This window comes from Ensifer sp. LC11 (assembly GCF_001695835.1).
Classification (GTDB): domain Bacteria; phylum Pseudomonadota; class Alphaproteobacteria; order Rhizobiales; family Rhizobiaceae; genus Ensifer.
In genome coordinates, this window is sequence record NZ_MBSO01000031.1 from 1 (window position 1) to 55638 (window position 55638).

The following is a 55638-nucleotide window of genomic DNA, read 5'->3' on the forward strand; positions in this document are numbered from 1 at the left end:
CCAGGCTGTCGAGCGTCACCATCTCGAGTGCGGTCTGTTCGGGAGCGGGTTTCTTCAACATAACCCAGTGAATCAAAAACCCCCGGCAAACGCCAGAGGTTTGTCAGCAGTCTGAAGGCGCGCCACCGGCGCGCCTTTTTTAATTGTATCAGCAGCGGCCTTATTCGGCCGGGCTCGCCTGCAAGGCACGGCGGGCGCGACTTTCGGCCAGCATGGCGCCGGAATAGATCACCAGCGCCGCCCAGATCAGCCCGAAGGCAATGAGCTTCGCTGTGCCGAAGGGCTCGTGGAAGACGAAGACCGCGATCAGGAAGATCATCGTCGGGGCGATGTACTGCATGATGCCGATGGTCGACAGGCGCAGGAGCTTGGCGCCGTTGGCATAGATCATCAGCGGCACGGCGGTGACGATGCCGCACGACATCAGCCAGAGGACGTCAGTCATGCCGGTGTCGCCGAAGTGCCCCTGCCCCGTTGCTTCCAGCCAGATAATGTAGCCGATCGCCGGAATGCTCAGCAGCAGAACCTCCAGGAAGAAACCCTGGTTCGGACCGACCGGCAGGGTCTTGCGGAAGAAGGCGTAGAAACCCCAGGACAGGCAGAGCCCAATCGACACCCACGGCAGGCCACCGGCGTCGAAGGCGAGCACGGCGACGGCGCTTGCAGCAAGAGCGATCGCAACCATCTGCGCCGGGTTCGGCTTTTCCTTCAGAAGCACCGCGCCGAGGAAGATCGAGAAAAGCGGGTTGATATAGTAGCCGAGCGCGGTCTCGATCGCCCGACCGGCCCCGATCGCCCAGACATAGATGCCCCAGTTGATCGTGATCAGCACCGCCGTCAGCGCCGCCATGCGCAGCATGCGCGGCGAGCGCAGCGCTACTTTGATATCGTCCGTGCGCCCGAGCCAGAGCAGAACCAGGCCGGCGAGCGGCACCGACCACACGATCCGATGCGCCACCACTTCCGGCGCCGGAATATGGGCGATCGCCTTCATGAAAAAGGGCAGGAAGCCCCAGAGCAGATAGGCGGTCAGCGCGAAGGCGAAGCCCCTCGCGGAATCGGTATTTTCGGCGGGTGCTTTTGGCTCAGCCATAACATCTTTTCCTGGTGTGTTTACCGGAGCCCTGGCGGCAACGAGCCGCTCTCCGGTCGCAACGGAAGGCGCGGCTTACCAGCCAGCGAAGCTTCCATAGAGGCGTCCTACTCCAACACCAGGTGATGCACCAATTCATTTCCGTGAAGGGACGGTAAGTTTTACTCATCAACTCTGGTGGTCGATCTCCCGGTCACCGTGCCGCCGAATGTCATTCGGCGGCAATCAGCCCGACATGGTCGCGGTTCTTGAGCAGCTTGAAGACGATGCTGTCCATCAGCGCCTGGAACGAGGCATCGATGATGTTGTCCGAAACACCGACGGTCCACCAGCGCGCGCCCGTGCCATCGGTCGATTCGATCAAGACGCGTGTAATCGCCTCGGTGCCGCCATTGAGGATACGGACCTTGTAGTCGGCCAGCTCAAGATCTTCGATTTCCGACTGATACTTGCCAAGATCCTTGCGTAGCGCCAGGTCGAGCGCGTTGACCGGCCCGTGCCCTTCGGCGACCGACATCATCGTCTCACCATCAACGACCACCTTCACTACCGCTTCCGACACCGTCTTCAGATTGCCGTTGGCATCGAAGCGGCGTTCGACCATGACCCGGAAGCTGTCGACGTGAAAGAAATCCGGCACCGTGCCGAGGATGCGACTTGCAAGCAGAGCGAAGCTCGCATCCGCCCCTTCATAGGCGTAGCCGGTCGCCTCCCGTTCCTTGACGATGGCGATCAGCTTGTCGAGCTTCGGATCGTCCTTGCTAACGATGATGCCGCGGCGTTTCAGAGCGTTGATGAAATTAGCCTTGCCGCCCTGGTCGGACACCATGACCTTGCGCAGGTTGCCGATGCTTTCGGGCGCGACGTGTTCGTAGGTGCGCGGGTCCTTCAGCAATGCGGAGGCGTGGATGCCGGCCTTGGTGGCGAAGGCAGACGCGCCGACATAAGGGGCCTGCTGGTCCGGCGAGCGATTGAGGAGCTCGTCGAAGGAATGGGCAAGCTTCGTCAGTTCCTGAAGCCGGTCGGCATCGATCGCCGTTTCGAAGCGGCTCGAATAGGTCTCTTTCAGCGCAAGCGTCGGGATCAGCGTGACGAGATTGGCATTGCCGCAGCGCTCGCCAATGCCGTTCAACGTTCCCTGGATCTGGCGTACGCCGGCCTCCACCGCGGCCAGCGAATTGGCGACCGCCTGGCCGGTATCGTTGTGGGCATGGATGCCAAGGTTGGCGCCGGGCACGCCTGCGGCGATGACAGCAGTGACGATCTCGCGCACCTCCGGCGGCTGCGTGCCGCCATTGGTATCGCAGAGCACTACCCAGCGCGCGCCGGCTTCGAACGCCGTTTTCGCGCAGGCGAGCGCATAGGCGGGATTGGCCTTGTAGCCATCAAAGAAATGCTCGCAGTCGACCATCGCCTCGCGGCCCGAGGCGACCACGGCCTCGACCGATGCACGGATGTTGTCGATATTTTCCTCGTTGGTACAGCCGAGCGCAACCGCGACATGGTAGTCCCAGCTCTTGGCGACAAGACAGATGGCGTCGCCTTTGGCGGCCAGCAGTGCTGCTAGCCCCGGATCGTTGGAGGCCGAAACGCCGGCGCGCTTGGTCATGCCGAAGGCGACGAAGGATGCCTTTCGCGTGCGCTTGCGTGCAAAGAACTCCGTATCCGTGGGATTTGCACCGGGATAGCCGCCCTCGACATAGTCCATGCCGAAGTCATCAAGCAGGCCCGCAATCGCAATCTTGTCCTCGACGGAAAAGTCGATGCCGGGCGTCTGCTGCCCGTCCCTTAGCGTCGTATCGAAGAGGTAGATGCGTTCCCTGGTCATGGCTCTCGTCCAAATGCTCGTGTTCTTACTCGGTCTTGCCGGCGTACTTGTCCGTGGCGCGGATCAGCCGGTCGAGGATCCCCGGCTCGGAATAGGCGTGCCCCGCTCCCTCGATCAGGTGGAGCTCTGATTCCGGCCAGGCTTTGTGCAGTTGCCAGGCGTATTTCGCCGGGCACGGCATGTCGTAGCGTCCGTGAATGATAACACCTGGGATGCCGTGAAGCCGATGAGCGTCCCTCAGCAATTGCCCCTCGTCCATCCAGCCGGCATTGACGAAGAAGTGGTTCTCGATCCGTGCAAAAGCGTCGGCATAATCGTCGTCGGCGAAGGGCGTGCTGGTCGACAGCTCCGGCAGCAGCGTGATTGTCTCGCCTTCCCAGATGCTCCAGGCTTTTGCGGCTGCAACGCGCGTCGCCTTTTCGTCGCTCATCAGGCGGCGATGGTAGGCGAGCATCATCTCGTGGCGCTCGTCTTCCGGGATGGGCGCAATGAAGCGCTCCCACTTGTCCGGGAACATTTCCGAGACGCCGAACTGATAATACCAGTCGAGTTCGGCCTTCGTCAGCGTGTAGATGCCGCGCAACACGAGTTCCGAAACTTGGCTGGGGTACTTCTGCGCATAGGCGAGCGCCAATGTCGATCCCCAGGAGCCGCCGAAGACCAGCCACTTCTCCACCCCAGCAACCTCACGCAGCCGCTCGATATCGGCGACGAGGTGCCAGGTGGTGTTGGCTTCGATCTCGGCATGCGGCAGAGACTTGCCGCAGCCGCGCTGGTCGAACAACGTCACGTCATAGAGGGCCGGATCGAACAGGCGGCGGTGGTTTGGCGAAATCGTGCCGCCGGGGCCGCCATGCAGGAAGACGGCCGCCTTGGCACCTGGTGTACCGACCTTTTCCCAATAGACCGTGTGACCGTCGCCGACATCGAGATGGCCCGATGCATAGGGTTCGATTTCCGGATAGAGCGTACGCAGAACAGTCGTCATTTTCAGTCTTTCGTGAGCGGCCAGTGCACGGTGTCGTAGTCCGGATGCTGGCGGTTCGATTCAAGCACGATCAGATGGCGGGTCGCCGACATTTCGGTGCCGTCATCGGTTTCCTTTTCCGGCAACCTGGCAAGTCGAGAAAACCAGATGACGCGGGACTCTACTCCGGACTGATAGACCGGCAGCACGTCGTCCGGATCATCAAGCGATCCGAGCGCAATGTTGACGAAGTCCTCGCCCGGCATGTCGTAGAACAACGGCGTGCCGCAGTCGCTGCAGAAGCCGCGACGCACCAGGTGTGACGAGCGAAACCAGGACGGCTGGCCCCGCGTGATATCGAAACTGTCGCGCGCGACATTGGCCAGCGGCATGAAATAGTTCCCAGTCGCCTTCTGGCACATGCGGCAGTGGCAGATATGCGGATCGGCAAGCGCGCCCTCGGCGCGATAGCGGACCGCGCCACACTGGCAGCCTCCGGTATAGATGCGCGCAATCGTCACCGGAATGCTCCCGAAGGGTGCCATTGCTCGGTCTCGTGGTCCGGATGCTGGAACGAGATGATGCTCTCCTGCCGGGCGTAGAAGTCCTGGTCTTCAAGCACCGGTTGCTCGAAGATGGTTTCGACCCAGGGCAACCGCGAGGCGTGGTTGACCTGGATTTTCGGCGCGAGATCGGAACGGTCGTCAAAGGTCCCGATCGCGATCTCCAGGCCTCCCGGATGCCTGTAGGTCATCGGCGTTCCGCATTTCGCGCAGAAGCCGCGGTCGATGTTGACCGAGGACTGGAAGTAACTCGGCTCGTCACGCACCCATTCGACACCAACCTTCGGCGCCGTCACCAACGCGGAGAAGAATGAGCCGAACTGTTTCTGACACATGCGGCAATGGCAGATCGACGCCCGCCCGAGTTCTCCTCGGATACGGAAGCGGACCGCGCCGCACTGACATCCACCTGTTCGAACGTTCTCGGTCATCGTCTCTCCTCCGGGGGCCAGCTTTCGGTGTCGTGGTCAGGATGCTGATAGGAAACGAGTTTTTCCAGGAATTCCAGAGCGTCCGGATCTTCCATCGTATCGACCCCGGGCAATGCCGGAATATGGTCGGCATAGGGCAGCTTGCTCTCGATGCCCCATTGAACCGTCGGCGTGATGCCTTGCGGCTCGTCGAAAGCAGCAATCGCCAGCGCCATGCCATCAGGCGCCTCATAGGTCAAAGGCGTCCCGCAGTCGCCGCAAAAGCCGCGCCATCCGAAATTGGAGGACTGGAAGCGCCTGCGCTCCCCGCGCGTCCAGGTGACATTCGCGCCACGCACCGAAACCAGCGGCAGGTAGAAATTGCCACTCGCCTTCTGGCACATGCGGCAATGGCAGACGGATGCGTCGCCGAGTTTACCCTCGACGCGGAAACGCACCGCACCGCACTGACAGCCGCCGGTGTAGTAAGGCTTGTTGTCGAGACTCATCGCAATCCCTCCTCAGCCCGGCGCATGGCAGACGGCTTCGACATTGTTGCCGTCGGGATCGAGCACGAAGGCGCCGTAGTAGTCGGGGTGATAGTGCGGACGCAGTCCCGGCTTGCCGTTGTCGCGCCCGCCAGCCGCGATCGCCGCCTCATAGAAGGCATCGACCTCGGCACGACTGCGCGCCGCAAAGGCATAGTGACGTCCCGGACCGACCGCAGCCACCTCATGCAACCAGTAGACCGGCCGCTCGCGGCCATAACCGCCGACCTTGGCGCCGCCGGTATGTTCTGCCGGCACCATCATCAAAAGCGAGGCGCCGAGCGGCGCAAAGGCCTTGTCGTAGAACGCCCGCGCCCGGTCGAAATCCGCGACGGGAATGCCTGTATGGTCGATCATCGCACCGTCTCCTCTTTCACGCCCTGACCTGCGCTGCGCCGACCAGTCGGTTACCTTTTGACGTCCCAGGTCGTGACACGCTCGCCGGTCGCCGGATCCTTGCCGTCCTTGAGCTGAACACCCCGTGCCAGGAGGTCGTCGCGGATCTTGTCGGCTTCTGCGAAGTTCTTCGCTTTCAGCAGTTCCAGACGGGTCCGCACGCGGCTGTCGATGTCGCGCACCAGCCCCTCGTCGAGTTCGACGGCCTGAGGCACCACGCCAACCAGCGTAGCGCTTGCCGCAAAGGTCCCGAGCAATTTCGGATCGGCCGAAGCCTTCTGAGCAAGCGCATGCAGCGCCTGAACCGCAGCGACGGTATTCAGGTCGTCGGCGAGCGCGGCGACGACAGCCGGATCGGCCTCGCCCATTGCGTCACCCGGCACCGGCCACTTGGAAAGCAAGTGCTCCGCTTCCTCCAGCCGCTTCACCGAGAAATCGATCGGCTCGCGGTAATGCGTCATCAGCATCGCGAGCCTCAGCACGTCGCCCGGCCACTGGCGGCCGGCGAATTTCTCCGTGTGCAGCAATTCGTAGATGGTGACGAAATTGCCTTCGGACTTCGACATCTTGCGGCCTTCGACCTGCAGGAAGCCGTTGTGCATCCAGACATTCGCCATGACCTCGGTGCCGTGGGCGCAACGGGACTGGGCGATCTCGTTTTCATGGTGCGGGAAGATGAGATCGAGCCCGCCGCCATGGATGTCGAAGACTTCGCCGAGATAGCGGCTGCTCATCGCCGAGCACTCGATGTGCCAGCCGGGGCGTCCCCTGCCCCATGGGCTATCCCAACCCGGCTCGCTGTCGGCCGAGAGCTTCCACAGCACGAAGTCGCCGGGGTTCTTCTTATGCGCCTCGACGGCGATGCGGGCGCCGGCCTGCTGTTCGTCGAGATTGCGCTTCGAAAGCTGCCCGTAGTCGGCCATTGACTTGGTGTCGAACAGCACCTCGCCGCCTGCCTGATAGGCGTGTGCCTTGGCAATGAGCTTTTCGATGATCTCAATCATCTGCGTGATGTTGTCGGTCGCCCGAGGCTGCACGTCCGGATCGAGGCAGCCGAGCGACTTGGCGTCCGCAAGAAACTGCGTTTCGGTCTTCTCCGTCACCCGCCGGATCGCTTCATTGAGCGGCAGGGTCGGATAGTCACGCAGGGCGCGCGCATTGATCTTGTCGTCGACGTCGGTGATGTTGCGCGCATAGGTCACGTGCTCAGCGCCATAGACGTGGCGCAGCAACCGAAAAAGCACGTCGAAGACGATCACTGGCCGGGCGTTGCCGATATGGGCATAGTCATAGACCGTCGGACCGCAGACATACATGCGGACGTTGTCGGGATCGATCGGCCGAAACTCGACCTTCTCCCGCGTCAGCGTGTTGTACAGCTTCAATGTCGGCGTTCCGCCCATTGCCAATCTCCAAAATGCATACGACCGTCGAATACGGCGCCCGGGGTGGCCCGCGCGTTTGTCATCTTGGATTTTAGGAGACGAAAACGGCCAGGCCAGCGGGACGCTAGCGAATAATCTTCCGGCAGATAATGCAGATAACCGTTTTCATGGGCCCACTTATCGCGCGTCGCCTGTGCTCGGTCAAGAGGTCAGCCGCATGCAAGCACAGTCAGCTATCGAAAGGGAATCGGCGGCCATGGATTTGTCATGATTAGGCTTATCTGAGAGCGCCACGCGGAGAACAGATTCGCGGTGTAGTTGGTTCTGCACCACGGGTTCCTGTTTCCGGAGAACAGGGAGGAGCGCCGTTTTCGTGTCGAAAGGCGAGAACGGCATGTATCCGGATCAGGCAAGCATCAAGGAGTGAGTGCAAGTGAAAGCCGCAAAGACCAAAGACGTCGCCAAATCCGCCAATCTCGTCGAACAGTACCGCCCGCTCGGCCTGAAGGCCGTACTCGCCGCTGCGCTGCAGGCCAAGGTGAAGCCTGCGACCAAGCTGACCAAGCGGCCCGCCTGATCCTCAGAACAGGGACATCTGTGCGTTATCGGGTTCGGCCGGCCTGCTCTTGGGTTGGGCCTCCGGCGCGACCTTGGGCGTCACCGCCTCCTGAATGTCAGGGCCGGCATTGGCAACCTTGTTGACTTTGTCGGAAACGGGGATCGCCTCGAAGTAGTCCTCCGCCGCCGGACCGAAGAGATCGACAACCTCGCGCGGCTCCTGCGTCTTGCAGTCCAGCCAGCGGGCGAAATCCTCGGGCTTGATGACCACGGGCATACGGTCATGGATCTGCCGGATCGAGGCATTGGCCGCCGTCGTCAGGATGGCGGCGGTGTCGACTTCCGAGCCATCGGCCGACGACCAGGTCTCCATCAGGCCGGCGAAAGCAACGATCCCGCCCTTGCGCGGGCGCACCCAATAGGCTTGAGACGGCTCACGGCTGCCTTTCGGTGGCCGGCGCCATTCATAAAAGCCGGAGGCCGGCACAAGCACACGCCGGTGTCGCATGGCCGTCCGGAACGAGGCCTTTTCGATGGCCGATTCGGCGCGGGCATTGATCAGCAGCGGAAAATCACGCGGGTCCTTGACCCAGCCCGGCATGAACCCCCAGCGCACGAGGACCGCCTTGCGCTCGGGCAGATTGCTGCCGGGCTGAGCGCGTTCGCCGGCAACGACGACCATGATCGGCTGGGTCGGCGCTATGTTGAAGCGCGCCGGAAAGTCGTCGCTTTCCAGCAGCGCAAACAACTCCATCAATTCTTCCGGCGTTGCCGTAAGCGCAAAACGTCCGCACATGACATCGATGTGGCACTTCACGTAGGATGGGTCAACGCTACAGAGACGATTTGATTCCCAGATGCCGACCAAACCCGAACTCGCCTCCTCCGTCATTCTCGAACGTGAGGGCCGCTACTTGCTCGTCCGACGGGCCAACCCGCCTTCGGCAGACATGTACGCCTTTCCAGGCGGGCGGGCGGAGCCCGGCGAGACGCCAGCGGAAACGGCGCTGCGTGAGCTTTTCGAAGAGACTGGCCTCAAGGCCCGCAATCCCACGCTGTTTGAAACCTACGACCTGCCCGGCAAGGAATCGGAGGGGCGGCATTTCCTGCTTTCGGTGTTCAAGGCGGAAGCCGATGCCGAAGCGGTTGCCGTCGCCAGCGACGACGCCGCCGGGCTCGGCTGGTTCACGCCCGCCGAAATCTTCGCCCTGCCGATCCCCGACAGCGTGCGCGAATGCGTGGAAAGGCTCTCGGAGATCGATATGGAATCGGCGAAAGCCGGCGGTGGTCTTGAAATCGCCGCCAATTCGGGCTTGGTGAAACCATGATCGCCGCCCCGCTCCTTGCAAGGCTCGCTCTGGCAGGTTTCGTCGTGGCAGCGGCGACCAGCGCCGCCGCGCAGAAAACGCCCGCGAAAGAACCGGCAAAGACCGAGACTGCGACCCCCGCCCCTGTTGCCGTCGAGGAAAAACCGACCCCTTACGACCAGCGGCTGATTCGGCTGTCGGAGATTCTGGGCTCCGTTCATTACCTGCGAAACCTCTGCATCAAGGAACCGGAGGATGTCTGGCGGCGTTCCATGCAGGAATTGATCGACAAAGAGACCGCCAGCGAGATCAAACGACGCGAGAGAATGACGGCTGCCTTCAACCGTGGATACCGCACTTTTGCGTCCGTTTATACGGCCTGTACAGGGCCGGCGATTGTCGCCGAGCAGCGATATCGTGCCGAAGGCGCAACACTTGCGTCAGAAATCGTCGCCCGCTTTGGAAATTAGCAATAAATTAACCTCTTTTCTCACGACCCCGTGTCGTTTCGGGAAAAGGCTGCTAAGTTCGTTAAGAGAGTGGTAAGAAGTGGCGAGTCCGTTACGGCCGTTCAGTTGGAGTTCAGCCGGACGGCCATAGAATGAACCGCTTGCACAATGGAAGTCGCATGGAACGAATGATGGAACCAAGCCTGACCGACATCGATGACATGATCGTCCACGAGAAAATGCAGGCTGCGCTCGAACATCAGAGCGAGGCCTGGGCGGACGGCATGGCCGACGGTATCGAGCCGGAAATCATCGCCGATGCGGCCATCGCACTGGCCATGCGGGAAACCGTTCGGCTTCACGGCGAAGACGGCGCCGAAGCGATGCTCAATTCGCTTCGCGAGCGCGTGCTCGCCGGCGAGTTCTCGCCCCAGCGCTCGCTTCAGTAATATCAGGACTGCCCGATGAATCGGAACCTTGCAAACCGGACCATTCCGGTTCGCCTTGCTACGCTGCTCTTGGCCGGTGTCGTCTTGACAACTCCGGTAGCGTTCTCCCCCGCCCTTGCCCTCAGTGAACTTCAGGGCGCGCCGCAACCGGTTCCCGGGGAACAGCCCGCCACCGGCGATCAGAAGGCGACGCCGCCCGTGGCTGAGCCGGTTGCAGAAGAGCCGGACGAAGAAGAGAAGCTGCCGCTCGAAATCCCGAGGCCCGATCCGCTGATCAACAAATCGGCGACGACCACCAAGGACGAAGCGCCCGCTGCGGAGGAGCCGGAGACCGTCGGGCCTGTCGAGGTTCTCACCGACGTATCCAAGATACCGGCGCCCGTCGCCCGGATGCGCGAGCTGATCGTCGAGGCGGCGGCCTCCGGCGACATCGAGCGCCTGCGCCCGCTGCTCGGCAAGGGGCCGACTCAAACGCAGGTCACCGGCGTCACCGGCGACGAAGACCCGGTGGCGATCCTGAAGGGACTCTCGGGCGACCAGGAGGGCGTCGAGATCCTGGCAATCCTGCTCGACGTGCTGTCGACCGGCTTCGTTCTGGTCGACAAGGGTACGCCTCAGGAGGCCTATGTCTGGCCCTATTTCGCGGAAAAGAAGCTGTCCACGCTGACAGCACCGGAAAAGGTCGACCTGTTCCGGCTGGTTACCGCCGGCGACTTTGCCGACATGGAAGAATTCGGCAGCTACAACTTCTACCGCGTCGGCATCATGCCTGATGGAAAGTGGAAATTCTTCATCGCCGGCGACTGATCGCCGGCGACATGCTTGCCGTTGACAGCTGAACATCCTACCTCTTCGCCAAGAGATCACGCTGACGCCAGGTCAAGTCGACCTGGATCGCGGATGCGTGATCAGTTTCTAGGTTAGAGCGGGCTCTCCCGCCGAGCAGGATTCGAACAATGCCCAGAGTTCGCCTCGACGACCGCGCGCTTGTCGCCGTCTCCGGCAAGGACGCGGAAGACCTCCTTCAAGGGTTGATTACCACCGATCTCGACCTGCTTTCGCCCGACGAGGCGCGGCCCGGTGCGCTTTTGACGCCGCAGGGCAAGATCCTGTTCGACTTCCTGATTTCCCGCAACGGCGATGGATTCTGGCTCGAGACGGCGCGCGATCAGGCAGAAGCGCTCTTGAAGAGACTGACGATGTACAAGCTGCGCTCGGCCGTCGAACTGTCGCTCGACGGGCCCGCCGTTTCTGTCATATTCGATGAAGCGGCACCGGATGGTGCCTTTCGGGATCACCGTTTCGAGAAGGCCGGGATTTCACTTTTCCGGGCCTATGGCGATGCAGCCGGCGATACGGCCGGTGTCGAAGCACTCGAGCAGCTTCGCATCGCAGCGGGCATCGCGGCTGCCGGCGCCGATTATGCGGCACAAGATGCCTTTCCGCATGACGTTCTCTTGGACAAGAACGGCGGCCTGTCCTTCAAGAAGGGCTGCTATGTCGGCCAGGAAGTGGTGTCACGCATGCAGCACCGCAGCGCGCCGCGCCGCCGGGTGGTGATCGTCACGGCTCAAACCGTTCTGCCCCCGACAGGCACGGTGATCACCGCGAATGACAAGGCGATCGGCACGCTCGGGACGGTTCAGGGCAGGTCGGCGCTGGCGATCGTGCGCATCGACAAGGCCGGCGAAGCCATGGCAAACGGAACCCCGCTCCTTGCCGGCGACGTGGCTGTAACCATGGTTCTGCCTGAATGGACCGGGCTTACCTTTCCGACGAGTGCGGACGAGGCAAGCGCGTGACGACGACCCGTGCCTGGCAGCGCATGCTTTCCGGCCGAAGGCTGGACCTGCTCGACCCCTCACCGCTCGATGTCGAAATCAGCGACATTGCCCACGGCCTGGCCCGCGTCGCGCGCTGGAACGGGCAAACCGCCGGCGACCACGCCTTCTCGGTCGCCCAGCACAGCCTGATGGTCGAAGACATTTTTCGCCGCAGCAACAAATGCAGCACCGACGACTGCCTGCTGGCCCTTCTGCATGACGCGCCGGAATATGTGATTGGCGACATGATCTCTCCGTTCAAGGCGGTGGTCGGCGGCGGCTACAAGTCGGTGGAGAAGCGGCTGGAGAGCGCCATCCACCTGCGCTTCGGTCTGCCGGCGCATTGCTCCAAGGAGCTGAAGGACCGCATCAAGAAGGCCGATCATGTCGCCGCCTACTTCGAGGCGACGGTTCTGGCCGGCTTCTCCGTCGAAGAGGCGCGCAAGTTCTTCGGCCAGCCACGCGGCATCACGCGCGAGGGCCTGCTGATCGACCCCTTGCCGGCGGTGGAAGCACAGCGGCTGTTCACCGAGCGCTTTCTCGCGCTGGAAGCGCAGCGCCTGCCGGTGAGCGCGGACATCTGACATGCCCGACATCATCGTTTCTCCGCTTGCCCGCATGGCCGAAATGGCCGTCCGACACGGCTGCACGGAGATGATCAGCCTCGTTGCCAAGGGCCAGGATTTTCATCGGCCCGGCGTGATCGCCAAGGCACGGCATCTGACGCTTGGCATGAACGACATCACCTTCGCCGGCACCGGTGATCTGGTGGCGCCGCAGGAAGACCACGTCCGGCAAATCATTGCCTTTGCCCGCGAATGGGACCGCGCGCGGCCGCTGCTTGTTCATTGCTGGATGGGCGTTTCCCGTTCGCCCGCCGCAGCGCTCATCGCGGCGCTGGCGACGGAGCCAGACCAGGATGACACCGCGCTGGTGCAGCGTTTGCGGCACGCCTCGCCCTTTGCGACGCCGAACTCCCGGCTCGTGGAGATCGGCGATGCCGTGCTTGAGCGCAACGGGCGGCTGATCGCCGCTGTCCGCGCGATCGGTCGAGGCGCGGACACCGACGGCAATGCGCCCTTCGTCCTGCCGCTTCTCGCCGAAGGAGCAGCTGTTGCCAATTGAGACACAGCCGACGACCGTCGAAATCGGCCTTAATGCCGCGATCGTTGCGGTCGTTCACCGCAGCCCACGCATTCTCGCCGTCAGCGAAACGGACGGAGACGCGCGCGACAGTTTGCCCTTCGGCCCCTTTGACCCGGCCCGGCACCGCACATTCGAAACGAGCCTGCGCGACCGCGTCGAAAAGCGCACTGCGCTCAAGCTCGGCTATATCGAGCAGCTCTACACTTTCGGCGATCGCGGCCGCCAGCGGCTCCCGGGCGAGGAAGGCAAGCACATGGTCTCGGTCGGTTATCTGGCGCTGACAAGAACCGATGCCGAGAACACGGAACGGCTTGCGGAGGCCGGCGCGCATTGGCGCGACTGGTACGGTTATCTGCCTTGGGAAGATTGGCGGCAGGGCCGCCCGGCCGTGCTCGACCAGACAATCCTGCCAGCGCTTGCGCGCTGGGAATCCGGCGACGAAAGGGTCGCCCCCGTCGCGCCGCGCCGGGCACGTATCCGCCTCGCTTTCGGCCTTGATGATTTTCCCTGGGACGAGGAGCGCGTGCTGGAACGGTACGAGTTGCTCTATGAGGCGGGCCTTGTGCCCGAAGCCGCAATCGACGGCCATGGCAACGGCCAGCAGGTCTTAAGCGCCGGACAGGCGATGCGTCACGACCACCGGCGCATCGTCGCAACCGCGATCGCCAGGCTGCGGGGCAAGATCAAATATCGGCCTGTTGTCTTCGAACTGATGCCGCCGGAGTTCACGTTGACGGACCTGCAGGCAACGGTGGAAGCGATCTCGGGGCGCCACCTGCACAAGCAGAATTTCCGCCGCCTCGTCGAAGGCGCAGAACTGGTGGAGCCGACAGGCATGACGCTTTCGTCGACCGGCGGGCGCCCCGCCGCGCTCTTTCGTTTTCGCCGTCAGATCCTGGACGAACGTCCTGCCCCGGGGCTCAAGGTCGGCGGGCGATAATTGCGGATCACCGCTGCTGAAAATCGGCGCTGCGTCTAACAGATCGCAAAATTTGCACTACATTCTCTAGGCTATGGCGCGGACGCGCCCACCGCGACGCAAACGTTCCCTGCTTCCGCACCGCTTATGACCGAGGTGACAACCATGCTGCTCGCATTGACCCTGCTTACGTCGCTGCTCGGCACCTCGCCCCAATCGGGTATCGATGAGAAGCCGAAGATGCCGGACTATTTCAAGAACTCGCAGCCCGGCGGCTCGCAGCCGCAGACCACCATCTGCAATCTCAACAGCCAGGATTCGAACGGACAGTTCAAGACCTGCCGCTACGACTGCGGCACGCAGATCACTGTCGGCGATCGTTTCTCTTGCCCGTTCATCATGCAGCGTTGAGTGTCGGGCTTGAGCAGTTCCGGACGGAAAACCGCTTCGCACTTTTCCTGGAACTGCTTCCCTTGAAGCACGCAGTTCCGGACGGAAAACCGCTTCGCACTTTTCCTGGAACTGCTTCGGCTTGCTAGCGCCCGATCACCACGTCAAGGCCGATATCGAGCGTCGGGGCAGCCATGGTGATCTTCGAGGTCGAGATGTAGTCGACGCCGCTCTCGGCGATCGCCCGCACCGTGTCGATCTTGACGTTGCCGGAGGCTTCGAGGCGGGTGCGACGGGGATCGTGGGCATAGGCGTCGGCGGAAAGCCGCCAGTGCGCCCGGTTGACCTCAACGGCCTCGCGAAGCGGATCCGGGCCCATATTGTCGAGCAGGATCACGTCGGGTGCAGCGGTTAGTGCCTCGCGCATCTGGTCGAGGCCATCGACCTCGATCTCGATCTTGACCAAATGACCGCAATAGGCGCGCGCTGCGTGGATTGCGCTGGCAACGCCGCCGGTAACGGCGATGTGGTTGTCCTTGATCAGCACCGCGTCATCGAGCCCGTAGCGATGGTTGGAGCCACCGCCGAGGCGCACGGCATATTTCTCAAGCGCACGCAGCCCCGGGATCGTCTTGCGGGTACAGCAAACCTTCGCACGCGTATGGGCGATCTCGTCGGCGAATGTCGCCGTATAGGTGGCAATGCCCGAGAGATGCATGAGGAAGTTCAGCCCGACACGCTCGGCCGAAAGCAGGCCGCGGGCACGACCCGATATACGGGCAATCGCCGTTCCCGGTGCCACCCGGTCGCCGTCAGCGACGAGCGCCTCGAAGCGGATCGACGGGTCGACCAGCCGGAAGGCTGCACGGGCGAGATCAAGCCCGGCGACAATGCCCGCATCGCGGACATTCATGCCGGCCGTCGCCGTCAATTCCGGTCCGATCGTCGACAACGTGGTGATGTCGCCGGCACGGCCGAGGTCCTCGATCAGCGCCGCGCGTACCTGGTCTTCGATCATCAGCGCGGGCAGTTCGGGGCGGAGGGCTGCGGTCATCTGCTATTCGTCCTTGTACTTCGGTCGCTTGCGAGCGGCAGATGCCGGATCAAGCCGGTTCCGTTTCCGCCAGTTCCTTTGCCAGCCGGTTGGCATCGGCGAGCGTCAGGTAGGTGCGGCGGCGCCATTCCGGCCGTTCCGCCGGGCAGTCGGCGCGGAAGTGACCACCCCGGCTCTCGGTGCGGCGAAGCGCGCCAACCGTGATCAGCTTGGCCGTCGTGATGATATTGGTGAAGCGCATGCGCGTGTTCTCGCGCTCCAGCTGCTCGATCTCGCGGATCGCCTTCACCAGGCTCTCACGCGTGCGGATCACGCCGACGCAGTCGCTCATGACCTGGCGCAGCACTTTTAGCTGCGGGCTGTCTTCGACGGTCACCGGATCGTCGTTTTCACCGGCGTTGTCGCCCCATTCGGTGAGCTGCGGTGTCGGGAGGCTCCCCTTGATGTTCTCGGCAATGCGGGCGGCAAAGACGACCGCTTCGAGCAGCGAGTTGGAAGCGAGCCGGTTGGCGCCATGCACGCCGGTCGAGGTCACCTCGCCCGCGGCCCAGAGACCATCGATCGAGGTGCGACCCTCGGCGTCGGTCAGCACGCCGCCCATGTGATAGTGGACTGCCGGAACGACCGGGATCGGCTGGGTCACCGGATCGATACCGGCCGCGATGCACGAAGCGTGGACGGTCGGGAACATTTCGGGGAAGTGTTTGCCCACCGCCTTGGTGCAATCAAGAAAGGCGCCGCGCCCGGCCTGAACCTCGGCAAAGACCCCGCGCGAAACGATATCGCGTGGCGCAAGCTCGCCGTCCGGGTGGATGTCGAGCATGAAGCGATGGCCGGCACCGTTCAGGAGTTGGGCGCCATCGCCACGCAGGGCCTCGGTCGCAAGCGGCGCCGGGTCCTTGCCGATGTTGATCGCTGTCGGGTGAAACTGTACGAATTCCGGATCGGCGATGATCGCGCCAGCGCGGGCAGCCATGCCGACCCCCTGCCCGCAGGCCTCCCACGGATTGGTGGTGACCGCATAGAGGTGACCGACACCGCCGGAGCAAAGCACGACAGCGCGCGCCGGGAACGACACGCGTTTCTTCGACTGACCGGCGTCCGGCCGGGCGATGACGCCGGAGATGAAACGCCCCTCGCGGACGAGTTCCTCGACGACATACCCTTCGATCACACGGATCGACGGCGTCTTGCGGACGGCCGCGATCAACGCCTCCATGATCGCCTTGCCGGCCATGTCGCCCTTGACGCGAACGATGCGACGCTCGGAATGGGCCGCTTCACGAGAAAGCAGCAACTTGCCTTCAAGGTCGCGGTCGAAGGGCACGCCGTATTCGAGCAGGTCGTGGATGCGCGCCGGGCCCTCGGCCACCATCATGCGCGTCATCTTCTCGTCGACGATGCCGGCGCCAGCGGCAAGTGTGTCGGCGACATGTTTCTCGAAGGTGTCGCCGGGGCTCATGGCTGCGGCGATGCCACCCTGCGCCCAGGCCGACGACGCGCCATGTCCAATCGGCGCGGCCGCGAGGATCGTCACGGGTCTTGGGCTCAGCTTCAGCGCGCAGAAAAGCCCGGCCAGGCCGCCACCGACGATGACGATGTCGTCAATCCCGTTGAAGGATTGCGGGCGGAAATGGTCGGTCAGCATGTTTCATTCTCCTCCAATGCGCATGCGGAACTTCTGTACAGCGACCTTTGCGCGCCCAGGCGCGCGGCGCTGTAAAGCCGGGCGCATCTCGCCCGGCGGAAATTGTTACTGCTTGAGGTTCACCATGCGTTCGACCGCGAGGCGGGCGCGATCGGCGATCGCCGGGTCGACCAGAACCTCTTCCGTCATGTTGAGCAGGCTGTCGAGGATCTTCGGCAGCGTGATGCGCTTCATGTGCGGACAGAGGTTGCACGGCTTGACGAACTCGACGCCCTCGATCTCCGCCTGGATGTTTGACGCCATAGAGCATTCGGTAACGAGCAGCACCTTCGACGGGCGATTGTCCTTGACATAGTTGATCATGCCGGAGGTCGAGCCGGCGAAGTCGCAGACGGCAATCACATCCGGGTGGCATTCCGGATGGCCGATGATCTCGATGCCGGGATTGGCTTCCTTGTAGGCGAGCAGTTCGGCCGCGGTGAAGCGCTCGTGCACCTCGCAGTGGCCCTTCCAGGTCAGGATCTTCTTGTTGGTCTGGCGCGCCACGTTCATTGCCAGATACTCGTCCGGAATGCAGAGCACCGTGTCGGACTCAAAACTCTCGACGACGTCGAGCACGTTCGACGAGGTGCAGCAGATGTCGGTTTCGGCCTTCACATCGGCGGAGGTGTTGACATAGGTGACGACGGGAACGCCGGGATAGCGCTGCTTCAGCAGGCGAACGTCGGCGCCGGTGATCGATTCCGACAGCGAGCAGCCGGCCTTGGCGTCGGGGATCAGCACTGTCTTTTCCGGGCTCAACAGCTTCGATGTTTCGGCCATGAAATGCACGCCGCACTGGATGATGATCTCGGCATCGACCTTGGCGGCGTCACGGGCGAGCTGCAGCGAATCGCCGACGATATCGGCGACGCAGTGGAAGATATCGGGCGTCTGGTAATTGTGCGCGAGGATGACGGCGTTGCGCTCCTTCTTCAGCCGGTTGATGGCATGAACATAAGGCGCATAGGCCGGCCACTCGATCGCCGGGATGAAATCCTTGACCTTCTCGTAGAGGTGCGCCGTTTCGCGGGCGATCGCCGGCGTGAAGGCAAGTTCGGGCCTTTCGATGACGCCGAAGCGCTGGGCGGCGCTGACAGGAACCGGGTTCGCCACAGCCTCAGTGCGGGTAACAAGGCGCGTCATCGAGATCTCCTCTCCGCCCCTATTTTCGGGCGGCTTTCAATTATGCTCAAATTGAGCATAATTGAACCAAAACAAAAGCGGCAAAGCCGCATGGGTTGATTTAGAAAGTTTTGTGACAGAATTCAAGAATGGAGCGCCGATTTTCACGACGCCCCCGATTTCCTCGATTTCCTCAGGCCAGCGCCGGTCGGACCACGCTCTTCTCCTCGATCGGCCAGTGGACGATCGCTGCAAAGACGCCAAGCGCCACCCCCAGCCACCACACCGGATCATAGGAGCCGAAGCGGTCGTAGAGGTAACCGCCCATCCAGACACCGAGGAACGAGCCGACCTGATGCGAGAGGAAGACGATGCCACCGAGCAGGCCCAGATGCCGTGTGCCGAACATGATGGCGACCAGCGCATTGGTTGGCGGCACGGTTGAAAGCCAGAGCAGACCCATGACGATGGCGAAGATGATCACCGACGTCGGCGTCTGCGGCAGCAGCAGGAAGGCGGTCACCGCCACCGAGCGGGCGATGTAGATCAGTGCCAGGAAATAGGGCTTCGAGTAGTGCTGGGCGATGAAGCCCGCCGACAGCGAGCCGATGATGTTGAAGAAGCCGATCAACGCCAGTGCGATCACCGCATAACGCGCGTCGATGCCGATATCGCCGATATAGGCCGGGAAATGCGCGGTGATGAAGGCGACCTGATAGCCGCAGACGAAGAAGCCGGAGACCAGCAGCAGGTAGCTCTTGTGCCCCAGCGCCTCCTTCAGTGCTTCACCGATCGACTGTTTGTAGTGTGCTTCGCTCTGGCGACCGGAGGAGGCATTGCCAACGAGCGGAATGGCAAAGAACGGCACCAGCAGCATCAAAATGCCGAGATAGACGAGGCTGTCCGACCAGCCGAAGGTGGAGATCAGCCCCTGGCTCAACGGCGCAAAGAGGAACATGCCCGCCGAGCCGGCTGCCGTGCAGATACCGAAAGCAAGCGAGCGCTGGTGCGGCGTGACGTTGCGGGCGAAGGCCGAGAGCAGGATGCCGAAGGACCCGGAGCCGACCGCCATGCCGACGAGAACGCCGCCACCGATATGCAGCCAGATCGGCGCATTGGCGAAAGCCATGATGAACAGACCCGCAGCGTAGAGAAGACCCGACATGGCGAGCACCCGCCACGTGCCGAATTTGTCCGCGACCGCGCCGAAGAAGGGCTGACTCAGGCCCCAGCACAGGTTCTGCAGCGCCATGGCAAGCCCGAAGGTTGTCCGGTCCCAGCCGGTATCTGCAAGCATCGGTAGCTGGAAAAAGCCCATTGCCGAACGCGGGCCGAAGGTGAGCATCGCAACGACCGAACCAGCGGCAATGATCAGCCAGGGCATTTCCTGGCGAGCACTGGACGGCACGGATGCTCCGGAAACAGCGGACATGGAACTACTCCGATTGATGGAGCGCGATCCTAGGCGGGTGCTAAAACAGATAAAAGCCAATTAAATTGACGCCGCGATCACCAGAATTGATGGCTGATTTAAACGCCACGGTGGAAGCGGTTGCGGAACTGCCTGGGCGTCATGCCCTTGGTTACCTTGAACTGGCGATTGAAGTTGGCGATCGAGTGATAGCCGACCGCTTCGGCGATATGGGCTATCGACCGCCCGGAGCCGGTGAGCAACGCGCAGGCCTCGCCAATTCTCAACCGCATCAGATACTCCGAGACCGGCATGTTGAGGTGGCGGAGAAACAGCCGGTGCAGACCCGAAAGGCTGAGGGCGGCCAGATCGGCGAGTTCGTCCATCGACGGGTTTTCGGCGTAGTTGAGATGGATATGATCGAGCACGCGGTCGAGGCGGCCGCGGTCGACGCTGCGCCCCGAGGGCGTGACGACACGGCTCGACAGCGGCACCGTGAGTTGCTCGCGGGCAAGGATCGTCAGCAGCGACAGGACATCGGGCAGACGTTCCTCCGGCGCCAGCCTTCGCAAGCCTTCAAACAGCGGCCGCAGCCGGGCGGCCACCTCTGTCGAAAACTGCAGACCCGGCGCCGATCGCTCGAACATCGCCTTCACGCCTTCGAGTTCGACGAACCCTTCGTCGAGCCGTTCCACCCATTCAGGATGAAACCAGAGAACCAGCGCCACATGCGGCTGAGCCTCTTCGATCTTGCTCGATGAATGCCAGGTATGCGGCAGGTTGGAGCCGACGAGCACGAGATCACCATCGTCATAGGCACCGATGTGGTCACCGATGAAGCGCTGGCCGCGCGAGTTGAGCGTCAGCGTCAGTTCGAACTCCGGATGATGATGCCACTGGAACGGAATGGAATCGTCGAGGCGGCGGTCGAGCAGGATCGACGAAGCATTTGTCGCCCTCGGTATCTTCTGCAAAACAGCCTTCATGTTGCATCACCCCGTCCCCATAAGCCAGAATAGTATCAATCTTGGCCTGCTCTGTGCAACACGGCCCCAACGGAACGGCTAGGCTTTCTCCATCGACCAATCGAACAATCAAGGCGAGGAGACATCCATGCAGGCGCTTAGAGACAGCCATCCGACAGCCGCCAATCTCGAAATCCAACTGAAGAACATCAAGAAACGGCTGCCATTGCGCGTGCTGTCGGAGGCGGACTGGCAGCACTGGATCACCAAGGGCTATGTCATTGTGCGCCAGGCGGTGCCGCCGACCAATGTCGAACGTCTCGTCGATCTGCTCTGGCGTTTCGACGAGAAGGATCCGGCGGATGCTTCGACCTGGTACGCGCCGCAGCGGCGCGAGCACAAGATGAAGGAGCTCAACAACACCGGCATGCTGGAGATCTACAACCATCAATATCTCTGGGACAACCGGCAGGAGCCCCGCATCTACGGTGCATTCGTCGACATCTGGGACCGGGAAGACCTGTGGGTGACGATCGACCGCGCCAACCTTAACCCGCCGAAAAAGGTCAAGGGCAATCCTGACGGATTCATTCACTGGGACGTCGACACCTCCATCCGACCGCTGCCGATCGGGGTTCAGGGCGTGCTGAGCCTTATGAAACAGGATGGTGATGTCGGTGGCTTCCAGTGCGTGCCGGAACTGTTCGAAAACTTCGAAAGCTGGGAGAAGACTCAAGCCGCCGACCGCGACCCAATGCACCCGGACATGACCGGTCTCTCGACAGTCAACATCGAGATGGAGGCGGGCGACCTGATGATCTTCAACAGCCTGCTCGCCCATGGCGTGCGTCCCAACCATTCCGACGGCCGCGTGCGGATGGCGCAGTACATCTCGATGCATCCGGCGCAATGGGGCAACGTCGCCGAGCGCGAGGAACGGGTACGGCTATGGCGAGAACTCGACCACCCGAAACGCGACGCTTTCCCCGGCGATCCGCGCGAATGGGAGAAGCACAACGCCTCCCCCGCCAGCCTTTCGGATCTCGGCGCCAAACTGCTCGGCATTACGCCCTGGGCTTGAGAACTCTCAAGCAATTCCAGGAAAAGTGCGAAACGGTTTTCCGTCCGGAATTGTGTATGAACTAAGCCGACGCCCGCACCTTCATTGGCCAGCGTTCAGCGCGTCGGCCGATAACCTTGACCTCATCGCCGAGCTTCAGGGTGCCTTCCTTGCGCGGCACGGCGTTCCAACCAAAGAGCACGCCGGCAACGCGTCGATCGGAGGACATGCGCTTTTCGGCCAGCCCCTGGATCGGATTGCCGCCGATGCGCTCGCCGGTGATCTGGTCCTGCGTCGTCATGATGCAGCGGGCGCACGGCTTGACGAGATCGAACACGATGCCGCCGATCTCGACGCTTTCCCAGAAATCCTCCTCCCAGGCGCCGTCGCAATCGATGAGGATATTGGTGCGGAAGCGATCCATGCCGACGGGATCCTGGCCCTTGTCAGCCAGCGTACGGTTGAGGTCGGCGAGCGATCCGGTGGTGGTGATCAAAATCGGAAAGCCATCAGCAAAGCCGACGGGGGCCGCGGTTCCCGCCCAGTCGGCGCCGACGAGCCGTTCGGCGGATGCATCCATATGCGCAAGCTTGACCGGCCGGCCAAACCATGCGGACAGGGTCACGTTCGCCGTGTCGTCGGACACGGCGGCGTCGACTTCGCTGCCCCAGACGACGACGTTCTGTCGGCGGTCGGGATCGAAGCGGACGGAAATTTCGTCCCCGCCCTTCTTCAGGTGCACGCCGCCATCGATGTGCGTGGCCTCGACCTGGGCCAGCGACTGCAATTCGCGCTGGGTGATGAAGCGCCCGTCCGGCTCAACGAGCATGAAGCGCCGGTCACCCTCGAAACCGTCGAGATTGACAACAACCGCCTCGCGGGCGATGGCGCGGCCGCTCTTCAGCGGATGAATGTTGAGGCCGGTCACCTTCATGGCAATTCCTTCATCTTCAGAAAATGATTCAGGCACCTGACGATCCGATTCACAGAGCGGCACCAATCCGTTGAAAGGCTTAGATCATTTCTCTGCTTCAGGGAAAAGAAGAAACGAACTGGCGTTGTATGTCGAGGCAATTCCGGACGGAAAACCACGATGCAGTTTTCCTGGAACTGCTCAAATTTCGTCTAGCATCATGGCAAGCACGTCGCGCAAGCGCTGCTCGCGCTCCGTCGCCAGCCGACGCCCGGCCTCGGTTTTGAAACCGTCGGCCAACCGAAACAGCTTGGTCTCGAAATGGTCGATGGCAAAGGCCTTGTCGTCGAGATCCCGCGCCTCGGCCATCGGATCAAGCGGATCGTAGAGACCGCTGCCCATGCGCCCGGCGATGTAGAAGCAGCGGGCCGCACCGACCATGCCGATCGCGTCGAGCCGGTCCGCATCCTGAAGGATTTTCGCCTCCAGAGTTTCCGGCGGGATATTGGCCGAGAAGCTGTGCGTGAGAATGGCATGCGCCACCGAGGAGACCTCCTCGGCACCCCAGCCGAGTGCCTGCAAGATATCCGTCGCCTTCTCCGCCGCCAGCCGCGATGCCTGGGTTCGGAGCGGAGAATTTTTCTCAACCGAAACGCAATCATGCAGCAGGACCGCCGCGGCGAGCTTGCGCACATTGCCCCCCTCGTCCGCGTGAATGCGCGTCGCATTCTTCCAGACGCGGATCAAGTGCGCGGCGTCGTGCGAACCGTCATCCGCGGCAAAGGCGTGCGGCAACAGTGCGGCGGCAAGTTCCTCATGCGGCGCAAAGGCTGCCGCCAGTTTCGAGATGCGTGTCACAGAGACATCCTATGGCTGTTCGGCCGGCGTTGCCGGTGTCCTTTGGGCAGTGCCCATACCGGAGAGAATCTTCTGATAGAAGAGACCGATGCCGATCAATACACCGCCAAGACCGATGAAGGACAGCGCCCGCAGGAAACCTTCGAGGTTGGACATGTCGATCAGGAATACCTTCAGGACGGCGACGAAGACCAGAATTGCAGAGGCGATGCGGATGCTCTTTGCCTGGAAACGTGAACCGAGCACGAGCAGCAGCACGCCAAGCAGCAGCCAGACGACCGAGTAGGTATAGGTTTCCCCTTGCAGGAAACCCTTCCAGGCTGCGATGTTTTCTCCTTGCCAGGCGCGGCGCACCGAGAGGCTTGCCCAGACAAAAGCAAGCACTGCACCGCTGACGGCCAGCGCCGTGACGTAGGGCATCGGCCGCCTGTTTCGTGCATACCAGGCCAAACCGGCGTAACCGAGCCCCGGCAACAGATAGCCGATCAGCAACAGGTCAAAGAACGGGATGCGCCCGAGAAGCTCGCCGCTGAAATAGGGATTGAGCCCGAAGAGATGCGCCGAGAGCACCGACAGCATCGAGAGGACGCCGATGCCCATCCCTCCGTAGAGGAAGACAGGGCTCGGGGACTTCAAGTCGAGGCTCATGAAGATCGCGGACGCACCGATCGCCAGCAGCGTATAGGTGGACTGCTCACCGAGCGTCGGCACGGAACTGTCGAGGACGCCGCCGTTCATCGCATGGCGCACAAGGATTGCCACCGTCAACAGCACGAAGAGGCTTGCGAGCGCCTGCAGGAGGTTGCGCACCCGTGTATCAGGCCAGGAGCGAAGGTAGTAGGCCGAAGCCACGAGCAGTGCCGCGGGAATGCCGTAGCCCGGCAGCAGCGCGTTGAACACCGGCGTGGTGCCGAGATTGCCGGCGCCGACGATCGTTGGCTCCCAGCCGATGCGCCCGAGAACAACGATCGCCGCCGCCCCGGTCATCCATGGAAGGATCGGCCATGTGCGGATGCGCGTCGCGACGGCGTAAGCCGTGCCGAGCACGGCAATCGCAAGCGTCGAGACGAGCCCGTCGGTCCAGGCGTGGACTGTGAGGATGAAAAGAGCAAAGGAACCGAGGACCAGCAGGCTTGCTGCCAGATCGCCATCCCCTGCCGTTTCGTCCGCGCGGTAGAGCCAATCGGCAAGCGCAAGCAACGCAACCCCGACGACGAGCGCGAACAGACCGTGCGGCAGGTCGAAGGCGTAGTTGCCCGTCATCAGGAATGACATGGCCGTCAGCGCGACTGGAACCACAGCGGCCATGAACGCCCATAGAATGGCGTATTGGGGGTGCGTGTCGAGCCGGCGCCGCAAGACGAGACCGCCCAACAGGACGAACATCGTCGCAAGCAGCATCGCCGTGACCATTGCCGTTCGGCCAGGTACGACAATTGCCGAGGCAATGTCGGCCAGCGAAGGATCGAAATAGGTCAGCACACCGCTCAGCGTCGTCAGATTCCAGACGCCGGCTATCGCACCGATTCCGGAAACGAGGGCTGGATAAACCGCAGTTGTCCTCAGGGCCCCGAACACAGCGAGCGCGGCGATGACGATAACAAACTCTGCCACTGGATATCTGATCGCCTCGACCACGGGACTGATGAACAGGAGCGCGAGCACCGCAGCCGTGATTGCCGCCGAAACGCTGATCGGCGTGTGGGGTGGCTTAAACAACCGGTCCCACGGGTCCGCCGCGGCTCCAGGCTGCTCATTTCCGTCAGACGGCTCCACGACCGGCACTCTTTCCACGCCACCCGGCCAGATCAACCCAACGCCCGCGATCACCACCAGTAGCGCGAAAGCAACCGGCTGTGGCTCGAACGGCGAGACCGCAGTGACATAGGCAAGCCCCCAAAGCCCGATGCCGGCGTTGGCTAGGGTCGGAACCACGGTCCAGCTCCGCCGGCGAGACGCCAGCAATGTCGCAAGCCACACAACCGACAAGAACCCGAAGAGGACCCAAGGCCGCGGTTCATCGCTCGCGACCAGCGCCGGCGTGATCATGGAAGCGAGCAGGCCGAGGCCGGCCAGCGCCTGCCCATGCAGCAGCGATAGCCCCACGGTCGACAGCGAAATCACCGCCAACAGAACGAAAGTGGTCACCGTTCCGATGTAGCCGTAAATGCCGTGGGCGGCATAGGCGACCCCGAACAGGGTCACGGCACCGGCCGCCGTGAGGATGCCGGGGATCATCGCGTTCTGGAACTCGTTGGCGATCACAGGCACGGCGCGCCTGCGGATGACTTCGCCGGCGGCAGCCAGCAGGAGCCCGAACAGGGCAGCGAGCGTCAGGCGCACTGCCGGGCTGAGGAGGCCGGCATCGATCGAGTACTTGACCATGAAGACGCCGCCGAGTGCCAAGGCAACGCCGCCGACCCAGACAGCCCAGCGTGCGCCGAGCTTGCTTTCGAGGCTCTCGGCAGAACGCGTCGGCATGGCGGAGACAGGCACCGTTTCTGTCGTCAGGACATCGGCGTGGCTTTCCTCCTCGCTCGCCGTCGCGTCGCTGAAGATGCGCGCACCTTCGCGCGCGCCGTCCGACGTAGCGATAACACCCTCGTCAGCCATCTCCGCCTCGACCGGTAACGCTGTCGGAGCAACGTTTTCAGTCGCTGCCTCGGGGCCGAGTCCTTCGCTTGTCGACGTGTTAAGCCGCGCTATCTCCGCCTTCAAAGCGGCGATCTCGGCGGCCAGCCGTTCGGCCGTCCGGCGGCCGCCTAGGAAGGCGGAAAGGGCCAGGATAAAGGCAACGAAAGCAAAGATTTCGAACATGTATTCCCCTGAGAGTCGCGCCGGCGCACTCTGCGCAACCATACAAACTTTTGTGCGCTCGCCAAATCCATAGACGGCCGAGCGCTGCAATCTCTTCACGGAAATGTCGCAGAACTGTCATCGGGCAACTGATACAGGCGGATGAGCACCGTGGCCCGCCACGGTGGTTTCCACGTTCAACCAGGAGAGCCGACCATGGACACGCACCTCGGACCGACCGAAGAAACCGAATTCAAGACGCTGACGGAGCGCAGGGAAGAACTGGAGGACGTCGGCCAGAACTGTTCCACCAATCCGACGATGGGCGACATCATTAATCGCCGTTTCTCCCGTCGCTCCTTCATCGGTGGATCGCTGGCCGTCGCTGCAATTTCCACGACCGTCAGTCCGCTCGCGCTTCTGACCGCTGAAGAGGCACGCGCCGAGGAAGGCTCGCACTTCGACTTCGCCGAGATCGAGGCCGGTGTCGACGAGACGCACCACGTTGCCGAAGGCTATGATGCGGACATCCTGCTGCGCTGGGGCGACAAGATCTTCGCCGACAGCCCGGACTTCGACCCGAAGAACCAGACCGCCGCCGCCCAGCAAAAGCAATTCGGCTACAACAACGACTATGTCGGCTTCATCCCGCTCGAGGGAAGCGCCGACCACGGCCTGCTCGTGGTCAACCACGAATACACCAATGCCGAACTGATGTTCCCGGCCTTCGCCTCCGTGGTGAAGGAGAAGGTGACCAAGGACGGCAAGGAAGTCGAGGAAGAGAAGGTCGTTCTCGGGAAATACAGCAAGGAACTGGTCGACATCGAGATGGCCGCCCATGGCGGCACCATCATCGAGATCCGCAAGGTCGACGGCAAGTGGCAGCCGGTTCTCGACGGCAAGCACAACCGCCGCATCACCGTCAACACCGAGATGCAGATCACCGGTCCTGCTGCCGGCCACGACCGCTTGAAGACGCCGTCCGACCCGACCGGCAGGAAGGTGTTCGGCACCATCAACAATTGCGCCGGCGGTGTCACCGCCTGGGGCACCTATATGATGGCCGAGGAGAACTTCAACGGCTATTTCAGTGGCGAGATCGCCGAGGATCACCCGGAGTACAAGCAACTGAAGCGCCTGGGCGCACCGGGCGGCCAGTATGAATGGGCCTCGTTCTACGACCGTTTCGACGTCTCCAAGGAGCCGACTGAGCCCAATCGTTTCGGCTGGATCGTCGAAGTCGATGCGCGCGACCCGACCTCGGTGCCGAAGAAGCGCACGGCACTCGGCCGCTACAAGCACGAAGGCTGCGAATCCATCGTCAACAAGGACGGCCGTGTCGTGCTCTATTCCGGTGACGACGAGCGCTACGACTATGTCTACAAGTTCGTAACCAAGGGCACCTTCAACCCTGGTGACCGCGCCGCCAACATGGACCTCTTCGACGAAGGCACGCTCTATGTGGCCAAGTTCGACGAGGACGGCACCGTCACCTGGATGCCGCTCGTGCATGGCGAAGGCCCGCTGACCGAGGCAAATGGTTTTGCCTCGCAGGCGGACGTGTTGATCAACACCCGCCTTGCCTCCGATGCACTCGGTGCGACCAAGATGGACCGCCCGGAAGACATTCAGCCGAACGCCAAGACCGGCAAGGTCTACGTCATGCTGACCAACAACACCAAGCGCAAGGCAGACGAAGTCGACGCCGCCAACCCGCGCGCCAAGAACGCCTTCGGCCATATCGTCGAGATCAGCGAGACCGATGGCGACTTCGCCTCGCTGAAGAGCCGCTGGGACGTTCTGCTGAAGTGCGGCGATCCAAGCGTTGCCGAGGTTGGCGCGTCGTTCTCGACGGCAACCACCAAGAACGGCTGGTTCGGCATGCCCGACAATTGCGCGATCGACGCGGACGGCCGGCTCTGGGTTTCGACCGATGGCAACAACCAGAAGGAAACCGGTCGTACCGACGGCATATGGGCGATCGACACCGACGGGGCCGCCCGTGGCACCTCGAAGCTCTTCTTCCGGGTGCCGGTCGGCGCTGAAATGTGCGGCCCGTGCTTCAACCCGACGTCGGACACGTTCTTCCTCGCCGTCCAGCACCCGGGCGATGCGGGTCTTGCCACCTACGAGACCCCGGCAACCCGCTGGCCCGACTTCAAGGACGACATGCCGGTGCGTCCGGCCGTCGTCGCGGTCACCAAACAGGGCGGCGGCCGCATCGGCTGACGCAAACTACCAGTGCAAACGGACGCCGCGCTCTCGCGCGGCGTCTTCCTTGTGGTGGTGTCTAGCGCCGAAGATTATCGATCGGGAAGATCGCGCAGGTTTCGGTGCCATGGGCAAGCAGCTTGCCGTTTCCGTCGCGAAGCCATGCTTCCGAAGTCGCGAGGGTGCGGCCGCGATGCACGATGCGCCCCTCACAAAACACTTCGCCCATGTCCGGCAGCAGCGGCCGCACCAGGTTCACCTTGAACTCGACCGTCGTATAGGCCTCGCCTGGTTTCACCGTGGTGAACACTGCGCAGCCGAGTGCAGAATCCATGATCGTCGCCGTCCATCCGCCGTGCACCGTGCCGAGCGGGTTGAGATGTTCTGCCGTCGGCAATCCCCTGAAAACCACCCTGCCCTCTTCAACTTCACTCAACCCGAACTTCAGCGTCTTCGACATCGGCGGCGCCGGCAGCTCGCCGTTCAGCAAGTCCAACATCGTCTTGAGGCCACCATCGCGGGCAACGCGGTCGAGGGGCAGCACGCCGATGCCGGGTACGGGCATGCCGGGATAAAGTTCAAGCATCTGCAACTCCTGGGTCAGGCGACAGGGACTGGGATTTCAACGCCTTGAGCGCCGCATGGACGAAGCCGTCGCGGGCGGAGGAGACGTCGAGACCGCGCGGCTCATAGACATGGCGGTGAAGAAAGAAGGCAGTCAGTCGGAAGGCGGCGGCGAGACTGTCATGGTCCGCCGCCCGGTTCGTTTCGGTCGAAAGAAAATCCGGCAGCGCCAGCATGCGATCGGCATAACGCTCGCCGGCCGCACGGCAGACCGCCCTGCCCGATTTCGGTGAAACATAGACCAGTTCGGTGCGGGTACCGGTTGCCACGCACTCGGTAAGGTCCAGCCCGAAACCCAGATCGTTGAGGACGGCAAGCTCGAAGCGCACGAACAATTCGCCAGCGTCGGCCGGATCGGCGAGGTGATCGACGATGACGGTGAGCGCCTCGTAGAGATGCGGAAGTGGATCGCGCTCGGGAAGCAGCCGCAGGAGCGCGCCGAGCGCCTGGATACCATAGACCGAGGTCGCGGTTTCCATCAGCCGCGCGGCGCGCAGTTCCAAAGGCTCGATACGGAACTCGCCGAGATGCTCGTCAAGCCGGGCGCGCCAGGTGACTTCGACCGTGTTGCCCGGCTGCAGCACCGGCTGCATGGTGCGCGAGCGGCCCGAGCGCACCATGCCGAGGTGACGACCGTGGGCGGCGCTCATGACTTCGGCGATGGCCGAGCTTTCGCCGTGCCGCCGGACGCCGAGAATGATGGCCTGATCGCTCCATTGCATGGGCATGGCATACACCCGCGGCGGAAGCCGGATCAAGCTATGATGGTGCCCGCCATGGACGACGAAGGGCGCGGATCCCCACTGCGGGCGAGTGTCGCCTTTCGGTTACACTCGTCGCCCGCCTCACTTGCGACATGCTGTTGCCGCCCCGATGCCATGTTTGACATTAGAACGGGGGAGCGGCAAAGCCGTCTCTCCCGCCCCAAAAACAATCAGCAGGATAATAAATTTCATTATGTGTGTGTCCCGGAACAGCGCCGGCCGCCTGGCGCAGCTCTTCGCCCTTCTTCTTGCCACCTCGACGCTCGCGAGCTGCGTCACCACCTCGGGGCCGGCCAAGCCGAAGGGACCGGATCCATACTATGTGGCGATGTACGGGCCACTGCCGAACGAAAAATTCCCGCTTGATGCCATCGACATCAGCAAGGTCGACAAGCGCTATCTTCGTCAGCAAGTCGCCTATCAGACGCACGAGCCGCCGGGCACGATCGTCATCGATACCCAGAACCGTTTCCTCTATCTGGTCCAGGATGGCGGCATGGCAATGCGCTATGGCATCGGCGTCGGCAAGGCCGGACTGGAATTCGAAGGCGAAGCGCGCATTGCGCGCAAGACCGAATGGCCGCGCTGGACGCCGACACAGAGCATGGTCGAGCGCGAACCCGAGCGTTACGGCCCGCTTGCCGGAGGCATGGAGCCTGGCGTGCGCAACCCGCTCGGACCGCGCGCGCTCTATCTTTTCCAGGGCAATCGGGACACGCTGTTCCGCATTCACGGCACCACCGAGGCCTGGTCGATCGGCAAGGCCGTGTCGAGCGGCTGCATCCGCCTCTTCAACCCCGACATCATCGACCTCTACAGCCGCGTGCCGCTCGATTCGCGTGTCGTCGTGCTGCAGGCCGAACCGCCGATGACCGAGCCGGCGGGGAGCGTACCGATGGCGAGCATCGAGAACGGCGGCCTGCCTCCGGCCTATTGACCCAATACTCACGCCACCGGGCGCCGATGAGGCGTCCGGCGACCTAACAGTGCACGACGCGGCCGTACCCAGCTGCTGGAAGCCTTCGCCGGGGGGCCTCGTCGACCTGACAAACCTTCTACAAAGTTGGCCCGGCGGCCTGGTCAGACTTGCGGCTCGAGCGCTGGTTTGCCCGAGAGCTCGCTGACGTAGTAGCCCTCGCGCAGATTGATGCCGTGCTCGAGCCAGGCCTTCATGCAGGCGAGCATCTGAGACCATCCCTCGCAGTTGATGTAGGAGCTCTTCTGCCCCTGCTCGTTCTCGCGCCAGCCTTTCTCAGCAATCGTCACCATGGTGGCGCCGTCATCGAGCGACTGGAAGCGCATTTCGACCCGCGTCTTGTAGGGTTCCTCGCCCTTGGCGACCATGGCATCCCAGCGGAAGACGATGCGCTCGTTGGCCGCGACTTCCTCAACCGTTATCGGCACCTCTCCCCACCAGGTCACCGTGGTGCCTGCAACCAACGGTCCGCTGATCCCACCGAGCGTCACGAAGTAACGGCTCAACTGGTTCGGATTGACCACGGCATCGAAGACCTCGCCAACCGGGCGATCGATCCGTCCATTCACACGAAATTCAAAGGGCATAACGTGCACCTCCTATTGAACCCGGACATGTTATGTTATAAAAAAATAACATGTCAACCGATTCGAAAGACGACCTGGTTTTCAAGGCGCTCGCCAATGGCCTGCGTCGCCAGATGCTCGACGCGCTGAAGCACGCCCCACGAACCACCGGCATGCTGTGCGAGCAATTCGGCAGCCTCGACCGCTGCACCGTCATGCAGCACCTCAAAGTGCTTGAAGAAGCCGAGCTCGTGCTCGTCCGCCGCGAAGGGCGCGAGCGCTGGAACCATTTGAATGCATTACCGATTCAGGCCATCCATGATCGCTGGATCAGCCAATATGCCGGCCATGCGATGTCGATCCTGTCGGCCCTGCAGCAGAACCTCGACGGATAACCAGAGCGATGGTTTCGGCTTTCAATCGAACCGCTTTCTTCGTATGAACGGCCGATACGCAAACCTGGGGACACCGTCGTGCGCTACCTCATCACAGGCACTGCTGGCTTCATCGGCTTTCATCTTGCTAAGCGATTGATCGACGAAGGGCATTTCGTCGTCGGCTTCGATGGCATGACCCCCTATTACGACGTCACGCTGAAGGAGCATCGGCACGCGATCCTCGCCCGCTCGAACGGCTTCAAGGCGGTCGTCGGCATGCTTGAGGATAAGGATGCGCTTCGCCGGGCAGCCGAGATGGCCGATCCCGAGGTCATCATCCACCTCGCCGCCCAGGCCGGCGTGCGTTACAGCCTCGAGAACCCGAAGGCCTATGTCGATTCCAATCTGGTCGGTTCCTGGAACATCCTGGAGCTGGCGCGGGAACTTGGCCCCAAGCACCTGATGCTCGCCTCGACCTCCTCGATCTATGGCGCCAACGACAAGATCCCGTTTGCCGAAACCGATCGCGCCGACGAGCCGATGACGCTCTACGCCGCCACCAAGAAATCGATGGAACTCATGGCGCACAGCTATGCCCATCTCTACAAGGTGCCAACGACGGCCTTCCGCTTCTTCACGGTCTATGGCCCTTGGGGGCGGCCCGACATGGCGCTGTTCAAGTTTGTCGACGCCATTCACAAGGGGCAACCGATCGATATTTATGGCGAAGGCCGCATGAGCCGCGACTTCACCTATATCGACGATCTCGTCGAGGGCATTCTCAGGCTCTCTCACGTGGCGCCTGCGGAGGAAAACCGGGCACCGTCCGACAAGGCCGAGGACACGCTGTCGCGCCAGGGGCCGTTCCGTGTCGTCAATATCGGCGGCGGTCAGCCGGTCGAGCTGATGACCTTCGTTGAAACGGTGGAAAGGGCCGTCGGCAAGCCGGCGCTGCGCAACATGCTGCCCATGCAGCAGGGCGACGTGCCGCGCACCTATGCTTCACCCGATCTTCTGGAAGCATTGACCGAATTCAAGCCCTCGATCCCGGTCGAAGAGGGCGTCGCCCGCTTCGCAGCCTGGTACAAGGAATACTACAGCGCGGGCCGGTGAGCCGGATCGCCAGTTGTTCCGAACTGAAATACTTGCTGGCGAAACGCTTGTCTTAGTCGCAATCGAGCATAAATGGGTGTGTACCTCAGCGCATAAGCAATTGCAAAATACACATTTGCACGTTGTATGATCTGAGCTCGCTGTGGAACACAACAAGGGAAAGAGCCTATGAAAGTCACGATGATCGGCGCCGGCTATGTTGGCCTTGTTTCCGGCGTGTGTTTTGCGGATTTCGGTCATGATGTCGTCTGTCTCGACAAGGATGAGAGCAAGATCGACGCATTGATGCAGGGACGTATTCCGATCTTCGAACCCGGTCTCGACCATCTGGTCGCAAGCAACGTCGCCTCGGGCCGGCTCACATTCACGACCGATCTTGTTGCTGCCGTCGCTGACAGCGACGTCATCTTCATCGCCGTCGGCACCCCCTCCCGGCGCGGCGACGGTCATGCGGATCTTTCCTATGTGCATGCGGCCGCGCGCGAGATTGCCGAGAACCTCAAGGGGTTCACCGTGATCGTGACGAAGTCGACCGTTCCGGTCGGCACCGGCGACGAGGTCGAGCGCATTATCCGCGAGGCCAACCCGGACGCCGATTTTGCCGTCGTCTCCAATCCGGAGTTCCTGCGCGAGGGCGCTGCGATCGAAGACTTCAAGCGGCCCGACCGGATCGTCATCGGCCTTGCCGGCGACGACGCGCGGGCGCGAGATGTCATGACCGAAGTCTATCGTCCGCTCTATCTCAACCAGTCGCCGCTCGTCTTCACCTCGCGCCGCACCTCGGAATTGATCAAGTATGCCGGCAACGCCTTCCTGGCGATGAAGATCACTTTCATCAACGAGATGGCCGATCTCTGCGAGAGGGTTGGCGCTAATGTCCAGGATGTCGCCCGTGGCATCGGTCTCGATGGGCGCATCGGCTCGAAGTTTCTGCATGCCGGACCCGGTTATGGCGGGTCATGCTTCCCAAAGGATACCCTGGCGCTGGTGAAAACCGCGCAGGACCATGACAGCCCTGTCCGGCTGGTCGAGACCACGGTTGCAGTCAACGACAACCGCAAGCGGGCCATGGGTCGCAAGGTGATCGCGGCCACCGGCGGCGATGTGCGCGGTCGAAAGATCGCGATTCTTGGGCTTACCTTCAAGCCGAACACCGACGACATGCGCGACAGCCCGGCGATCGCGATCGTGCAGACGCTGCAGGACGCCGGCGCCCATGTTATTGGCTACGATCCGGAAGGCATGGAGAATGCAAAGAAAGTCATCGATGGCATCGACTATGCCGGTGACCCCTATGAGGCGGCCAACGAAGCCGACGCGCTGGTGATCGTTACCGAATGGAATGAGTTCCGGGCACTTGATTTCCGCCGGTTGAAGACCGTGATGAAGACGCCCATTCTCGTCGACCTCAGGAACATCTATCGCCAGGACGAGGTCGTGAAGCACGGCTTTGCCTATTCGAGCGTCGGCCGGTCGCAATGAGGGCCGACCCGTAAGACAGGAAAGCTATGCTTTTGGTATCGGCAGCGCCGGCAGGGATTCCCAGTTCTTGCCGGCAAGGATGACGCAACTGCGGCCGTTCACATCGGTAACGATCAATGTCCAACTGCCATTGTCAGCCGCATAGATCTCCATGATCGCATGCGGATTGATCTGAGCGGTCGCCGCCGGCTTTTCCCGATATTGCCGCGCCAGAAATTCGATCACCTCGGATCGGTCGGCGCAATTGATGGGGGCCTGCGAAACTGCCGGGACGGGGCGCGCCGTTACGCCAACTGCCAGAAGTGCGGCCAGCGCGAGACCGCGGATCGCCTTGCGAACCATGACGCAACTCCTTTCACCGGACGCCCGGCGGAGGAGGAGTTTGCGCTGACCTTTTCCGCCGGCGACCGGCTGCTACATCGGCATCGCGCGTACAACACAATGCGCGTGCCGCCATACGAACAGTATGGTGGAAAGGCGGTATTATTACAATTATCTAATTTATAGAGCGTGCCGCCGGCGCACTTGGCGCGCCCCGGTGGAGCAAAGCCCTACTTGCGCTTCATCGCTTCCATCAAAGCGGCGCCGAAGGCACCCTGGGCCGGTTGCTGCGGCTTCTGCTGGCGCATTGGCGCGCCACGATTGCCACCCGCCGGCACACTTGCCCTGGCCTCGCGGCTTGACTCGGCGCCACCATCCTTACGCATGGTGAGGCCAATCCGTTTGCGGGCAACGTCGACTTCGGTGACACGGACCGTCACGACATCCCCTGCCTTGACGACCTCGTGCGGATCCTTGACGAAGCGATCAGCAAGCTGCGACACGTGAACGAGCCCGTCCTGATGCACGCCGATGTCGACGAAGGCGCCGAAGGCCGCAACATTGGTCACAGTGCCTTCGAGCTGCATGCCGACCTTCAGATCCTTGATGTCGTCGACGCCCTCGGCAAAGGTCGCGGTCTTGAAGCTCGGGCGCGGGTCGCGGCCGGGCTTTTCCAGCTCCGCGAGAATATCCTTGACGGTCGGCAATCCGAAGCGCTCGTCGACGAAGGTCCTAGGGTCGAGCTTCTTCAGCGCCACGCTATCGCCCATCAACGCCCGCACGTCACGGCCGCAGGCAGCGACGATCTTCTTGGCAACACCATACGCCTCCGGATGGACCGAGGACGCGTCGAGCGGCTCTTTGCCGTTTGGAATGCGCAGGAAGCCCGCGCATTGCTCGAAGGTGCGCGCGCCAAGCCGCGCCACGTTCAACAGCTCCTTGCGGCTTGCAAAGGGCCCGGTCGCGTCTCGGTGCGCAACGATCGCCTCGGCGGAGGATTTTCCGAGACCGGACACACGAGCAAGCAGCGGCGCCGAAGCGGTGTTGACGTCGACACCGACGGCGTTCACCGCGTCTTCGACCACCGCATCCAGCGAGCGGCTGAGCTTCGACTGGTCGACGTCGTGCTGGTACTGGCCGACGCCGATCGACTTCGGCTCGATCTTCACGAGCTCCGCCAGAGGATCCTGCAGGCGGCGGGCGATCGAGACCGCACCGCGCAACGAGACGTCGAGGCCCGGAAACTCCAGAGCGGCGGTTTCCGAGGCCGAATAGACGGATGCGCCGGCCTCCGAGACGATGACCTTGGTCGGTTTCGGCGCCGGTAGTTGCTGGAGCATGTCGGCGACGAGTTTCTCCGTCTCGCGGCTGCCGGTACCATTGCCGATCGCGATCAGTTCAACGTTGTGCTTGCGGATGAGCGAAGCAAGCTCGGCCTGGGTGCCGCGGATGTCGTTCTTCGGCGGGAACGGGTAGACCGTCGTTGTTTCGATGAGTTTGCCCGTGCCGTCGACCACGGCGACCTTGACGCCGGTGCGGATGCCCGGATCGAGCCCCATCGTTGCACGCGAACCAGCCGGAGCGGCGAGCAACAGGTCCTTGAGATTGCGGGCAAAGACGTGGATCGCCTCTTCCTCGGCGCGCTCACGCAGCTCGCGCATCAGGTCGAGCGAAAGCGACATCGACAGCTTCACACGCCAGGTCCAGCCGATCATCTCGGAGAGCCACTTGTCGCCCGGCAGATGCGCGCCGACATTGTAGGCTGCGGCGATCATGCGCTCGACCGGCTTCACCGGCGAGGCATCGTCCTGGTCGACAACGATGTCGACCGAAAGCACCTCTTCGTTCCAGCCGCGCAGCATCGCCAGGGCCCGATGACCCGGCGTCGTCGCCCAGCGTTCGGAATGGTCGAAGTAGTCGGAGAACTTGGCGCCGGCCTCCTGCTTGCCGTCGACGACTTTGGCACGCAGGAAGGCGGCAGCCTTCATGTGGTTGCGCAGGCGCCCGAGCAGGTCGGCATTTTCGGTCATGCCTTCGGCGATAATGTCGCGCGCGCCGTCGAGCGCGGCCTTCACGTCCGCGACCTCGGCCGTCAGATAGGCCGCTGCACGATCGGCGGGCGCGACAGTGCGGTCGGCAAGGATCGCTTCGGCCAGCGGGCCAAGACCCCGCTCGCGCGCGATCTCCGCCTTGGTGCGGCGCTTCGGCTTGTAGGGCAGGTAAATGTCTTCGAGCTCGGCCTTGGTTTCGACGGCGGCAATCTTGGCTTCGAGTTCTTCGGTCAGCTTGCCTTGCCCGCGGATCGATTCAAGGATCGAGGCCCGGCGCGCTTCAAGCTCGCGCAAGTAGGTCAGACGCTCCGAAAGGGTGCGCAGCTGCGTGTCGTCGAGCCCCCCGGTCACTTCCTTACGGTAGCGCGCGACAAACGGCACCGTGGCGCCTTCGTCGAGCAGTTCGACTGCGGCAACGACCTGCGAAGGCGTTGCCTTGATTTCGGCGGCGATGATGGCGGCGATGAGTTTTGCAGGACTTGCCATGGGAATTCCGTCTTTCCTATTTGGTAGGCGACCATAAAGGCGCATGCCTTCGAGGCCAAGTGAAGGCCTTCAGAGGAAATCCGGAACTCCACAGGAGATGGGGTAAGGCCGCCTCGCCTTCACAGGAACAGCCGGGCGGCCTTGGTATCACCCCGCCATAGCGGGCTCGATGCGCTCATCTTCGGGCACGACGTCCCAATTGTTGACCGGTTCGAGCGGCGGCCGGCGCTTTTCGAACTCGATCAGCCGCCGTTCACGCTGCTCGATATAGCCGCGCGACGCGGGCACCGCAGCGAGGGATGGCGATAGCTGAAGCTGGAAGATGAAGTGTTTGTCGTAGAGGAAGGCGGTCTCGGACGCAGCAAGATAGAATTCCCACATGCGGAAGAATCGCTCGTCATAGAGCCTTACGGCCTCTTCGCGCCGCGCGACGAAGCGCTCCCGCCAGGCCCTTAAGGTCCAGGCGTAATGCATCGGCAGGATCTCGACATCCTTGACCAGAAGCTGCGTCCGCTCGACCGACGGCAGGACCTCGGAAAGGGCCGGGATGTAGCCGCCGGGAAAGATGTATTTCTCGATCCACGGATTGGTCGCCCAGGGCTTGGAGACCTGGCCGATCGAGTGCAGCAGCATGACGCCGTCGGGCCTCAGCAGCTCTTTCATCTTGCTGAAGAAATTTCCGTAGTTGCCGATGCCGACATGCTCGAACATGCCGACCGAGACGATGCGGTCGAACTGCCGGCCCTGCAGGGTACGGTAGTCCTGCAACTCGAACCGCACCCGATCGGATAGCCCGCGCCTGGCGACGCGGTCGCGCGAGACCTTGAGCTGCTCTTCGCTGAGCGTAATGCCGGTAACCTCGACACCGGAGGATTCGGCCAGATACATGGCCATTCCGCCCCAGCCCGAGCCGACCTCAAGCACCTTTTGCCCTGGCTCCAGCAGCAGCTTCGCCGCGATATGCCGTTTCTTGGCGAGTTGCGCTGCGTCCAGCGAAATTCCCCGCGGTTGGAAGTAGGCGCAGGAGTACTGCCAGTCCTCGTCGAGGAACAAATTGAACAGCTTGCGATCGAGATCGTAGTGATGGACGACGTTGTGCCGGTTGCGATTGACCGGCATGCGACTGAGCAATTGCTGGCGCACCACGTGCCAGAGGGCCGTAATCGTGTTGGTCGCATTTGCGGCATTCTCGATGCCGTTCGCCTTCACGATCGAAAGCACGTCAAAGATATCACCCTTCTCGATGACGACGCGTCCATCCATGTACAACTCGCCGAAGCGGAGGCCCGGATCACGAACGATCGCCGCTTCTGCCTCCGCATCGACGATGCGGATCGATACCGGCTTTCCTGTCTGGTCGCCGAACACGACCTGCTCGCCGGAAGAAAAAATTACTGTGAGATTGCCGCTGCGAACCAGACGGCGAAGCAATGTCAAGAATGCTGCATTCATTTCCCACCCCTACCAGACGACCGACATGTCCTGGTGGACGGGAGATGCGAAGGGTCGGCTCTTTCGGGGCTTCCGGAGAGCTTGCGCGAGCGCGCATCGGGAACAGACGCGACCGCGTCCAGAAGCAGCGAGAACCGGCTCGGGCTTAGCCTTACGGTTATCCCGCAGACGCGTCGGGCTGCTCGTGCAGGCGTCCGCCGGATATTTTCGTCAGGCCGGCAGCCATCGGGCTCCAATCCATCAGAACTTCCATTTACTTAGGGAGTATTGATCGATTGGCAATGGGTTCTTTATGGACCCTCATAAATTTGTTTCCTTAGCAAATGCTGGAGGAAAGCGTCCTACGCGCCCACGACACCACGCCCGTTCAGGCGCGACCGATCATGCGCCCGGTCGAAGTCCAGGAGCGGGCCGGCTGGTACGATGCGCGTCGGGTTGATGTGGGCGATGCCGTAATAGCCACGCTTGATGTGGTCGATACGCACGCTCTCGCGAATGCCCGGCCATTGGTAAATCTCGCGAAGATAGTTCGACAGAGCCGGATACTCCTCGATCCGCCGGATGTTGCATTTGAACGCGCCGTAATAGGCCGCGTCGAAGCGAACGAGGGTAACGAAGAGGCGGATATCGGCCTCTGTCAAATAGGCGCCGGCTAGGTAGCGGCTGGTCGCCAAATGGGCTTCGAGCTCGCCGAGCATATCGAACAGGCTCGCCACCGCCTCGTCATAGGCTCCTTGCGTTTTGGCGAAGCCGGCGCGATAGACGCCGTTGTTGACGCGTTCGTAGATCGGGCCATTCCAGCCGTCGATCTCGCCTCGCAGCGCCTCGGGGTAGAAATCCAGCCGGTTGCCGCTCAGATGGTTGAAGCCCGAATTCAGGATACGAATGATGTCGGCCGACTCGTTGTTGACGATCCGCCCTTCCCGCATGTCCCAGAGCACGGGTACCGAGACCTTGCCGGTGTAGGCCGGGTCACTCGCCACGTAGAGTTCGTGATGGAAGCGGATCTTGCCAACGCGCTCGCCGGCATCGACCGGCTCGTCATAGACCCAGCCGTCCTCGCCAAGCACCGGGTTGGAAACCGTAAGTCCGACGACGTCCTGCAACCCCTTGAGATTGCGAAAGGCGATCGTGCGCGAGGCCCAGGGGCAGAGATAGGAAACAAACAGGCGATAGCGGCCCGCCTCGGCCGGCAGCGCCGGCTGGCCATCGGGACCAGGCTTTCCGTCAGGCGTAATCCAGTGATGAAAGCGCGTCGGCTCGCGGTGGAAAACACCGCCTTTCATCTCGCTGGCCGCAACATCGCCCTTGACCCATTTGCCCTCGACAAGCTGCGGCATCTCATTCTCCCGGATCGAAAATCAGCAACCGCTACCTCTCACGGGGCCCGGGCAGCGGTCAATCACGCGCGGCGGTGACACATTGTTCGCAATCCGGATGGCGCACGCGAAACGTGCGCCATCATCGTCGCGCCACAATATCGAGCAATCCCGATTGCAAGAGGAGGATCAGGATGAAGAAATTCGTTTCCGCCATCGTGCTGGTTGCTGCCGTCGTCTGGCTGCTGAACACATCCCTGTTTGCAAGCCCGCCGGCCGGTGCTGCAAAACTGCTCGCCCACCGCGGCGTCCACCAGACCTATCCGAAAGCAAATGTCGGCAACGACACATGCACGGCGGCGATCATAAACACCCCGCGTCACGGCTATCTCGAAAACACGATCGCCTCGATGCAGGCAGCCTTCGAAGCGGGCGCTGATGTTGTCGAGCTCGACGTGCATCTGACGCCAGACAAACAGTTCGCGGTCTTTCACGACTGGACGCTCGATTGCCGCACCGAAGCCAAGGGCGTGACCGAGGAAACGCCGATGGCGGCGCTCAAAGCCCTCGATATCGGTTATGGCTACACGGCCGATGGCGGCAGGACCTTCCCGTTCCGCGGCAAGGGCATTGGCCAGATGCCGACGCTTGACGAGGTGCTGGCTGCCCTGCCCGACCGCAAGTTCCTCGTCAATTTCAAGAGCCGGCGCGCCGAGGAAGGAACGGCACTCGCGGCCCGCATCGAAGCTGAGTCGACATGGCGAGAGGCCGTCTTCGGCGTCTATGGTGGCGAAGAGCCGACGCGTGAGACGCTGAAGACCATCGAAGGCATGCGCGGCTATGACCGGACGTCGACGATGGCATGCCTTGGCCGTTATCTCGGCTATGGCTGGACCGGTTTGATGCCGGAGGCGTGCAAGAACACGCTCGTCATCGTGCCCGGCAACTATGCTCCCTTTCTCTGGGGCTGGCCCGACCGTTTCGCCCAGCGCATGAAAGCGGCCGGCAGCGAGATCATCCTGCTCGGCCCCTATCATGGCGGCGACTTCACCACGGGCATCGATACGACAGAGGACCTGGAATTGGTTCCGTCAGGGTTTTCCGGCTATGTCTGGACCAACCGCATCGAGACGATCGGGCCGGCGCTGGCGAAGCGGCAGGCGGCTGAAGCCGGGCGCGGCTGACCTCTCGCGCGACGCAAGGCCTGCCCTTGCCGACATCGATCCCACGACTTCAGAACAATAGCCGCGGCTGGCCCTGCAGCGCCGCGCGTCCTATCAGACGCACCAAGGACGCTGTAGAGCTTTGATTCTAGAGCATCTTTCCGCCTCGGGTGTTTCCACTTGAGGGCAGGATGCTCCAGGCGTGACAGCTTAGCGCGGGAACTCGAGACCCATTTCGCGGAAGCGCTCGGGGTCGTCGCCCCAGTTCTCGCGCACCTTGACGAACAGGAAGAGGTGCACCGGCTGTTCGAGGATCTCTGAGATCTCCTTGCGCGACGCCGTCGAGATGGCCTTGATCGCATCGCCGTTCTTGCCGAGAGCGATCTTCTTTTGGCTTTCGCGTTCGACGTAGATCACCTGCTCGATGCGCACCGAGCCGTCCTTGCGCTCTTCCCACTTCTCGGTTTCGACATGCGAGGCGTAGGGAAGTTCCTGATGCAGGCGGAGAAACAGCTTCTCGCGGGTGATTTCGGCCGCGAGCTGGCGCATGGGCAGATCGGAAATCTGATCCTCCGGATAATACCAGGGGCCTTCCGGCAGCGTCTCGGCCAAATAGTCCATCAGGTCCTTGCAGCCCGAGCCATTCAGCGCCGAGATCATGAAGGTACGCTCGAACTTGATCGTCTCGTTGGCAGCCGCTGCAAGCTTCAGCAGATCCTCCGGACGCACCTGGTCGATCTTGTTCAGAACGAGGATCTTCGGCTGGTGGACTTCCTTCAAGCCCTCAAGGATCGTTTCCGCATCACCCTTCAGACCACGCTCGCTATCGATCAGGAGCATGATCACATCCGCGTCCTTGGCTCCGCCCCAGGCCGTGGTCACCATGGCCCGATCGAGCCTGCGGCGCGGTTTGAAGATGCCGGGCGTGTCCATGAAGACGATCTGGGCGTTGTCGTGAATGGCGATGCCGCGCACGATCGCACGCGTCGTCTGGACCTTGTGGCTGACGATCGACACCTTGGCGCCAACGAGGCGGTTGACCAGTGTCGATTTGCCCGCATTGGTCGCGCCAATCAGCGCTACGAAACCCGAGTGGGTCGGCGCGCCTTCGGCGGCCGTATCTTTTTCCATGTCCGTCATTTTTTCCGTCAATTTCCGGCGGAACTCTTCCGCCACACGCCTTCGCGTTCCAACAATTTCATCGCGGCCACCTGTTCGGCCCCGCGTTTGGACCTGTCGGTCCCGGTCTCGGGCGCGACCCCTGCGATCTCCACGGTCACCGTGAAGCGGGGATCATGGTCGGGACCGGACCGTTCATCCGTCCTGTAGGCAGGCGCGATGCCAAACTTGGCATGCGCCCATTCCTGCAACTCGGTCTTCGCATCGCGGCGGGCGCCGTCGGCGCGCGTGGCCCTGTCCTTCCAGTGGCGCAGCACGAAGGCGCGGGCAGCCTCCAGGCCGCCATCAAGATAGATGGCGGCAATGAGGGACTCTACCACATCGGCCCGGATATTCATCATCGCCTTGCCGGTCGTCTTCTTGACGTCGGAACCGGTGCGGATGAACTGATGCAGCTCCATGTCGTCAGCGACCTTGGCGCAGCTTTCAGCGCTGACGAGCTGGTTCAGCCTGACCGAAAGCTCACCTTCGTTCGCCTCGCGAAACGTCTGGAACAGCAGCTCGGAGATGCAGAGCCCCAACACCCTGTCGCCCAGAAACTCGAGGCGCTGATAGTTAGACCCCTTGGCGCTGCGGGCGCTGGAATGCGTGAGCGCCCGATCCAGGCGCTCCTTCTCGGCGAACTGATAGCCAATCACGGCCTCGAGCTTTGCCCGATCCTCCGCGCTTAGCGACCGCGACTTCATCATTCGACCGCCTTGAACAGGCGATCGTAGCGCAGGTTCGCGGGCCACTTCCAGATTTCGCGGAACGACGTGTCGTTGCCGAGCGAGAAGAAGATCATGCTGGCACGGCCAACCAGGTTTTCTGCCGGCACGAAACCGACATCGAAGCGGCTGTCAGCGGAGTTGTCGCGGTTGTCGCCCATCATGAAGTAGTGGCCCTCAGGCACGATGAATTCGCGCGTATTGTCGCCGCGCGAATCCGGGAACTGATCGAGCGTGTCATAGGACACGCCATTGTCCATGGTCTCGCGGAAAACCGGAACATCGCCGCCGGTGTCGTACTGGTCGTCGGCGCGGAACGCACCATCCGGCACGCGCTCGATCGGCTTGTCGTTGATGTAGAGAATGCTGTTGCGCACCTGGATGCGGTCGCCCGGCAGGCCGACGAGGCGCTTGATGTAGTCGATATCGGGGTTCGGCGGGAAGCGGAAAACGACGATGTCGCCACGCTTCGGTTCGCTCGCGAAGATGCGACCGGAGAAGAGATCCGGAGAAAGCGGCAGCGAATACTTGGAGAAGCCGTAGGCGAACTTGTTGACGAAGATGTAGTCGCCGACGAGCAGTGTCGGCATCATCGAACCGGAGGGGATGGTGAAGGGCTGAAAGAGGACCGTACGGATGACGACGGCCAGGAGCAGCGCCTGGATAACGACTTTCACGTTCTCCCAGAGGCCGCTCTGCTTCGCTTCTGTCTTTTCTGCCACGCTACTGTCTTCCTTTATCATCGCGATGCCCTCGCCGGGGCCCGCTCTTATCTTTCGCCCGCAGTCTCGATCCCGTCCCGCAATCCGGTCTCATATGCTGCAGATCGCCTGCCCTTCAATCGCTTCGGACCGGGTTTTCCAGCGGAATGCTCTAAACCGTTCCCTCAATCGGGGCAACGGGCAGCGCTTCGATAATCACGAAGGCCTGCGCCAAGGGAAAATCATCGGTGATCGTCAGGTGAATGGCCGCCCTGTGACCAGGTGGCAGCATCTGCTGAAGCCGTGCCGCGGCACCACCGGTCAGGTTCATTGTCGGCTTGCCGCCCGGCAAATTGACGACGCCCATGTCCTTCCAGAAGACGCCCTGTGCGAGCCCCGTGCCGAGCGCCTTCGAACAGGCCTCCTTGGCGGCAAAGCGCTTGGCGTAGGACGCGGCGCGGTTCTTCCGGCCTTCGGACTTGGCGATCTCCACGTCCGTGAAACAGCGCTGCACGAACCTTTCGCCGAAACGGGAAAGCGAGTTTTCGATCCGCCTGATGTCGATCAGGTCGCTGCCGATGCCAATGATCATGAGGAAGGTCCGAGGTCTTTGACGCGCGCCCGGCGCCGCTTCTGAAAGAGACGGGCTGCCTGATAGGCCGCAGCGTAGGAAACAAGGGCGCCAGCGGCCGCCAGCGGCAGGGAGCCGACGAGCATCGGCTTGAAGATCGGTCCCCAGAGGGCGGAAAGGTCAAGGCGCTCGACCATGCGCATCACATCGGTGCTGCTGGCGGCGTGAGCGCTCTCGACGCCCAAAATGGCAACGCCGAGCTCATAGGAGGCCGTCAGGATCATCGGGATCGTGACGGGGTTGGCAAGCGCAGTGGTGATTGCCGCCGCGACAAGATTGCCCGAGAAAAGGAAGGCGACCGCGACGGCGATGACGATGTGCAAGCCGAAAAACGGCGTAAAGGACGACGCAGCCCCCGCCGCCACGCCAACGGCGATCGAATGCGGCGTCGACGAGAGGCGCAGTATCCTGAGGGCGACGTAGCGTGGACCGCGCGCAAAACCTTTGCGCGGCCAAAGGAGCGCGCGAAGTCTTTCGGAAATCGTGACCGGTTTTCTACGTCTGAATAACATTATGCCGTCATGACCGCGTCTTGACACCGTCAGCCGGCACAAGAGGGCGCGTCCGCCTGTTTGCTGGCCGCAAGATAGGCGTCATGCCCGCTGCTTGCAACCCGCCGGCGCGCCGCACATATATCGCTGGCGAGCCATTCAGCGGATGCATAGCTCAGCATCCGCCACCGGACGGGACGCGATCGACTTAGTAGTTGCGGAACAAACCGCGGTCGATCTGGCGCTGACGGTATTCGAGATCGATGCGATCGACCGAACTGTTGAGATAGGCGAGCTCGCGCTCTTCCTGAGTCGGTACGCGCAGGGCGCGGGTGATTTTCTTCAACTGATTGAACATGGCAAACCTCTTTGTTTACCTCCCGACGCAGAAGATAGTTTAGCGCCCGCTGTTCCACCAGTTCCAGGAAAAGGCGGCAGCCATGCGCTTGGGGCATGGCTTGCCGTTTTATCGTGCGTCCCGTGCCTGTTTTGCAGGCATCTGCGTATGGCACACGACGGTGCCGCGCGTCTTATCGGACGCGCACAGGCCGCTGCATCACTTTGAACTGCTGCATGTTTTTGTCCTTAAATCGAATAGGATCTAAGGACACATGCAGTAGCGGCCATGCTCAACCACTTCATTCGAAGAGGCGCTTGACCATGGATACGCTCGGCAGTTCCTTGAGCTGCGTGATCAAGTGGTTGAGCTGGCGCAGATCCCAGACTTCGAGATCGAACTGCAGTTCACTGAAGTCGGCCGCGACGCGCCCCATCGAGAGCGACCGGATATTGACGTCGCTGGTCGCGATCGCCTGGGCAACCTCCGCCAGCGTTCCGGGTTCGTTGAGGGCGCTGACGGCGATGCGTGCCATGAAACGGCTGCTGTTGGCTTCGTCAAGGTCCCAGCGCACATCGATCCAACGCTCCGGCTCATCGTCGAACTTCTGCAGGATCGGCGACTGGATCGGGTAGATGGTGATACCCTTGTCCTTTTCCATGATCCCGACGATGCGATCGCCAGGGATCGCGCCAGCGGGACTGAAGTGCACTTCGGCATTGCCCGAAAGCCCGCGAATCGGCAGGGCTTCAGGCCCTTCGGACAGCACCGCGCCGTTCTGATCCTTGCCGAGGCCCGGCAGCTTGAACACCATGCCGGCAGCGCTGCGCATGTTGAACCAACCGTCGTCGGCGCTCGGCTTCACCGTTACGCGCTCGTCCTGATGGTCGGGGAAGACCGCGCGCAGGACATCGAGCGAGGACAGTTCGCCGCGGCCAACGGACGCAATCGCGTCTTCGACTTCCTTCTGGCCGAGACGGTGCAGCGCCGGCTTCAGCGCTTCGCGCGAAAATGCCTTGCCGGCGCGTTCGAAGGTACGCTCAAGAATGCGGTAGCCGAGCCCGGCATATTGCTTGCGAATGGCGGCGCGGGTTGCGCGGCGGATCGCTGAGCGCGCCTTGCCGGTGACGACGATTTCCTCCCACGCCGGCGGCGGCACCTGGATGCCCGAGCGGATGATCTCCACCTCGTCGCCATTGTTGAGGCGGGTGACCAGCGGCATGATGCGGCCGTTGATCTTGGCACCGACGCAGGTATCACCAATGTTGGTGTGGACGGCATAGGCAAAGTCGATGGGCGTCGCGCCGCGCGGCAGCGCGATCAGCTGCCCCTTCGGCGTGAAGCAGAACACCTGGTCCTGGAACAGCTCGAGCTTGGTGTGTTCCAGGAACTCCTCCGGATTATCACCTTCGGCGAGGGATTCGATCGTGCGTCTCAGCCAGGAATAGGCGTTGGAGGTCGGCGACAACGCCGTATCGGTCGCGTTCCCCTCCCCATCCTTGTAGAGCGAGTGGGCAGCGATACCGTATTCGGCGATGTCGTTCATGCGGCGTGTGCGGATCTGCAGTTCGATGCGCTGACGCGACGGACCGACGATCGTCGTGTGGATCGACTGGTAGTCGTTCTGCTTGGGCGTGGAGATGTAATCCTTGAACCGGCCCGGCACGACCCGCCAACGGGTGTGGACGATGCCGAGCGCCCGGTAACACGACGGAATGTCGTCGACGATGAGGCGGAAGCCCCAGACATCGGAAAGCTGCTCGAAGGACAGCGACTTCGATTGCATCTTGCGGAAGACCGAGTAGGGCTTCTTCTGCCGCCCCTTGACCTGCGCGCCCTTCAGGCCCTCGGCCTGAAGCAGTTCACGCAGTTCGTCTTCGATCTTCTTGATCAGACCCTCGTTGCGCTGGGAAAGTTCTTCCAGCCGCCGGGTGACCGTTTCGAAGGCCTCAGGATTGATATGGCGGAACGAGAGGTTTTCGAGTTCCTCGCGCATATCCTGCATACCCATGCGGCCGGCGAGCGGCGCGTAGATATCCATCGTTTCTTCAGAGATGCGAGCACGCTTTTCCGCCGACATGTGATCGAGCGTGCGCATGTTGTGCAGCCGGTCGGCAAGCTTGACCAGAAGAACTCGCACGTCGTCCGAGATGGCGAGCAGCAGCTTGCGCAAGTTTTCGGCTTGCTTCGCTTTTTTGGTGACGAGATCGAGTTTCTTGATCTTCGTCAGCCCCTCGACCAGCGCGCCGATATCCTCGCCGAAGAGATCGTCGATCTCCTGCCGGGTCGCTGTCGTGTCCTCGATCGTATCGTGCAGCAGCGCGACCGCGATCGTCGACTCATCAAGCCGCATTTCCGTCAGGATCGCCGCGACTTCCAGGGGATGGGAAATATAGGGATCACCACTCGCCCGCTTCTGCTGGCCATGCTTCTGCATCGCGTAGACGTAGGCCTTGTTCAACAAGGCTTCATTGACGTCGGGCTTGTATTTTTGCACGCGCTCAACGAGCTCGTATTGGCGCATCATTCGCTGGCGGCCCCTTCGAAGAAGTCAATAAAAAAGTGCGCCAATCATACGAGTGGCGCACTGCTTTGAAAACACGTGGGAACGGGCGTTCCGCGACGGATCTCAGTAGTCGTCGCTCTTTTCCGGGGGCACCAGACCCTCGATACCAGCAAGCAGTTCTTCTTCAGACATACGGTCGAAGGTGATCGCTTCCGGCTGATCCTCTTCTTCGGCAACTTCAGCGAAGGTCGTTTCCGCATCCGTCTGAAGCAGCGAAGCCGGATCCGGCTCGGGCTCGTCCACTTCGACGTGCTTCTGCAGCGAGTGGATCAGATCTTCCTTGAGATCGCCGGGAGAAAGCGTTTCGTCCGCGATCTCGCGAAGTGCTACGACCGGGTTCTTGTCGTTGTCGCGGTCGATCGTGATGGCAGCGCCCTGAGAAATCAGGCGCGCACGGTGGCTGGCAAGCAAAACGAGTTCGAAACGGTTATCGACCTTGTCGATGCAATCTTCGACGGTGACGCGGGCCATTAGCCTGTCCTTTTGGGCTCGAAGCGCTGCGGCATTGCCGCTGCACGGATTGACGACTCGAAACCGGAACAGCCGTCTAGCGACGGCCTCGTCGGCTTCGATTTCTGGAATTAAGCGCCCGGATACAATCAAAACAAGGCAAGTTCAAGTTTTTCCTTCAAGTGGAGCTCACGTAACGTCACACTTCGTGATAAAATGCGATCCGAACGGGCTGGAAAACCCTTGCCACACACATTGGTTGCATTCTCGGTGGCATCGCGAAAACGCCCGGTAGTAATGGCGCTCCTGGGGTGTGGACGATCTATAGCAACTGCTAAAACTAGCTATATTCGCAAGCGCTCAGCTGGAATAATGCAATATATAAGCTACATTATTTGCAATATCAGCAATTATTAATGTAATCGACTTATTTTTGCGCATCCGCCGGCAGGGGTAGTTGATGCGCCGCCATTGAAAAGGAAAGACGATGTTCGACCCCCGCGAAAAGATCGCACTTTTTATCGACGGCGCCAATCTGTACGCGGCATCGAAGAGCCTCGGCTTCGACATCGATTATCGTAAGCTCCTGAAAGCATTCCAGAAACGCGGTTACTTGCTGCGCGCCTACTACTACACGGCCCTCATCGAAGATCAGGAATACTCTTCGATCCGCCCGCTCATCGACTGGCTAGACTATAACGGTTACAAGGTCGTGACGAAGCCGGCCAAGGAGTTCACAGACTCGCTCGGGCGCCGCAAGATCAAGGGCAATATGGACATCGAGCTGGCGATCGATGCCATGGAGCAATCCGAAACCGTCGATCACCTCGTCATTTTCTCCGGCGACGGCGATTTCACCACACTCGTCGAAGCACTCCAGCGTCGCGGACGCAAGGTTTCCGTCGTCTCGACGATGTCGACGCAGCCTCCGATGATCGCCGACGACCTGCGTCGACAGGCCGACCACTTCATCGATCTTGCCACGCTCAGAGCCGAGATTGGCCGCGAACCCTCCGAACGCACGCCGAGACACAGCGAACCGGTAGCAGATCCTGTCGAGATCTAATCGGAAACGCCAATGCGATCGGAGTGCTCCGCGTCAACGCGGTCAATCATTGATAATCTGATAAAGTATTGAATCTTAAGAGCACTTGCGCGCAAACCTTCGCGTGAGTGCCCATTCGGCCCGGCTTCACTTGTGATTTGAACGTGTTTGGGTCCGCTCAGCCGCGGTCTTTCAACAGACGGCTCTTCTGCCGGTTCCAATCGCGCTCCTTCGAGCTCTCGCGCTTGTCGTGCAGCTTCTTGCCCTTACCGAGCGCCAGTTCGAGTTTCGCCCTGCCACGCTCATTGAAGTAGATCTTGAGCGGGATCAGCGACATGCCTTCGCGGTTCACCGCACCCTGCAGCCGATTGACCTCGCGCTTCGACAGGAGCAGTTTCCGCCGCCGTCGTGTTTCATGATTGAAGCGGTTCGCCTGCAGATATTCCGGCAGGTAGGAGTTGATCAGCCAGATCTCCCCGCCCTCGTCCGTCGCATAGGATTCGGCAATGTTGGCTTTGCCTTCGCGCAACGACTTGACCTCGGTGCCGGTCAGAACCAGACCGGCCTCGTAGGTATCGACGATCTCGTAGTTGAAGCGGGCCTTTCGGTTTTCCGCCACGACCTTGTTGACCGTGCGCTGGCTTCCTTTGGGTGCCATCAGTTCATCAATCCTGCGTGCCTCAGCGCCGCGTCAATCGCCGCTTCGGTTGCCGGCTCAAGGGTCGGCAGAAGCGGTGAGCGCACAGTACGGCTCATCCGGCCAAGGCGGTTCAACGCATATTTCGCGCCGCACAGGCCAGGCTCCATGAAGATCGCCTTGTGCAGTGGCATCAGCTTGTCCTGGTAGGCGAGCGCCCTGGCATAATCGCCCGCAAGCGTCGCTTCCTGGAATTCGGCGCAAAGGCGCGGCGCGACGTTTGCCGTAACGGAAATGCAGCCGACGCCGCCATGGGCATTGAAGCCGAGCGCTGTCGCGTCTTCGCCGGAAAGCTGAACAAACTGCGAACCGCAGGCCATGCGTTGCTCGGACACGCGCTCGATCTTTCCGGTCGCGTCCTTGACGCCAATGATGTTCGCATGGGCTTTGCTGAGGGCGGCCATCGTCTCGACGCTCATATCCACGACCGAACGGCCGGGGATGTTGTAGATGACGATCGGCACCCTCACGCTCTCGGCGATCGCCGCATAATGCGCGAACAGACCCTTCTGCGTCGGCTTGTTGTAATAGGGCGTGACGACCAGGATCGCATCTGCACCCGCCTTTTCGGCATGTTGGGCAAGCTCGATTGCTTCGGTCGTATTGTTGGAGCCCGCACCGGCAATCACCGGAACCCGCTTGGCCGCGGCTTCGATGCAGAGTTCGACCACCTTCTTGTGTTCGTCATGCGAAAGGGTCGGAGACTCGCCTGTCGTGCCAACCGGCACAAGGCCATGGCTGCCTTCTTTTATCTGCCATTCCACATGCGCGACGAAACCATCCGCATCCACCGCGCCAGCGGCGGTGAACGGCGTTACGAGAGCGGGAATGGAACCCTTGAACATGCACAACTCCTGACGGCGCTAAGAGCAAGCATGCACTCATGCTTTGGCCGTAATCGACGGTTAGAAAACTGCCGCACCATAATCATGTGAGGTGGCTGCGGCAAGCGTCGTGACACGGCATTTCACGCCAGTTTTCATGCGAAAGCTTGATGTATGGCCCGCATAATCGGGACCGCCCGACCAAGGCGAACCTGCTTGGTGCAATTGTTATGATCGATATTGGCCGCACGTCTTGCCTCAGGCAATCCGGTGGCAGATGAATGTTGGATACGGGGAACACGGGGCTCTTGATGCGCGGGTCAATATATCTGCCTGTCGCCGCCATCGTCGGCGCGGTACTGCTGGCCGCGTCCGCAGGTAACGCAGAAACCCCTGATCGAATACCGGTTCCAGCACGCAAGCCCGAGTTTTCGAACAGGGCGACACGGGTTGCCGCCGAAGAAACCACGAATGCGATCGCTGCGACCGCCGAGCCGGTCAGCAGTGATCTCAAGGCGGGCCTCGACGCCCTCTCCAGCAAGCAGCCCGCCGCAGCGATCGCCGCGCGCAACGCCATGGGCGAAGGCACGCTCGATCGACACATATTGACCTGGGCGATTGCCGTTTCCGGCCAGCGCGGCGTTCCATCGCTTGAGATCGCCGACGCCCAGCGCGAACTTCGGGGATGGCCGGGTCTGAAATCTCTGCGCGCCAATTCCGAACGCGCGCTTTACCGAGAGAACCCACCGGCTGCAGATGTTCTTGCGGCTTTTGGCAACACGCAGCCCGAGACGACCGAAGGGACACTCATTCTCGCCCGCGCACTCGTCGCTCGGGGGCAGACCGACGCAGCGGCGAAACGTCTGCGAGCGATTTGGCAGGGCGAGGCGCTCGACAAGGACACCGAGACGAAGATCCTCACCGAGTTTTCCGGCTTGCTGACGGCAGGCGATCACCAGCGGCGCATGGCGATGCTGCTTTATCGCAACCGCGTCGAGCAAGCCGAGCGTTTCGGCGATCTCGGCAAAGCCCAGTCCCTCTATCGCGCCTGGGCAGCGGTCAGCCGCGGCGGCGACAAAGCGACTGCGTTGATCGCAGCCGTCGATCCGTCCTGGCGCAAGGATCCGGCCTATCTTTTCATTCAGATCGAGGCTTTGCGCAAAGACAAGAAGTACGCGGAAGCGGCCAAGTTGCTCTCGCGGATGCCGAAGGACAGCGGCGCTTTGGTCAACCCTGGAGAATGGTGGGTTGAGCAACGGGTCGTCAGCCGAGGGCTGCTCGACGCTGGCGACTTTCGCGGTGCCTATCGGATCGCGGCCGGCCACCTGGCAACGGAGGCGACGGATGTCGTTGACGCCGAGTTTCATGCGGGCTGGTACGCACTGCGCGGTCTGGAAGACCCGGCGACCGCCGCTCGCCATTTCCGCCGCATCCTCGACGTTTCCAATCGGCCGCTTTCGGCCTCGCGCGCCTGGTACTGGCTCGGACGATCCGCCGAAGCGGGTGGACCGGGTACTGCTGGCGAGTATTTCACCAATGCGGCGCGCTACCCCGGAACCTTCTATGGGCAACTCGCGGCCGCCCGGCTCGGCCGCAAGACACTGAATGTCGCCTACCCTGCCCCGACCGCGGACGACCGGGCGCGGTTCGAAAACCGGGAAGCGGTGCGCGCAATCACTCGGCTTGAGACCGCCGGTCACGCGTGGCGCGCCGACAGTCTCTATCGGGCGCTTGCCGACGAGCTTACAAGCCCGGGCGAGCTTGCGCTGCTTTCCGCCCGGGCAGAGAAAACCGGCAATCATCAGCTCTCCCTTCAGGTCGGCAAGATCGCGTTCGGACGGGGCATCGATGTCGCAGCGCTCGCCTTCCCGGTTGGCGTGATCCCACCCAATGCCAACATCGATGGCTCCGGCAAGGCGCTCGCCTATGCGATCGCGCGCCAGGAAAGCGCCTTCAATCCCGCCGCCATCTCCACCGCCAACGCTCGTGGTCTGCTGCAACTGATGCCGGGTACCGCCAAGGGCGTCGCCAGCCGCTATGGGCTTGCTTACTCGCAGGATCGGTTGACCAGCGACGCCGGCTACAACGCTACGCTCGGCGCCCACTATCTCGGTGAGCAGATCAATAGTTTCGGGGGATCGTATATTCTGACCTTCATCGCCTACAATGCCGGCCCACGTCGCGTCCCCGAATGGCTTGGCCGCTACGGCGACCCGCGTGGCAAGCCGATCGACGAGGTTGTCGATTGGATCGAACGCATTCCATTCCAGGAAACACGCAACTACGTACAGCGGGTGATGGAGAATTATCAGGTCTACAAGTCGAGACTTGGCCAGAAAGCGGACATCGTCGAGGATCTCAGAATGGGGCGGCAATAGCCGACTTCGGCAGCCGACTTCGGCGATCAAACAATCGTGATGAGCGCCGACGGCACAAAGCACGATCTCAGCCATTTCCTTTCTAAGGTTCGAGTTTTCCTGAAGGAAATGGTGAACACGATGAAGACGTTGACAATAATTGCCCTTTCGGTGGTAACCGCAATGAACAGCGTTCCGCCGGCCATGGCATTCCCAAGCGCTCCACCGGTCGTCTCCCAGACAACCAATGTGCAGCAGGTGCAATTCCCCTATGAGCGGGGGGAAGAAGGCAAGAACCGTTCCAGTTGTGCCGTCCCGTACTGCGAGCTGCGCGGGCGTCGCGGCTACTACCGGGATCGTCACTATCGCGACGGATACTATCGCAATGGGTATTACCGAGATCGCTATCGCCGATATTACCGTGACGACGACAACGATTTCGGCGCGATCATCGGCGGACTGGCTGCGGGCGCGATCATCGGCGGTTTGATCAACCAGCCTAGGTACTATAATCAGCCGAGAGTTGTCGGTGGCAACGCCCATACGCGCTGGTGCTATGCGCGCTACCGCTCCTATCGAGCTTGGGACAACACCTATCAGCCCTATAGTGGCTCGCGTCGGCAATGCTATTCGCCGTACTGACACCGTAGCGACTGACAATTTCGCGGGCCGCGCTCCGGCAGCAAACGAGGTGTTTCGTTGCTGACGTCTGCCCAATCTCCCAGCATAGCGCGTTGGCAATGTTCATTGGCACGCGGCGCGGACAAGCTCCGTCGACTTCCGCGCTTATGCCAAAGCCACCTTGTCCTTTTGCTTTCAACGGCTACGATCCTCCGGTCTGCAAATGGAGGCAGGGATGGGTCATTTTCGGGAACATTGGTTCCTCGGCAGCGATGGATTGCAGCTCTATGCTCGAGCCTACGAGCCAGCCGAACCGACAACAGCGTTTCCCGTCGTCTGCCTGCCCGGCCTCACACGAAACAGCCGCGATTTTCACGAGTTCGCGGTGTTCCTGGCATCTTCGTCGGGCGGCGGATATCCGGTTTTCTCATTGGATTATCGTGGGCGTGGCAACTCGGCACGTGATGCCGATAAAAGCCGCTACACGATCGCAACAGAAACGGCGGACGTGATCGCCGCCTGCGCCTATTTCGCTATCGACAGCGCAATCTTCGTCGGCACCTCTCGCGGGGGGCTGATTCTGCACCAGCTCATCGGCCTCGCCCCTCGCCTGATTTCAGGCGCCGTGCTCAATGACATCGGGTCTGTGATCGAGATTGGCGGCCTGATGGCGATCAGGGACTATCTCAATATTGCGGGCGGACCGACAAGCTGGGTCGCGGCGCCCAACTATTTGAAAACCTTACACGGTGCCGACTTTCCGGTCCTGCACGATTCTGATTGGTCGCAAATGGCGACAGCGATTTATCGTGACGAAGATGGTGTGCCCGTCCCGGATTTCGATCCGGCAATCGCTCTGCAACTGCTCGGCCTAACACCCGAAACGCCGTTGCCTGACCTTTGGCCCCAGTTCGATGCCCTGTCGCAAATTCCGGTCATGGTCATTCGCGGCGAGAAGTCGCGACTTCTCTCGCAAGCGACGGTACGGGAAATGAACCGGCGGCATCAGGGATTGGTGCAGTTCACTGCGGTGGGCCAGGGCCACGCGCCCCTGTTGCACCTCGACGGCCCACGTCAGGCGGTGGCCGCGTTTGTGAACCGCATCCAGCACAGCCCCTAAGCCGTACCGGCCCAGCGCCGAGCAAGGACATCCTAGGTATCTGAATTTACTGGCATTCCGGACATGTCCGCGATGACCGGTGGGGCGGCCGGCTACATCGGCGGGAACGCGTCGCCAAAACGAAAAAGCCCGGCTCGAAAGCCGGGCTTCTCTCTTCTGACCGAGGTCAGATGATCTTAGAAGTCGCGCTGAAGGCGGACGAAGCCGAATACCTGGTCGTCCCTGTTGTCCTGGTCTTCGTACTGAACCGAGACGCGGGTCGCGAGACCTTCGGTGATCTTGTAGTCGAGCGTGACGCCAGCGCGCCATGCATCGTCGTCACCGAAGTTGACGTTCGAGGTCGACAGGCTACCGAAGTACTGAACGCCGGGGGTGATGGCGAGCTTGTCGGTGGCGTTGTAGCGGTACGAAGCCGCAACGGTCCACTCAGACTTGTTCCAGTAAGCGTTCGGGTTCGAAGCCCAGATACCAGCGAGCTGGAAGACGCCCGGGCCGAGGTCTGCAGAGAGCAGAGCGCGGATCGCGCCTTCTTCGAACTCAGAGTCGTAGCCGCCGAGCAGGTCGAAGGAAACGCCGCCGAGCGAAGCCGAAACGATACCGGAAACGCCAACGCCGTTGTCGCGAGTGCTCGTGCCTTCGAGTTCGTCGACCGAGATACCAGCCTGGAACGAACCGCCATCGTAGATGTAGGCGATCGAGTTGAACTCGGTGACGTTGCCGAGCGAGTCGGTTTCGCCGTTCAGGCCCTTATCCCACCAGTTGTAGAAGAAGCCGGCCTTCAGGCCACCGAGCTGGATGTAGGCTTCATCGACGTCGATGAAGCTGTCGCCAGCGTCGGTTGCATCGTTGTCAGCGTTGAACTCAGCAGCGAAGAAGCCGGTGAGCGTGCCGTACTCGGTGTCGCTCT

Annotated in this window: 56 protein-coding genes (1 of these 56 only partly in view); 21 read left to right on the top strand and 35 right to left on the bottom strand. The window is 61.8% G+C overall.

Annotated features, from left to right (window positions below):
• Positions 1 to 160: 160 nt before the first annotated feature.
• The 8 genes from rarD to cysS form a co-directional block, all read right to left on the bottom strand.
• Entirely contained in the window at positions 161 to 1093 is a 933-nt protein-coding gene (gene rarD, locus BBX50_RS20570; protein ID WP_065777190.1) for an EamA family transporter RarD, read from the bottom strand.
• A gap of 211 nt (positions 1094 to 1304) precedes the next feature.
• Positions 1305 to 2921 (bottom strand): citramalate synthase, encoded by a 1617-nt coding sequence (cimA, locus tag BBX50_RS20575; RefSeq protein WP_065777191.1) that lies wholly within the window; start codon positions 2919 to 2921, stop codon positions 1305 to 1307.
• 25 nt (positions 2922 to 2946) lie between these two features.
• Positions 2947 to 3909: a prolyl aminopeptidase gene (gene pip / locus BBX50_RS20580; RefSeq protein ID WP_065777192.1), complete on the bottom strand. Its 963-nt coding sequence runs from the start codon at positions 3907 to 3909 to the stop codon at positions 2947 to 2949.
• A gap of 2 nt (positions 3910 to 3911) precedes the next feature.
• Positions 3912 to 4433, bottom strand: coding sequence for a GFA family protein (locus BBX50_RS20585; RefSeq protein WP_065777193.1), 522 nt, complete (start codon positions 4431 to 4433; stop codon positions 3912 to 3914).
• Positions 4406 to 4882 carry a GFA family protein gene (locus BBX50_RS20590; protein ID WP_065777194.1) on the bottom strand — a complete coding sequence of 159 codons (477 nt, stop codon included), beginning with the start codon at positions 4880 to 4882 and terminating at the stop codon, positions 4406 to 4408. The genes BBX50_RS20585 and BBX50_RS20590 overlap by 28 nt, the downstream gene beginning before the upstream one ends.
• Complete coding sequence (locus BBX50_RS20595) at positions 4879 to 5370, bottom strand: GFA family protein (RefSeq protein WP_065777195.1); 492 nt, start codon at positions 5368 to 5370, stop codon at positions 4879 to 4881. The genes BBX50_RS20590 and BBX50_RS20595 overlap by 4 nt, the downstream gene beginning before the upstream one ends.
• A 12-nt stretch (positions 5371 to 5382) precedes the next feature.
• On the bottom strand, positions 5383 to 5766 hold the full coding sequence (locus BBX50_RS20600; protein WP_065777196.1) for a VOC family protein: 384 nt from the start codon (positions 5764 to 5766) through the stop codon (positions 5383 to 5385).
• 50 nt (positions 5767 to 5816) lie between these two features.
• Entirely contained in the window at positions 5817 to 7208 is a 1392-nt protein-coding gene (gene cysS, locus BBX50_RS20605) for a cysteine--tRNA ligase (protein WP_065777197.1), read from the bottom strand.
• A gap of 415 nt (positions 7209 to 7623) precedes the next feature.
• Here cysS and BBX50_RS30560 point away from each other — a divergent pair, with 415 nt between their 5' ends.
• Positions 7624 to 7767: a hypothetical protein gene (locus BBX50_RS30560; protein ID WP_176707620.1), complete on the top strand. Its 144-nt coding sequence runs from the start codon at positions 7624 to 7626 to the stop codon at positions 7765 to 7767.
• A gap of 3 nt (positions 7768 to 7770) precedes the next feature.
• On the opposite strand, the gene BBX50_RS20610 is transcribed toward BBX50_RS30560, so the two are convergent.
• On the bottom strand, positions 7771 to 8544 hold the full coding sequence (locus BBX50_RS20610; protein ID WP_065777240.1) for an SOS response-associated peptidase: 774 nt from the start codon (positions 8542 to 8544) through the stop codon (positions 7771 to 7773).
• A gap of 61 nt (positions 8545 to 8605) precedes the next feature.
• Between BBX50_RS20610 and BBX50_RS20615 the strand changes: the two genes are divergently transcribed.
• The 9 genes from BBX50_RS20615 (at position 8606) to BBX50_RS20655 (ending at position 14252) form a co-directional block, all read left to right on the top strand.
• Positions 8606 to 9076 (top strand): NUDIX domain-containing protein, encoded by a 471-nt coding sequence (locus tag BBX50_RS20615; RefSeq protein ID WP_065777198.1) that lies wholly within the window; start codon positions 8606 to 8608, stop codon positions 9074 to 9076.
• Positions 9073 to 9525 carry a TIGR02301 family protein gene (locus BBX50_RS20620; protein ID WP_065777199.1) on the top strand — a complete coding sequence of 151 codons (453 nt, stop codon included), beginning with the start codon at positions 9073 to 9075 and terminating at the stop codon, positions 9523 to 9525. The genes BBX50_RS20615 and BBX50_RS20620 overlap by 4 nt, the downstream gene beginning before the upstream one ends.
• 158 nt (positions 9526 to 9683) lie before the next feature.
• Complete coding sequence (locus BBX50_RS20625) at positions 9684 to 9953, top strand: hypothetical protein (protein ID WP_139108556.1); 270 nt, start codon at positions 9684 to 9686, stop codon at positions 9951 to 9953.
• A 15-nt stretch (positions 9954 to 9968) separates the two neighbouring features.
• Positions 9969 to 10760: a hypothetical protein gene (locus BBX50_RS20630; RefSeq protein ID WP_065777200.1), complete on the top strand. Its 792-nt coding sequence runs from the start codon at positions 9969 to 9971 to the stop codon at positions 10758 to 10760.
• A gap of 149 nt (positions 10761 to 10909) precedes the next feature.
• The gene (locus BBX50_RS20635; protein ID WP_065777201.1) at positions 10910 to 11755 is read left to right on the top strand and encodes a folate-binding protein YgfZ; all 846 of its coding nucleotides are present in this window, start codon (positions 10910 to 10912) and stop codon (positions 11753 to 11755) included.
• A complete protein-coding gene (locus BBX50_RS20640) occupies positions 11752 to 12360 on the top strand; it encodes an HD family hydrolase (RefSeq protein WP_065777202.1) in 609 nt (202 codons plus the stop codon). The genes BBX50_RS20635 and BBX50_RS20640 overlap by 4 nt, the downstream gene beginning before the upstream one ends.
• A gap of 1 nt (position 12361) precedes the next feature.
• Entirely contained in the window at positions 12362 to 12901 is a 540-nt protein-coding gene (locus tag BBX50_RS20645) for a tyrosine phosphatase family protein (RefSeq protein ID WP_065777203.1), read from the top strand.
• Positions 12849 to 13862: an NAD regulator gene (locus BBX50_RS20650; protein WP_065777204.1), complete on the top strand. Its 1014-nt coding sequence runs from the start codon at positions 12849 to 12851 to the stop codon at positions 13860 to 13862. Before BBX50_RS20645 ends, BBX50_RS20650 begins: the two co-directional genes overlap by 53 nt.
• A 144-nt stretch (positions 13863 to 14006) precedes the next feature.
• Positions 14007 to 14252: a hypothetical protein gene (locus tag BBX50_RS20655; RefSeq protein WP_139108558.1), complete on the top strand. Its 246-nt coding sequence runs from the start codon at positions 14007 to 14009 to the stop codon at positions 14250 to 14252.
• A gap of 124 nt (positions 14253 to 14376) precedes the next feature.
• On the opposite strand, the gene nadC is transcribed toward BBX50_RS20655, so the two are convergent.
• The 5 genes from nadC to BBX50_RS20680 all read right to left on the bottom strand — a co-directional run bounded on the left by nadC (position 14377) and on the right by BBX50_RS20680 (position 20494).
• Complete coding sequence (gene nadC, locus BBX50_RS20660; RefSeq protein WP_065777206.1) at positions 14377 to 15285, bottom strand: carboxylating nicotinate-nucleotide diphosphorylase; 909 nt, start codon at positions 15283 to 15285, stop codon at positions 14377 to 14379.
• 49 nt (positions 15286 to 15334) lie between these two features.
• A complete protein-coding gene (locus tag BBX50_RS20665) occupies positions 15335 to 16933 on the bottom strand; it encodes an L-aspartate oxidase (protein ID WP_065777207.1) in 1599 nt (532 codons plus the stop codon).
• Between the two features lie 105 nt (positions 16934 to 17038).
• The gene (gene nadA, locus BBX50_RS20670) at positions 17039 to 18118 is read right to left on the bottom strand and encodes a quinolinate synthase NadA (protein WP_065777208.1); all 1080 of its coding nucleotides are present in this window, start codon (positions 18116 to 18118) and stop codon (positions 17039 to 17041) included.
• Between the two features lie 172 nt (positions 18119 to 18290).
• On the bottom strand, positions 18291 to 19529 hold the full coding sequence (locus BBX50_RS20675; protein ID WP_065777209.1) for an MFS transporter: 1239 nt from the start codon (positions 19527 to 19529) through the stop codon (positions 18291 to 18293).
• 98 nt (positions 19530 to 19627) lie between these two features.
• Positions 19628 to 20494: an AraC family transcriptional regulator gene (locus BBX50_RS20680; protein WP_065777210.1), complete on the bottom strand. Its 867-nt coding sequence runs from the start codon at positions 20492 to 20494 to the stop codon at positions 19628 to 19630.
• 127 nt (positions 20495 to 20621) lie between these two features.
• On the opposite strand from BBX50_RS20680, the gene BBX50_RS20685 reads away from it, so the two are divergent.
• A complete protein-coding gene (locus BBX50_RS20685) occupies positions 20622 to 21554 on the top strand; it encodes a phytanoyl-CoA dioxygenase family protein (RefSeq protein ID WP_065777211.1) in 933 nt (310 codons plus the stop codon).
• A gap of 61 nt (positions 21555 to 21615) precedes the next feature.
• On the opposite strand, the gene BBX50_RS20690 is transcribed toward BBX50_RS20685, so the two are convergent.
• The 3 genes from BBX50_RS20690 to BBX50_RS20700 form a co-directional block, all read right to left on the bottom strand.
• On the bottom strand, positions 21616 to 22467 hold the full coding sequence (locus tag BBX50_RS20690) for an MOSC domain-containing protein (RefSeq protein WP_065777212.1): 852 nt from the start codon (positions 22465 to 22467) through the stop codon (positions 21616 to 21618).
• Positions 22468 to 22647: 180 nt separating this feature from the next.
• A complete protein-coding gene (locus BBX50_RS20695; RefSeq protein ID WP_065777213.1) occupies positions 22648 to 23304 on the bottom strand; it encodes an HD domain-containing protein in 657 nt (218 codons plus the stop codon).
• A 9-nt stretch (positions 23305 to 23313) separates the two neighbouring features.
• Positions 23314 to 26121, bottom strand: a complete 2808-nt coding sequence (locus BBX50_RS20700) for a DUF2339 domain-containing protein (RefSeq protein WP_065777214.1) — start codon at positions 26119 to 26121, stop codon at positions 23314 to 23316.
• A gap of 195 nt (positions 26122 to 26316) precedes the next feature.
• Here BBX50_RS20700 and BBX50_RS20705 point away from each other — a divergent pair, with 195 nt between their 5' ends.
• On the top strand, positions 26317 to 28329 hold the full coding sequence (locus BBX50_RS20705) for a PhoX family phosphatase (RefSeq protein ID WP_065777215.1): 2013 nt from the start codon (positions 26317 to 26319) through the stop codon (positions 28327 to 28329).
• A 61-nt stretch (positions 28330 to 28390) separates the two neighbouring features.
• On the opposite strand, the gene BBX50_RS20710 is transcribed toward BBX50_RS20705, so the two are convergent.
• Positions 28391 to 28897, bottom strand: coding sequence for a PaaI family thioesterase (locus BBX50_RS20710; RefSeq protein WP_065777216.1), 507 nt, complete (start codon positions 28895 to 28897; stop codon positions 28391 to 28393).
• Positions 28890 to 29657, bottom strand: coding sequence for a DNA repair protein RecO (gene recO, locus BBX50_RS20715; RefSeq protein ID WP_065777242.1), 768 nt, complete (start codon positions 29655 to 29657; stop codon positions 28890 to 28892). Before recO ends, BBX50_RS20710 begins: the two co-directional genes overlap by 8 nt.
• A gap of 235 nt (positions 29658 to 29892) precedes the next feature.
• Between recO and BBX50_RS20720 the strand changes: the two genes are divergently transcribed.
• Complete coding sequence (locus tag BBX50_RS20720) at positions 29893 to 30636, top strand: L,D-transpeptidase (RefSeq protein ID WP_065777217.1); 744 nt, start codon at positions 29893 to 29895, stop codon at positions 30634 to 30636.
• 143 nt (positions 30637 to 30779) lie between these two features.
• Here BBX50_RS20720 and BBX50_RS20725 read toward each other — a convergent pair whose 3' ends face one another.
• Complete coding sequence (locus BBX50_RS20725) at positions 30780 to 31262, bottom strand: SRPBCC domain-containing protein (protein ID WP_065777218.1); 483 nt, start codon at positions 31260 to 31262, stop codon at positions 30780 to 30782.
• 50 nt (positions 31263 to 31312) lie between these two features.
• On the opposite strand from BBX50_RS20725, the gene BBX50_RS20730 reads away from it, so the two are divergent.
• The 3 genes from BBX50_RS20730 (at position 31313) to rkpK (ending at position 34213) form a co-directional block, all read left to right on the top strand.
• The gene (locus BBX50_RS20730) at positions 31313 to 31636 is read left to right on the top strand and encodes a helix-turn-helix transcriptional regulator (protein WP_065777219.1); all 324 of its coding nucleotides are present in this window, start codon (positions 31313 to 31315) and stop codon (positions 31634 to 31636) included.
• 78 nt (positions 31637 to 31714) lie between these two features.
• Positions 31715 to 32731: an NAD-dependent epimerase gene (locus BBX50_RS20735; protein WP_065777220.1), complete on the top strand. Its 1017-nt coding sequence runs from the start codon at positions 31715 to 31717 to the stop codon at positions 32729 to 32731.
• A 168-nt stretch (positions 32732 to 32899) separates the two neighbouring features.
• Complete coding sequence (rkpK, locus tag BBX50_RS20740) at positions 32900 to 34213, top strand: UDP-glucose 6-dehydrogenase (protein WP_065777221.1); 1314 nt, start codon at positions 32900 to 32902, stop codon at positions 34211 to 34213.
• A 24-nt stretch (positions 34214 to 34237) separates the two neighbouring features.
• On the opposite strand, the gene BBX50_RS20745 is transcribed toward rkpK, so the two are convergent.
• The 4 genes from BBX50_RS20745 to BBX50_RS20760 form a co-directional block, all read right to left on the bottom strand.
• Positions 34238 to 34555 carry a hypothetical protein gene (locus BBX50_RS20745; RefSeq protein ID WP_065777222.1) on the bottom strand — a complete coding sequence of 106 codons (318 nt, stop codon included), beginning with the start codon at positions 34553 to 34555 and terminating at the stop codon, positions 34238 to 34240.
• A gap of 209 nt (positions 34556 to 34764) precedes the next feature.
• The gene (locus BBX50_RS20750; RefSeq protein ID WP_065777223.1) at positions 34765 to 37071 is read right to left on the bottom strand and encodes a Tex family protein; all 2307 of its coding nucleotides are present in this window, start codon (positions 37069 to 37071) and stop codon (positions 34765 to 34767) included.
• A gap of 147 nt (positions 37072 to 37218) precedes the next feature.
• Positions 37219 to 38523 carry a cyclopropane-fatty-acyl-phospholipid synthase family protein gene (locus BBX50_RS20755; RefSeq protein ID WP_065777224.1) on the bottom strand — a complete coding sequence of 435 codons (1305 nt, stop codon included), beginning with the start codon at positions 38521 to 38523 and terminating at the stop codon, positions 37219 to 37221.
• 341 nt (positions 38524 to 38864) lie between these two features.
• Positions 38865 to 39863, bottom strand: coding sequence for a glutathione S-transferase family protein (locus tag BBX50_RS20760; RefSeq protein WP_065777225.1), 999 nt, complete (start codon positions 39861 to 39863; stop codon positions 38865 to 38867).
• Positions 39864 to 40036: 173 nt separating this feature from the next.
• Here BBX50_RS20760 and BBX50_RS20765 point away from each other — a divergent pair, with 173 nt between their 5' ends.
• Entirely contained in the window at positions 40037 to 41026 is a 990-nt protein-coding gene (locus BBX50_RS20765) for a glycerophosphodiester phosphodiesterase family protein (RefSeq protein WP_065777226.1), read from the top strand.
• Between the two features lie 189 nt (positions 41027 to 41215).
• On the opposite strand, the gene era is transcribed toward BBX50_RS20765, so the two are convergent.
• The 8 genes from era to rpoZ form a co-directional block, all read right to left on the bottom strand.
• Entirely contained in the window at positions 41216 to 42145 is a 930-nt protein-coding gene (gene era, locus BBX50_RS20770; RefSeq protein WP_065777227.1) for a GTPase Era, read from the bottom strand.
• Between the two features lie 8 nt (positions 42146 to 42153).
• Positions 42154 to 42873 carry a ribonuclease III gene (gene rnc, locus BBX50_RS20775; protein WP_065777228.1) on the bottom strand — a complete coding sequence of 240 codons (720 nt, stop codon included), beginning with the start codon at positions 42871 to 42873 and terminating at the stop codon, positions 42154 to 42156.
• Positions 42870 to 43613: a signal peptidase I gene (gene lepB, locus BBX50_RS20780; RefSeq protein ID WP_065777229.1), complete on the bottom strand. Its 744-nt coding sequence runs from the start codon at positions 43611 to 43613 to the stop codon at positions 42870 to 42872. Before lepB ends, rnc begins: the two co-directional genes overlap by 4 nt.
• Before the next feature lie 151 nt (positions 43614 to 43764).
• The gene (gene acpS / locus BBX50_RS20785; RefSeq protein ID WP_065777230.1) at positions 43765 to 44184 is read right to left on the bottom strand and encodes a holo-ACP synthase; all 420 of its coding nucleotides are present in this window, start codon (positions 44182 to 44184) and stop codon (positions 43765 to 43767) included.
• Positions 44181 to 44735 (bottom strand): DUF2062 domain-containing protein, encoded by a 555-nt coding sequence (locus BBX50_RS20790; RefSeq protein WP_065777231.1) that lies wholly within the window; start codon positions 44733 to 44735, stop codon positions 44181 to 44183. Before BBX50_RS20790 ends, acpS begins: the two co-directional genes overlap by 4 nt.
• A 187-nt stretch (positions 44736 to 44922) precedes the next feature.
• Positions 44923 to 45072 carry a DUF3563 family protein gene (locus tag BBX50_RS20795; RefSeq protein WP_065377015.1) on the bottom strand — a complete coding sequence of 50 codons (150 nt, stop codon included), beginning with the start codon at positions 45070 to 45072 and terminating at the stop codon, positions 44923 to 44925.
• 280 nt (positions 45073 to 45352) lie between these two features.
• Positions 45353 to 47578: a bifunctional (p)ppGpp synthetase/guanosine-3',5'-bis(diphosphate) 3'-pyrophosphohydrolase gene (locus tag BBX50_RS20800; protein ID WP_065777232.1), complete on the bottom strand. Its 2226-nt coding sequence runs from the start codon at positions 47576 to 47578 to the stop codon at positions 45353 to 45355.
• A 102-nt stretch (positions 47579 to 47680) separates the two neighbouring features.
• The gene (gene rpoZ / locus BBX50_RS20805; RefSeq protein ID WP_065777233.1) at positions 47681 to 48088 is read right to left on the bottom strand and encodes a DNA-directed RNA polymerase subunit omega; all 408 of its coding nucleotides are present in this window, start codon (positions 48086 to 48088) and stop codon (positions 47681 to 47683) included.
• A 466-nt stretch (positions 48089 to 48554) separates the two neighbouring features.
• Here rpoZ and BBX50_RS20810 point away from each other — a divergent pair, with 466 nt between their 5' ends.
• Positions 48555 to 49133, top strand: coding sequence for an NYN domain-containing protein (locus tag BBX50_RS20810; RefSeq protein ID WP_065777234.1), 579 nt, complete (start codon positions 48555 to 48557; stop codon positions 49131 to 49133).
• A gap of 157 nt (positions 49134 to 49290) precedes the next feature.
• Here the strand turns inward: BBX50_RS20810 and smpB are convergent, their stop codons facing one another.
• Both smpB and dapA read right to left on the bottom strand, forming a co-directional pair.
• Positions 49291 to 49770 (bottom strand): SsrA-binding protein SmpB, encoded by a 480-nt coding sequence (gene smpB, locus BBX50_RS20815; RefSeq protein ID WP_065777235.1) that lies wholly within the window; start codon positions 49768 to 49770, stop codon positions 49291 to 49293.
• Positions 49770 to 50654 carry a 4-hydroxy-tetrahydrodipicolinate synthase gene (dapA, locus tag BBX50_RS20820; protein ID WP_065777236.1) on the bottom strand — a complete coding sequence of 295 codons (885 nt, stop codon included), beginning with the start codon at positions 50652 to 50654 and terminating at the stop codon, positions 49770 to 49772. The genes smpB and dapA overlap by 1 nt, the downstream gene beginning before the upstream one ends.
• A gap of 290 nt (positions 50655 to 50944) precedes the next feature.
• On the opposite strand from dapA, the gene BBX50_RS20825 reads away from it, so the two are divergent.
• The 3 genes from BBX50_RS20825 (at position 50945) to BBX50_RS20835 (ending at position 54731) form a co-directional block, all read left to right on the top strand.
• On the top strand, positions 50945 to 53011 hold the full coding sequence (locus BBX50_RS20825) for a lytic transglycosylase domain-containing protein (protein ID WP_065777237.1): 2067 nt from the start codon (positions 50945 to 50947) through the stop codon (positions 53009 to 53011).
• Between the two features lie 120 nt (positions 53012 to 53131).
• Positions 53132 to 53632 carry a BA14K family protein gene (locus BBX50_RS20830; protein WP_065777243.1) on the top strand — a complete coding sequence of 167 codons (501 nt, stop codon included), beginning with the start codon at positions 53132 to 53134 and terminating at the stop codon, positions 53630 to 53632.
• A 214-nt stretch (positions 53633 to 53846) separates the two neighbouring features.
• Entirely contained in the window at positions 53847 to 54731 is an 885-nt protein-coding gene (locus BBX50_RS20835; RefSeq protein WP_244513209.1) for an alpha/beta hydrolase, read from the top strand.
• Between the two features lie 176 nt (positions 54732 to 54907).
• On the opposite strand, the gene BBX50_RS20840 is transcribed toward BBX50_RS20835, so the two are convergent.
• Positions 54908 to 55638: part of a porin coding region (locus tag BBX50_RS20840; protein WP_065777239.1), annotated on the bottom strand (this coding region is incomplete at its 5' end). The annotated region continues 292 nt past the right edge of the window; the window shows 731 of its 1023 annotated nt.

What these genes read in the sequence shown, in the direction of transcription:
- rarD (WP_065777190.1), bottom strand. Translation starts at nt 1,093, where the DNA reads ATGGCTGAGCCAAAAGCACCCGCCGAAAATACCGATTCCGCGAGGGGC.
- cimA (WP_065777191.1), bottom strand. Translation starts at nt 2,921, where the DNA reads ATGACCAGGGAACGCATCTACCTCTTCGATACGACGCTAAGGGACGGG.
- pip (WP_065777192.1), bottom strand. Translation starts at nt 3,909, where the DNA reads ATGACGACTGTTCTGCGTACGCTCTATCCGGAAATCGAACCCTATGCA.
- BBX50_RS20585 (WP_065777193.1), bottom strand. Translation starts at nt 4,433, where the DNA reads ATGGCACCCTTCGGGAGCATTCCGGTGACGATTGCGCGCATCTATACC.
- BBX50_RS20590 (WP_065777194.1), bottom strand. Translation starts at nt 4,882, where the DNA reads ATGACCGAGAACGTTCGAACAGGTGGATGTCAGTGCGGCGCGGTCCGC.
- BBX50_RS20595 (WP_065777195.1), bottom strand. Translation starts at nt 5,370, where the DNA reads ATGAGTCTCGACAACAAGCCTTACTACACCGGCGGCTGTCAGTGCGGT.
- BBX50_RS20600 (WP_065777196.1), bottom strand. Translation starts at nt 5,766, where the DNA reads ATGATCGACCATACAGGCATTCCCGTCGCGGATTTCGACCGGGCGCGG.
- cysS (WP_065777197.1), bottom strand. Translation starts at nt 7,208, where the DNA reads ATGGGCGGAACGCCGACATTGAAGCTGTACAACACGCTGACGCGGGAG.
- BBX50_RS20610 (WP_065777240.1), bottom strand. Translation starts at nt 8,544, where the DNA reads ATGTGCGGACGTTTTGCGCTTACGGCAACGCCGGAAGAATTGATGGAG.
- BBX50_RS20615 (WP_065777198.1), top strand. Translation starts at nt 8,606, where the DNA reads ATGCCGACCAAACCCGAACTCGCCTCCTCCGTCATTCTCGAACGTGAG.
- BBX50_RS20620 (WP_065777199.1), top strand. Translation starts at nt 9,073, where the DNA reads ATGATCGCCGCCCCGCTCCTTGCAAGGCTCGCTCTGGCAGGTTTCGTC.
- BBX50_RS20625 (WP_139108556.1), top strand. Translation starts at nt 9,684, where the DNA reads ATGGAACGAATGATGGAACCAAGCCTGACCGACATCGATGACATGATC.
- BBX50_RS20630 (WP_065777200.1), top strand. Translation starts at nt 9,969, where the DNA reads ATGAATCGGAACCTTGCAAACCGGACCATTCCGGTTCGCCTTGCTACG.
- BBX50_RS20635 (WP_065777201.1), top strand. Translation starts at nt 10,910, where the DNA reads ATGCCCAGAGTTCGCCTCGACGACCGCGCGCTTGTCGCCGTCTCCGGC.
- BBX50_RS20645 (WP_065777203.1), top strand. Translation starts at nt 12,362, where the DNA reads ATGCCCGACATCATCGTTTCTCCGCTTGCCCGCATGGCCGAAATGGCC.
- BBX50_RS20650 (WP_065777204.1), top strand. Translation starts at nt 12,849, where the DNA reads ATGCGCCCTTCGTCCTGCCGCTTCTCGCCGAAGGAGCAGCTGTTGCCA.
- BBX50_RS20655 (WP_139108558.1), top strand. Translation starts at nt 14,007, where the DNA reads ATGCTGCTCGCATTGACCCTGCTTACGTCGCTGCTCGGCACCTCGCCC.
- nadC (WP_065777206.1), bottom strand. Translation starts at nt 15,285, where the DNA reads ATGACCGCAGCCCTCCGCCCCGAACTGCCCGCGCTGATGATCGAAGAC.
- BBX50_RS20665 (WP_065777207.1), bottom strand. Translation starts at nt 16,933, where the DNA reads ATGCTGACCGACCATTTCCGCCCGCAATCCTTCAACGGGATTGACGAC.
- nadA (WP_065777208.1), bottom strand. Translation starts at nt 18,118, where the DNA reads ATGACGCGCCTTGTTACCCGCACTGAGGCTGTGGCGAACCCGGTTCCT.
- BBX50_RS20675 (WP_065777209.1), bottom strand. Translation starts at nt 19,529, where the DNA reads ATGTCCGCTGTTTCCGGAGCATCCGTGCCGTCCAGTGCTCGCCAGGAA.
- BBX50_RS20680 (WP_065777210.1), bottom strand. Translation starts at nt 20,494, where the DNA reads ATGAAGGCTGTTTTGCAGAAGATACCGAGGGCGACAAATGCTTCGTCG.
- BBX50_RS20685 (WP_065777211.1), top strand. Translation starts at nt 20,622, where the DNA reads ATGCAGGCGCTTAGAGACAGCCATCCGACAGCCGCCAATCTCGAAATC.
- BBX50_RS20690 (WP_065777212.1), bottom strand. Translation starts at nt 22,467, where the DNA reads ATGAAGGTGACCGGCCTCAACATTCATCCGCTGAAGAGCGGCCGCGCC.
- BBX50_RS20700 (WP_065777214.1), bottom strand. Translation starts at nt 26,121, where the DNA reads ATGTTCGAAATCTTTGCTTTCGTTGCCTTTATCCTGGCCCTTTCCGCC.
- BBX50_RS20705 (WP_065777215.1), top strand. Translation starts at nt 26,317, where the DNA reads ATGGACACGCACCTCGGACCGACCGAAGAAACCGAATTCAAGACGCTG.
- BBX50_RS20710 (WP_065777216.1), bottom strand. Translation starts at nt 28,897, where the DNA reads ATGCTTGAACTTTATCCCGGCATGCCCGTACCCGGCATCGGCGTGCTG.
- recO (WP_065777242.1), bottom strand. Translation starts at nt 29,657, where the DNA reads ATGCAATGGAGCGATCAGGCCATCATTCTCGGCGTCCGGCGGCACGGC.
- BBX50_RS20720 (WP_065777217.1), top strand. Translation starts at nt 29,893, where the DNA reads ATGTGTGTGTCCCGGAACAGCGCCGGCCGCCTGGCGCAGCTCTTCGCC.
- BBX50_RS20725 (WP_065777218.1), bottom strand. Translation starts at nt 31,262, where the DNA reads ATGCCCTTTGAATTTCGTGTGAATGGACGGATCGATCGCCCGGTTGGC.
- BBX50_RS20730 (WP_065777219.1), top strand. Translation starts at nt 31,313, where the DNA reads ATGTCAACCGATTCGAAAGACGACCTGGTTTTCAAGGCGCTCGCCAAT.
- rkpK (WP_065777221.1), top strand. Translation starts at nt 32,900, where the DNA reads ATGAAAGTCACGATGATCGGCGCCGGCTATGTTGGCCTTGTTTCCGGC.
- BBX50_RS20745 (WP_065777222.1), bottom strand. Translation starts at nt 34,555, where the DNA reads ATGGTTCGCAAGGCGATCCGCGGTCTCGCGCTGGCCGCACTTCTGGCA.
- BBX50_RS20750 (WP_065777223.1), bottom strand. Translation starts at nt 37,071, where the DNA reads ATGGCAAGTCCTGCAAAACTCATCGCCGCCATCATCGCCGCCGAAATC.
- BBX50_RS20755 (WP_065777224.1), bottom strand. Translation starts at nt 38,523, where the DNA reads ATGAATGCAGCATTCTTGACATTGCTTCGCCGTCTGGTTCGCAGCGGC.
- BBX50_RS20760 (WP_065777225.1), bottom strand. Translation starts at nt 39,863, where the DNA reads ATGCCGCAGCTTGTCGAGGGCAAATGGGTCAAGGGCGATGTTGCGGCC.
- BBX50_RS20765 (WP_065777226.1), top strand. Translation starts at nt 40,037, where the DNA reads ATGAAGAAATTCGTTTCCGCCATCGTGCTGGTTGCTGCCGTCGTCTGG.
- era (WP_065777227.1), bottom strand. Translation starts at nt 42,145, where the DNA reads ATGACGGACATGGAAAAAGATACGGCCGCCGAAGGCGCGCCGACCCAC.
- rnc (WP_065777228.1), bottom strand. Translation starts at nt 42,873, where the DNA reads ATGATGAAGTCGCGGTCGCTAAGCGCGGAGGATCGGGCAAAGCTCGAG.
- acpS (WP_065777230.1), bottom strand. Translation starts at nt 44,184, where the DNA reads ATGATCATTGGCATCGGCAGCGACCTGATCGACATCAGGCGGATCGAA.
- BBX50_RS20790 (WP_065777231.1), bottom strand. Translation starts at nt 44,735, where the DNA reads ATGTTATTCAGACGTAGAAAACCGGTCACGATTTCCGAAAGACTTCGC.
- BBX50_RS20795 (WP_065377015.1), bottom strand. Translation starts at nt 45,072, where the DNA reads ATGTTCAATCAGTTGAAGAAAATCACCCGCGCCCTGCGCGTACCGACT.
- BBX50_RS20800 (WP_065777232.1), bottom strand. Translation starts at nt 47,578, where the DNA reads ATGATGCGCCAATACGAGCTCGTTGAGCGCGTGCAAAAATACAAGCCC.
- rpoZ (WP_065777233.1), bottom strand. Translation starts at nt 48,088, where the DNA reads ATGGCCCGCGTCACCGTCGAAGATTGCATCGACAAGGTCGATAACCGT.
- BBX50_RS20810 (WP_065777234.1), top strand. Translation starts at nt 48,555, where the DNA reads ATGTTCGACCCCCGCGAAAAGATCGCACTTTTTATCGACGGCGCCAAT.
- smpB (WP_065777235.1), bottom strand. Translation starts at nt 49,770, where the DNA reads ATGGCACCCAAAGGAAGCCAGCGCACGGTCAACAAGGTCGTGGCGGAA.
- dapA (WP_065777236.1), bottom strand. Translation starts at nt 50,654, where the DNA reads ATGTTCAAGGGTTCCATTCCCGCTCTCGTAACGCCGTTCACCGCCGCT.
- BBX50_RS20825 (WP_065777237.1), top strand. Translation starts at nt 50,945, where the DNA reads ATGCGCGGGTCAATATATCTGCCTGTCGCCGCCATCGTCGGCGCGGTA.
- BBX50_RS20830 (WP_065777243.1), top strand. Translation starts at nt 53,132, where the DNA reads ATGAAGACGTTGACAATAATTGCCCTTTCGGTGGTAACCGCAATGAAC.
- BBX50_RS20835 (WP_244513209.1), top strand. Translation starts at nt 53,847, where the DNA reads ATGGGTCATTTTCGGGAACATTGGTTCCTCGGCAGCGATGGATTGCAG.